Raw genomic sequence first — 55,986 nt, 5'->3', positions numbered from 1 at the left:
TCTACCGCTCGGTCAATAAGTATTACTTTGCCGAGCTGGGGGCCGGTGGCAGTGGCGGCAGGGCGCGGGACGTGCTCGTCGCCGATCCCGTCTACCTGCGCAAGCGGATAGACCCGGTGACCTCGACGGTGAAGGCTCTTCTGGACGGGCCCACGACGTGGCTCGACCCGGTGGCGGGGACGGCGTTCCCGACCGGTACGCGGCTGGAGGACCACCGGCTCTCGCTCGACGACTCCAACGCTCTGAAGGTGCGCCTCAACGACCGCGCGGCGGGCACCAATCAGGAGCAGTGCCTGCGCATGGCGGCGCAGCTGCTCTACACGGTGCAGGAGTCGGCCAAGATCACGGATGTGACGCTGCAGAGCAAGGACGGCTCCCGGCTGTGCGCGCTGGGCAGGGAGCAGGCGAAGCGGTACGCCCCCGACCAGTCGCCGGGGCGGCCGGACCGGCAGTACTTCGTCGACGGACAGCACCGGTTGGTGAGCCTGGCGGACAGTGACGACGCGCCGCGCCGGGTGCCCGGCCCGTTCGGCGCGGACGGCCCGCTGCAGCTGCGGTCGGTGGCGGTGGACCGCAGTGAGTACCGGGCGGCGGCCGTGTCCGCCAACGGTCAGTCGCTGTACGTCGCCCCGCTGCAGGGCGGTGCCCCGCTGGGCGAGGCCCGGCTGAACGTGCGCGGCGGGACGTCCGCGAAGACGGGGCTGACCGCGCCGAGCTGGGACGGTCTGGGCGACCTGTGGGTGGCCGACCAGGATCAGGAACGGCCGCGGCTGCTGCGGCTGCCGGGCGGTACGGGCATGCCGGAGGAGGTCCGGGTGCCCGGCCTGGACGGCGGGCGGATCACGGGGCTGCGCGTGTCGGCGGACGGCGTGCGCATCGCACTGCTGGTGACGAAGGGCGACCGCACGGTCCTCAAGCTCGGCCGGGTCGAGCGGCAGGGGAGCGCCGAGCGGCTGAGCCTGTCCGTGCAGGAGCTGCGGCCCGTGGCGCCCCGGCTGGAGGACGTCACGGCGGTCTCCTGGGCGGGTGCGAGCCGGCTGCTGGCGGCGGGCAGTGAGCAGGGCGGTCTGCAGCAGGTGCAGTACATCGAGACGGACGGCTCGCAGAGCAACGGTTCCGGGCTGCCGGGGATCACCGGGGTGCGGGGCGTTGCGGCTTCGGAGACCCCGGGCGGGGCGCCGGCGCTCGTCGCCGAGGGCGAGGGCGGGATCGTACGGCTCCTGCCGGACACCAACTGGAAGCTGGTGGGCAAGGAGGGCTCGGCCCCCGTCTATCCCGGCTAGCCGCAGGTCACAGGCGTAGCCGGGAGTTATCCACAGGGGTGGCGGCTCCGGGCCTACGGCGGGACAGTAGGGCTATGCGCAGGTGGTGGCAGGAGATCGCCGGCTTGGTGCTCCCGGCCGATTGTGCGGGGTGCGGTCTGCCGGGGGCCGTGCTGTGTGCCCCGTGCCGGGTGGTGCTGTGCGGGCGGTCGCCACGGCGGGTGTGGCCGGAGCCGGTGCCGGACGGCCTGCCGGCCGTGCACGCAGCGGCGCCGTACGGGGACGCGGTGCGTTCGGTGTTGCTCGCCCACAAGGAGCGGGGTGCTCTGGCGTTGGCCGAGCCGCTGGGTGCCGCGCTGGCGGGCGCGGTGCGAGTGGCCGGTGGCTTTGGTTCGGCGCGGGGCGCGAGGGTCTGGAGGGGCCCATTCCTGCTCGTGCCGGTACCCTCCGCGCGGCAGGCGGTGGCCGGGCGGGGCCATGACGCGGGGCGGCGGATCGCCCTGGCGGCGGCCCGGGTGCTGCGCGGGGCCGGGGTGCCCGTGCGGGTGGCGGCGGTGCTGCGGCTGCGGCGGGCGGTCGCCGACCAGGCGGGGCTCGACGCGCGGCGGCGCAGGGCGAATGTGTCGGGGGCGATGGGGGTAGCCGGGGGAGCGGACCGGCTGTGGAGGGAAGGAGGGCCGGTCGTGCTCGTCGACGATCTGATGACCACCGGGGCCTCGCTGACCGAGGCGGCGCGGGCGGTCTCGGCTGCGGATGGGCCGGTCATGGGCGCGGCCGTGGTCGCTGCCGTTCCGAGAGCTTTCGGATCCGGACCGGAACCGACGGGGAACGCCCGTCGTTGCTGAGGAAAACGGCAGGAGAACACCTGAATGGAGGTACGAGGCGGTAGGGGGTACCGACGGGCTTCCGGGCGAGATATGTTCGGTTGTGAGGAATGGCAGGAGCTATGCCTCATATCTCCGATTGGCGCGCTTCGTATGCCTTCGATGAAGCTTGTAACAAGCTGAAGAGCCCGGGAGCGATGGGGTGTAGATCTTGTCGACGGGGGAGGAGGAGGTGAAAACCGCCTAGTCGGTGGCTCCGGGAATCTCCGGGGCCTGATGCAAGAGGGATGCGCTCCGCAACCTTCGGCGGAGCGATCCGGGAACGGAGTTCTGCGTGGACATCGTCGTCAAGGGCCGCAAGACAGAGGTCCCCGAGCGGTTTCGCAAGCACGTGGCCGAGAAGCTGAAGCTGGACAAGATCCAGAAGCTCGACGGCAAGGTGATCAGCCTCGACGTGGAGGTGTCCAAGGAGCCCAACCCCAGGCAGTCCGACCGCTCCGACCGCGTGGAGATCACCGTGCGTTCCCGTGGACCGGTGATCCGGGCGGAGGCCGCAGCGACGGATCCCTATGCCGCGCTCGATCTGGCAACGAGCAAGCTCGAAGCGCGGATGCGCAAGCAGCACGACAAGCGTCTCGCCCGCCGGGGCAACGGACGCATCCCGGCGAGCGGCGTCGGGGCGCTGGTGAACGGCGCCGCGGAACTCAACGACAGGGGTGAACTCACCGCCGACCAGGGGCCGGGTGAGGTGCCCGTCACCCACATGGGACCGCTGGAGATCCGGGGCGAAGGCCCCCTGGTGGTCCGCGAGAAGACGCACTCCGCGGCCCCCATGGCGCTCGACCAGGCGCTGTACGAGATGGAGTTGGTGGGCCACGACTTCTATCTGTTCGTCGACTCCGAAACCAAGATGCCCAGTGTCGTCTACCGGCGGCACGCCTACGACTACGGCGTCATCCGCCTCAACAGCGACCCCTTCTACACCGGGGAGCCCGGTGGTGCGGGCGGTGAGCTCGGCGGCTGAACCACGAGGCCCCGGCCGCGGCACGCGGCCGGGGCGCGTGTGAGCCCCGCACCCGTCCCGGTGCCCCGGAGCGTCGACGACGCTCCCGGGGCACTGTCCATGCGGCCATGGAAATGCGCCCCGGCATGAAATCATGGTCGAGTCCAACCGCCGGTCCGCCGGAACCGGTTGGCGGGCGCTGACAGTGCAACCGCGAGGGGCCACGGCCTTCAGGGGGAGGAACGATGGCGGACAGGTTCGGGCCCGTGACCGGGCCCGGCGAGGACGACGACGAGGGTGCCTGCACCGACCGGGGCACCACCCGCGAGGAGCCGATCCGGGTCCTGGTCGTGGACGACCACGCCCTCTTCCGCCGGGGGCTGGAGATCGTCCTCAAGCAGGAGGAGGACATCCAGGTCGTCGGCGAGGCCGGGGACGGCGCGGAGGCGGTGGACAAGGCGGCCGACCTGCTGCCCGACATCGTGCTGATGGACGTCCGCATGCCCAAGCGCGGCGGCATCGAAGCCTGCACCTCCATCAAGGAGGTGGCCCCCAGCGCCAAGATCATCATGCTGACGATCAGCGACGAGGAGGCCGACCTCTACGACGCCATCAAGGCCGGGGCGACGGGCTACCTCCTCAAGGAGATCTCCACCGACGAGGTGGCCACCGCCATCCGGGCGGTCGCCGACGGCCAGTCCCAGATCAGCCCCTCGATGGCGTCGAAGCTGCTCACCGAGTTCAAGTCGATGATCCAGCGCACCGACGAGCGCCGCCTGGTGCCCGCGCCCCGGCTCACCGACCGCGAGCTGGAGGTCCTCAAGCTCGTCGCCACCGGCATGAACAACCGTGACATCGCCAAGGAGTTGTTCATCAGCGAGAACACGGTCAAGAACCACGTCCGCAACATCCTGGAGAAGCTGCAGCTGCACTCCAGGATGGAGGCGGTCGTCTACGCGATGCGGGAGAAGATCCTCGAAATCCGGTGAGCGGAGCGGCCCCGAGGCCCCGTCAGCCGAGGGCGGAGACCAGCGCCCGGCCCAGCTTCGCATCGTCGCAGCGCTCGATGCGCACGGCGTCGCAGCCCACCCACCCGGCCGCCTCCCACAGGGCGCGGGCCATCGGCTCCACGGCCGACGGGCCCGCCATCGACACCTGCCGGGCCACCAGCGTGCTCCCCTCGCGCGCCGGGTCCACCCGGCCCGCCAGCCGGCCGCCCGTCAGCAGCGGCATGGCGAAGTAGCCGTGCACCCGCCGAGCCTTGGGCACGTACGCCTCCAGCCGGTGCGTGAAGCCGAACAGCCGCTCGGTGCGCGGCCGGTCCCAGATCAGTGAGTCGAACGGGGAGAGCAGCGTCGTGCGGTGCCGCCCCCGCGGGGCCTCGGCCAGCGCCGCCGGGTCCGCCCACGCGGGCTTGGCCCAGCCCTCCACCTCCACCGGCACCAGGCCCGTGTCGGCTATGACCGCGTCCACCTGTGCGCCCTTGAGCCGGTGGTAGTCGGCGAGGTCGGCACGCGTCGCGACGCCCATCGCCGCCCCGGCCTGCGCGACCAGGCGCCGGGTGCACTCCGCGTCGTCGATGTCGTCGTGCAGCAGGGCGTCGGGCACCGCGCGCTCGGCCAGGTCGTACACCCGCTTCCAGCCGCGCCGCCGGGTGCAGACCACCTCGCCGGTGTCCAGCAGCCACTCCACCGCGATCTTGGTCTCGGACCAGTCGTACCACTCGCCGCCGTTCTTGGCGCCGCCCAGCTCCGTGGCCGTCAGGGGGCCCTCGGCCCGCAGCCGGTCCCGGACGGCCGCGCACGAGCGCTCGGAGTCCTGCATCACGTGCCAGCGGTGGCCGCGCGCCTTCATGGCCCGGCGCCGGAAGGCGAAGTGCGGCCACTCCTCGACCGGCAGGATGCACGCCGCGTGCGACCAGTACTCGAAGGCGTGGTCGCCGCTCCAGTACGCCGACTCGACCGCGGGGCGCCCGACGGCACCCAGGCGTGCGTACGGCACCAGCTCGTGCGAGCGGGCCAGCACCGAGATCGTGTCCAGCTGGACCGCGCCCAGCCGGCGCAGCACCCCACGGGCGCCCGCCCGCCGGTCGGGGGCGCCGAGCAGGCCCTGGGCGCGCAGCGCCAGGCGGCGGGCCTCGTCGGCGGAGAGCCGGGCCCCGGGACGGGGACCGCCGGTCGTACGGGCCTTGGTGGTGACGGCAGTTGTCATGCCGGTCACCCTAGAGGCGACCACTGACAATGGCCCCGATGCGCTCAGCCGCGCCCGGGAAACGGCAGGTAGGCGGCCTGCGTCGGCATTCCCAGGTCTGAGGGGAGCAGGGAGCCGATCCAGGCGTCGCGGCGCGTGCCGTTGTAGGGGATCTTCGAGCGCAGGGTGCCCTCCATCCGGAATCCCGCCTTCAGCGCGACGCCGCGCGAGGCTTCGTTGCCGGCCTCGGCGTACCACTCCAGCCGCTCGACGCCCAGGTCCTCGAAGGCCCAGCGGATCACCTCGCGGGCCGCCTCCACGGTGTAGCCGCGGCCGCGGGCCTCCTTGGCCGTCCAGTAGCCGAGCTCGGCCTGCCGCTCGGGGGCGGGCAGGGAGGCGAGCCGCACCAGGCACATCGAGCCGGCGAGGCGGCCGTCGTCGCGGGTGAAGACGCCCCACGTGTACGCCGAGTCCCCGGCCCAGTCGCGCGGGCACCTCTCCTCGACGAACACGCGCGCGTCCTCGGTCGTATAAGGGGACGGCACGCTGGTGTAGCGCGGGATGTCCGGATCCTGGCAGGCGGCGTGCACGGCGGGGACGTCTGCGGTGGTGAAGGGACGCAGCTCCAGGCGTTCGGTGGTCAGGTGTACGGGCTCCATGGGGGGAGTCTAGGTTTCGCCCCCGGCGGGTGCGTCCGCATTTCGTTGCCCGGCACCTTCCGGGTGTCCCGTTCGTTCTCGTTGCGGGTGACACCCGGCCTCGGTGATGACGGACCTCCCGGCGCGGTGGGGTCCTCGCTTACGATGGCCGTTGCGGCGGGGACTGTCCCGTCGTGCCCGCGCACCCGCCCGTGCCCAGGCCCGACCGGCAAGGAGCCAGCCTACGTGTCCGTCTTCGGCAAGATCATGCGTGCAGGAGAAGGCAAGATCCTGCGCAAGCTGCACCGCATCGCGGACCAGGTCAATTCCATCGAAGAGGACTTCCTTCACCTCTCCGACGCCGAGCTGCGTGCCCTGACCGACGAGTACAAGCAGCGGTACGCCGACGGCGAGAGCCTCGACGACCTGCTGCCCGAGGCGTTCGCGACCGTCCGTGAGGCGGCCAAGCGCGTGCTCGGCCAGCGCCACTACGACGTCCAGCTCATGGGTGGCGCCGCCCTGCACCTCGGGTACGTCGCGGAGATGAAGACGGGCGAGGGCAAGACCCTGGTCGGCACCCTCCCGGCGTACCTGAACGCCCTGTCCGGCGAGGGCGTGCACCTGATCACGGTCAACGACTACCTGGCCGAGCGCGACTCCGAAATGATGGGCCGGGTGCACAAGTTCCTCGGCCTGTCGGTCGGCTGCATCCTCGCCAACATGACGCCGGCACAGCGTCGCGAGCAGTACAACTGCGACATTACATACGGTACGAACAACGAGTTCGGCTTCGACTACCTGCGCGACAACATGGCGTGGTCGCAGGAGGAGCTGGTCCAGCGCGGCCACAACTTCGCCGTGGTCGACGAGGTCGACTCCATCCTCGTCGACGAGGCCCGTACGCCGCTGATCATCTCCGGCCCGGCCGACCAGGCCACCAAGTGGTACGGCGACTTCGCCAAGCTGGTCACGCGCCTGACCAAGGGCGAGCCCGCCAACCCGCAGAAGGGCGTCGAGGAGACCGGCGACTACGACGTCGACGAGAAGAAGCGCACGGTCGCCATCCACGAGGCCGGCGTCAGCAAGGTCGAGGACTGGCTGGGCATCGACAACCTCTACGAGTCGGTCAACACCCCCCTCGTCGGCTATCTGAACAACGCCATCAAGGCGAAGGAACTGTTCAAGAAGGACAAGGACTACGTCGTCATGGACGGCGAAGTCATGATCGTCGATGAGCACACCGGCCGTATCCTCGCCGGCCGCCGCTACAACGAGGGCATGCACCAGGCGATCGAGGCGAAGGAAGGGGTGGACATCAAGGACGAGAACCAGACGCTCGCCACGATCACCCTGCAGAACTTCTTCCGCCTCTACAACAAGCTCTCCGGTATGACCGGTACGGCCATGACCGAGGCCGCCGAGTTCCACCAGATCTACAAGCTCGGCGTGGTGCCGATCCCGACGAACCGGCCGATGCAGCGCCAGGACCAGTCGGACCTGATCTACCGCACCGAGGTCGCGAAGTTCGCCGCCGTGGTCGAGGACATCGCCGAGAAGCACGAGAAGGGCCAGCCGATCCTGGTCGGCACGACCTCGGTCGAGAAGTCCGAGTACCTCTCGCAGCAGCTGTCCAAGCGCGGCATCCAGCACGAGGTCCTCAACGCCAAGCACCACGAGCGCGAGGCGCAGATCGTCGCCCAGGCCGGCCGCAAGGGCGCCGTCACGGTCGCCACCAACATGGCCGGCCGCGGTACGGACATCAAGCTCGGCGGCAACCCCGACGACCTCGCCGAGGCGGAGCTGCGCCAGCGCGGCCTGGACCCGGTGGAGCACGTCGAGGAGTGGGCCGCCGCGCTGCCCTCCGCCCTGGAGAAGGCCGAGGCCGCGGTCAAGGCGGAGTTCGAGGAGGTCAAGTCGCTCGGCGGCCTGTACGTCCTGGGCACCGAGCGCCACGAGTCGCGCCGCATCGACAACCAGCTGCGCGGCCGCTCCGGCCGTCAGGGCGACCCGGGCGAGTCCCGCTTCTACCTGTCGCTGGGTGACGACCTGATGCGCCTGTTCAAGGCCCAGATGGTCGAGCGCGTGATGGCCATGGCCAACGTCCCCGACGACGTGCCGATCGAGAACAAGATGGTCACCCGTGCCATCGCCTCCGCGCAGTCGCAGGTCGAGCAGCAGAACTTCGAGACGCGCAAGAACGTCCTGAAGTACGACGAGGTGCTCAACCGCCAGCGCGAGGTCATCTACGCCGAGCGCCGCCGCGTCCTGGAGGGCGAGGACCTGCAGGAGCAGATCCAGCACTTCATGGACGACACCATCGACGACTACATCCGCCAGGAGACCGTCGAGGGCTTCGCGGAGGAGTGGGACCTGGAGCGGCTGTGGGGCGCGTTCAAGCAGCTCTACCCGGTCAAGGTCACCATCGAGGAGCTGGAGGACGCGGCCGGCGACCGGGCCGGCATCACCGCCGAGTTCATCGCCGAGTCCATCAAGGACGACATCCACGAGCAGTACGCGGCCCGCGAGGAGCAGCTGGGCTCCGACATCATGCGCGAGCTTGAGCGCCGCGTGGTGCTGTCCGTCCTGGACCGCAAGTGGCGTGAGCACCTCTACGAGATGGACTACCTCCAGGAGGGCATCGGCCTGCGCGCCATGGCCCAGAAGGACCCCCTGGTCGAGTACCAGCGCGAGGGCTTCGACATGTTCACGGCCATGATGGAGGGCATCAAGGAGGAGTCGGTCGGCTACCTCTTCAACCTTGAGGTCCAGGTCGACCAGCAGCTGGAGGAGGTGCCGGTCGAGGCCGGCGCCGAGCGCCCGTCCCTGGAGAAGGTCCACGACACCGTGCCCGCCGCGCGGCCCGAGATCCGCGCCAAGGGCCTCGACGCCCCGCAGCGGCCGGACCGGCTGCACTTCTCCGCCCCCACGGTGGACGGCGAGGGCGGCGTGGTCGAGGGTGACTTCACCAATGAGGACACGGGCGAGTTCCGCTCCGAGGCCGACGGTCTGACCCGCGCCGAGCGCCGCAAGGCCCAGAAGAGCGCGGGCGGCCGCCGCCGCAAGAAGTAGGCCCTGAAGGCCGCCGCACTCGGCGGCCAGCCCCGGAGGGGGCGGGACACAGCACGTGTCCCGCCCCCTCCGTCGTACCCGCTCACGTGCGCGCCCCGCCCAGCTCGACGGCCGAGCAGCGCCACCGCTGGTCCGGGCAGCGCTCCAGACGGAAGGCCAGCGCGTGGAGCCGGTCCCCGGCGGCGATCCGGGCGAACGCCTCGATCACCCCGGGCCGCGGCTGGAACTCGTCGCAGTCGCGTACGAACGGGACGACGCGCTGCGGCGGCAGGGGGCGCAGCGGCGCCCCGGGCGCCAGCGCCGCCAGCTGGTCGTAGGCGGGGGCGAGGGTGTGGCCGAGCATCCAGTGCACCGGGCGCTGCCCGCTGAGGGTCAGCAGCAACCGCTCGGCGAACCAGTAGCGGGGGTGCCGCCGCTCCCGCTCCCGTTCGCGGCGCCGGGCCGCGGGGTCGCCGCCGCCCGGGCGACGGCCGTCCGTACGCCGTGGTGGTGCGCCGCCCGGCCTGCCGACGGGTCCCCTGGTCCTGTACATGCGATCGCCCCCGCGATGCCGGGCCCGGTGTGCCGTACCGGGCGGTAGCTTCGGTCGGGGATCTTCTACCGGCGGCCCTCGGCGCGCGGCAAGGAGGGCCGGCCGGCCCCCGAGGGGGTGCGCGCGTTCACCTATCCGGGGGACCGGGGCCGCTGTCCTGGGGAGCAGGGCCGCGCGATGCGGGCACGGCCGGTGTCGGGCGCGTGCCGGAGGCGGGCGTTCCGGGGGCCACCGGCACCTCGAAGGGGGACTCGCGCCCGTATGCTGGCACCACAATCCGTAAGTCGTCAGGAATCAGGAAAGCGGCGGTCATGCGCGTCTACGTCCCTCTGACCCTCCACGGTCTCGCCGAGGCGCACAAGGCGGGCGAGCTGGGCCCCGCCCCGCTGGACGCCTACGCCGTCACTCCGGCCCTGCGCGAGTGGTACGTCTCCGACGACATCGAGGAGCTGGAGTACGCGGCGCTGAACCGGGCGGCCCTGGGCTCGCTGCGGCAGCTGGCCGCCGACCCGCAGGCACCGCGCCGGCGCGTGGTCGTGGCCGTCGACGTCCCGGACGCCGCGGTGAGCGCCGAGGCGGACCGCGGGCTGGACCAGTCGGCGTTCGGCGCCGTCCGTCTGGACGGGCCCGTACCGTTGAAGAAGGCGGCGGCCGTGCACGTGGACTCCGACGACGCCGAGGAGGACGTGGCCGCCGCGGCGGCCGCACTGGGCGCGGCCGACACGGGCGACGACGACGCGCAGTTCACGGTGGACGGCGCGGAGGACCACGAACTGATGTGGTTCGGCGTGCAGGAGATCCCGAACCTGCTCTGATCCCGTTGTCGTACCCGCCCGGTACCGTCGTTCGCATGGGGATGCACAGCATGGGCAAGCACACGGCGCACATCGTCTGGGACTGGAACGGCACGCTCTTCCACGACATCGACGCGGTGATGTCGGCGACCAACGCCGCCTTCGCGGAGATCGGTCTGGAGCCCATCACGCTGGCCCGCTACCGGGCGCTGTACTGCGTGCCGATCCCGCGCTTCTACGAGCGGCTGATGGGCCGCCTGCCCACGCAGGCCGAGTGGGACCACATGGACGTGGTCTTCCACCGGCACTACCGGGACCACCACATACGCTGCGGCCTCGCCGACGGCGCCGAGTCGCTGCTGGCCGGCTGGCAGGAGGCGGGCGGCACCCAGTCCCTGCTGTCCATGCACGGCCACGAGGACCTGGTGCCGCTGGTCCGGGGCTTCGGCATCGAGCGCCGGTTCATCCGGGTGGACGGGCGCACGGGCCCTTCGGGCGGCAGCAAGACCGCCCACATGGACCGTCACCTGTCCGGGCTCACGGGGGTCGTCGCCTCCCGTACGGTCGTCATCGGCGACGCCGTGGACGACGCGGTGGCCGCGGCCCACGTGGGCGCTCACGCCGTGCTGTACACCGGCGGCTCCCACAGCCGGGAGAGCCTGGTGGAGGCGGGTGTCCCGGTGGTGGACAGCCTGGCGGAGGCCGTCGCGGAGGCCGAGCGTCTCGTCGGGTGAGCCGTCGCTGTCCGAAGCGTCAAAGTTCGGCACTCGGATTTGTACAGAAGCAGCTCGTGACGATTTCGGGGTGAAGGGCGATAGCCTTACCAGGTGATCAGCGCGATATCCAGCAGGGGCGCCGATGCCTCTGTCCTGCGCCCGGGCCGCCACCACAGCGCCCGGGTCGCCGCTGGTCCCTGGAACCGGGTGCGGATGACGAATTTCGCCGCCTACGGCCCGGTCACCCCTCATCCCGGCATACCGTCGATGACGACCGGAGAACCCGCGTCGCGACGGGCAGCCATCACCACCTATGTCTCGCAACGGCGCGCGACAGGAGCCAGAGGACATGCAGACCAAGCTGGACGAAGCCAAGGCCGATTTGCTCGCGAGGGCGGCCCGCGTCGCTGAGAGCGGTCCGGTGGGGGGACCACGCCCCGGACCCAAGGGCGAGGGCGGGCTCGACCAGGAGACCCTGGCCGCCTACCTCCAGCGTTACTACCTGCACACCGCACCCGAGGACCTCGTCGGGCGCGACCCGGTCGACGTCTACGGCGCGGCGATCTCGCACTACCGGCTGGCCGAGAAGCGGCCGCAGGGCACCGCGAACGTGCGCGTCCACACCCCGACCGTGGAGGAGAACGGCTGGACGTCCAGCCACTCCGTGGTCGAGGTCGTCACCGACGACATGCCCTTCCTGGTCGACTCCGTCACCAACGAGCTCTCCCGGCAGAACCGCGGCATCCACGTCGTCATCCACCCGCAGATGGTCGTCCGCCGCGACGTGACCGGCCGCCTGCTGGAGGTCCTCGGCTCCGCCTGCGACGCCCACGGCGCCGGCAAGGACGCCGAGCGGCCGCACGACGCGGTCGTGGAGTCCTGGATCCACGTCGAGATCGACCGCGAGACCGACCGCGACGACCTCAAGCAGATCGAGACCGACCTGCTGCGCGTCCTCAACGACGTCCGCGAGACCGTCGAGGACTGGGGCAAGATGCGCGACGCCGCCCTGCGCATCGCCGACGGCCTCGCCGACGAGCCGACCGACGGCATCCCCGGCACCGAGCTCGACGAGGCCCGCGAGCTGCTGCGCTGGCTGGCCGCCGATCACTTCACGTTCCTCGGCTACCGCGAGTACGACCTGACCAAGGTCGCCGCCGACGGTGAGGAGGAGGACGTCCTCACGGCCGTTCCCGGCACCGGCCTGGGCATCCTGCGCTCCGACCCCACGCACACCGCCGACGGGCACCACGACGGCCACCACGCGCCGCTGTCGCGCCCCTCGTCGCCGTCCTTCAGCCGGCTCCCGGCGGACGCCCGCGCCAAGGCCCGCGAGCACAAGCTGCTCGTCCTGACCAAGGCCAACAGCCGCGCCACCGTGCACCGCCCCTCCTACCTCGACTACGTCGGGGTGAAGAAGTTCGACGCCGAGGGCAACGTCACCGGCGAGCGCCGCTTCCTGGGCCTGTTCTCCTCGGCCGCGTACACCGAGTCCGTCCGCCGCGTCCCGGTCATCCGCCGCAAGGTCGCCCAGGTCCTCGACGACGCCGGCTTCCGCCCCGACAGCCACGACGGCCGCGACCTGCTCCAGATCCTGGAGACCTACCCGCGCGACGAGCTGTTCCAGACCGACACCGACCAGCTGCGGTCCATCGCCACCAGCGTGCTCTACCTGCAGGAGCGCCGCCGGCTGCGGCTGTACCTGCGCCGCGACGAGTACGGCCGCTACTACTCCGCCCTGGTCTACCTGCCGCGCGACCGGTACACCACCGCCGTCCGGCTGCGGCTGATCGACATCCTCAAGGAGGAGCTCGGCGGCACCAGCGTCGACTTCACCGCCTGGAACACCGAGTCGGTCCTCTCCCGCCTGCACTTCGTCGTCCGCGTCGAGCCGGGTGCCACCCTGCCCGACCTCTCCGACGCCGACGTCGAGCGCATCGAGGCCCGTCTGGTGGAGGCCGCCCGCTCCTGGGCCGACGGCTTCGCGGAGACCCTGACCGCCGAGGTGGGCGAGGAGCGCGCCGCCGAGCTGCTGCGCCGCTACGGCCAGGCGTTCCCCGAGGGCTACAAGGCCGACCACACCCCGCGCAGCGCCGTCTCCGACCTGGGTCACCTGGAGAAGCTGACCGTCGCCGGCGGTGACCGCGACTTCGAGCTCAGCCTGTACGAGCCGGTCAACGCGGCCCCCGGCGAGCGCCGCTTCAAGATCTACCGCACGGGCGAGCCCGTCTCGCTCTCCGCCGTCCTGCCGGTGCTCCACCGCCTGGGCGTCGAGGTCGTCGACGAGCGCCCGTACGAGCTGCGCTGCTCGGACCGGACCACCGCCTGGGTCTACGACTTCGGGCTGCGCATGCCCGAGCGCATCGAGGGCGACGACGCGCGCACCCGCTTCCAGGAAGCCTTCGCGGCCGTGTGGACCGGCGCCGCGGAGAACGACAACTTCAACAACCTGGTGCTGCGGGCCGGTCTCGACTGGCGGCAGGCGATGGTGCTGCGCGCCTACGCCAAGTACTTGCGGCAGGCCGGTTCGCCGTTCAGCCAGGCGTACATGGAGGACACCCTCAGCAACAACGTCCACACCACCCGTCTCCTGGTCAACCTGTTCGAGGCCCGGATGTCGCCCGCCCTGCAGCGCGCCGGCAACGAGCTGATCGACGGGATGCTGGAGGAGCTGGACGGCGCGCTGGACCAGGTCGCGAGCCTGGACGAGGACCGCATCCTGCGGGCCTTCCTCACCGTCATCAAGGCCACGCTGCGCACGAACCACTTCCAGCGCAACGCCGACGGTGCCCCGCACTCCTACCTGTCGATCAAGCTGGACCCGCAGGCGATCCCGGACCTTCCCGCGCCGCGCCCGGCGTTCGAGATCTGGGTCTACTCCCCGCGCGTCGAGGGCGTGCACCTGCGCTTCGGCAAGGTCGCCCGCGGTGGTCTGCGCTGGTCCGACCGGCGCGAGGACTTCCGCACCGAGATCCTGGGCCTGGTCAAGGCGCAGATGGTGAAGAACACCGTCATCGTGCCGGTGGGCGCCAAGGGCGGCTTCGTCGGCAAGCGGCTGCCGGACCCGTCGGTGGACCGCGACGCATGGCTGGCCGAGGGCATCGCCTCGTACAAGACCTTCATCTCCGGTCTGCTCGACATCACCGACAACATGGTCGGCGGCGAGGTCGTGCCGCCCAAGGACGTCGTGCGCCACGACGAGGACGACACCTACCTCGTCGTCGCCGCCGACAAGGGCACCGCGACGTTCTCCGACATCGCCAACGAGGTCGCCGAGTCCTACGGCTTCTGGCTGGGCGACGCCTTCGCCTCCGGCGGCTCGGCGGGCTACGACCACAAGGGCATGGGCATCACCGCCCGCGGCGCCTGGGAGTCCGTCAAGCGTCACTTCCGGGAGCTGGGCCACAACACCCAGACCGAGGACTTCACGGTCGTCGGCGTCGGCGACATGTCCGGTGACGTCTTCGGCAACGGCATGCTGCTCTCCGAGCACATCCGCCTGGTGGCCGCCTTCGACCACCGCCACATCTTCCTCGACCCCACCCCGGACGCGGCCGTCTCCTACGCCGAGCGGCGCCGCCTGTTCGAGCTGCCGCGCTCGTCCTGGGCCGACTACGACACCTCGCTGCTCTCGGCGGGCGGTGGCATCCACCCCCGTACGGCCAAGTCGATCCCGGTCAACGCGCACGTGCGCCAGGCCCTCGGTCTCGATGCGGGCGTCACGAAGATGACCCCCGCCGAGCTGATGAAGGCCATCCTCAGCTCCCCGGTCGACCTGCTCTGGAACGGCGGCATCGGCACGTACGTCAAGGCGTCCACCGAGTCGCACGCCGACGTGGGCGACAAGGCCAACGACGCCATCCGCGTCGACGGCCAGGACCTGCGCGTCAAGGTCGTCGGCGAGGGCGGCAACCTGGGCCTGACCCAGCTCGGCCGCATCGAGTTCGCCCTGTCGGGCGGCCCGGAGTCCACCGGTGGCCGGGTGAACACCGACGCCATCGACAACAGCGCCGGTGTGGACACCTCCGACCACGAGGTGAACATCAAGATCCTGCTGAACGGTCTCGTCACCGAAGGCGACATGACCGTCAAGCAGCGCAACAAGCTCCTCGCGGAGATGACCGACGAGGTCGGCGAGCTCGTCCTGCGCAACAACTACGCGCAGAACGTCGCCCTGGCCAACGGCGTGGCCCAGGCCCCCAGCCTGCTCCACGCGCACCAGCGGATCATGCGCCGGCTCACCCGCGACGGTCACCTGGACCGCGCGCTGGAGTTCCTGCCCTCCGACCGGCAGATCCGCGAGCGGCTCTCCGCCGGACGCGGGCTGACCCAGCCCGAGCTGGCCGTCCTCCTCGCCTACATCAAGATCACCACGGCCGAGGAGCTGCTCACCACCGAGCTGCCCGACGACGCGTACCTGCAGCGACTGCTGTACGCCTACTTCCCGCAGCCGCTGCGCCAGTCGTTCGGCGAGCAGATCGACAACCACGCGCTGCGCCGCGAGATCGTCACGACCGTTCTGGTCAACGACACGGTCAACACCGGTGGCTCGACCTTCCTGCACCGTCTGCGGGAGGAGACCGGCGCGTCGCTGGAGGAGATCGTCCGGGCGCAGACCGCGGCCCGGGAGATCTTCAGCCTGAACGCCGTCTGGGACGCCGTCGAGGCGCTCGACAACGTCGTCGCCGCCGACGTCCAGACGCAGATCCGGCTGCACTCGCGCCGTCTGGTCGAGCGCGGCACACGCTGGCTGCTCAACAACCGCCCGCAGCCGCTGCAGCTGGCCGAGACCATCGCGTTCTTCCGGGACGACGTGGACACGGTCTGGGCCGAGCTGCCCAAGCTGCTGCGCGGTGCCGACATGGACTGGTGGCAGTCGATCCACGACGAGCTCACCGCCGCGGGCGTCCCCGACGAGCTGGCGACGCGGGTCGCGGGCTTCTCGTCGGTCTTCCCGGCGCTGGACATCGTGGCCACCGCCGACCGGACGGGCAAGGCGCCGCTGGACGTGGCCGAGGTCTACTACGACCTCGGGGACCGGCTGCACATCAGCCAGCTGATGGACCGGATCATCGAGCTGCCGCGCTCCGACCGCTGGCAGTCCATGGCCCGCGCCTCCATCCGTGAGGACCTCTACGCGGCCCACGCGGCGCTCACCGCAGAGGTCCTGTCCGTCGGCAACGGCGCCTCGACGCCGGAGCAGCGGTTCGAGGAGTGGGAGGAGAAGAACGCCGCGATCCTCACCCGCGCGCGCACGACGCTGGACGAGATCCGCGGTTCGGACGCGTTCGACCTCGCCAACCTGTCGGTGGCCATGAGGACGATGCGCACCCTGCTGCGTTCGCACGGCTGACGCGTCGGCTCCGCATCCGAGTAAAAGGGGCGGCTCCGGGGAAAACCCCCGGAGTCGCCCCTTTCGCGTGCTAAGAGAGACGGATGAGAGTCGTTTCGCGGCTTGTGTCCACCCCGGCGCGCCGGGAGACGGCCGGCGCGGTGGCCGTTCATCTGGCCCTTGCCGTCATCGGCTTCACCCTCCTCCTGTTGATCAACCGCCATGTCGGGCACGGCGTGCAGTGGCTGCTGTACCGCTGGGACAGCGGGAACTACCTGAAGGTCGCCGAGCGCGGCTATCCGAGCTTCATCCCCTACCGTCCCGACGGGACGCCCGACTACAGCCGGCTCGCCTTCTTCCCGCTCGTTCCCGCGCTGATCCGTGGCCTGCATCTGCTGACCGGCCTGCCCTACGCGTACGCGGGAGTGGCGATCTCCTGGTGTACGGCGGCGGTGGCCGCGGCGGGCGTCTACCGGCTCATGAGGGCGGCCGGAGCCTCTCCCGGCGCGGGGTACGCGTGCGTGGCGCTGTGGTCCTGCTCGCCGTACGCCTTCGCGCTGTGGGTGCCGTACTCGGAGGCCGTCTTCAGCGCACTGCTGGTGTGGGCCATGGTGGCCCTGCTGGCGCGGCGGTGGCTGACGGCGGGCCTGCTGTGCCTGCTGGCGGGCGCGGTGCGGCCGACGGCCGTGGTGCTGATCGCGACGGTGGTGCTGGCCGCGGGCTGGGCGCTGGTGCACCGGCGCGACGGATGGCGGCCGGGGGCGGCGCTGGTGCTGGCGCCGCTGGGGCTGCTGGCGGGCTGGCTGTTCCTCGGCAGCCGGGTGGGCCGCTGGGACGGCTGGTTCGAGGCGGAGCGGGCCTGGGGGCAGTCCTTCGACTTCGGTACGGGCACGGTGCGCTTCATCGGGGACGTGCTCACGTACCGCGAGCGGTGGAACGCGGAGGACGTGCGGCACGTGGCCGTGCTCGCCGTGGTGCTCCTGACGGCGGTCGGTGTGCTGGCCCTGGCGCTGGACCGGACGGTGCCCCGGCTGCTGGTGCTGCTGGTGGCCGGGGCGTGGCTGCTGATGATGGGGACGCCGGGCTCGCACTACTCGAAGCCGCGCTTCATGCTGCCGTTCCTGCCGGTTCTGCTGCTGTTGGTGGCCCGGCCGCTCGCGCGTGCTCCGCTAGTGGTGCGGATCTGTCTCTACGGTGGGGGTGCGGTGGTCTCGGGGTGGTACGCGGCGGGATTGCTGGCGCTGTTCGAAGGATCGCCGTGACGCGAGCCGTGCCGTCCGCCGCGGCCCGGCAAGGCCCGGAAGACCCAGGCCCGGTAGGACCAGAAGCGGAAGAGGGTGGCCGTGCCGATGCCCAGGAACTTGAAGAGGTTCCCCAGCAGCGGGCCGCGCCAGCCGAAGCCGTAGGTGGCGATGTAGAGGACACCGTTCTCGATCACCAGTCCGATGCCGCTGAAGGCCGCGAAGAGGAGGACCTCCCGGCTGCGGCGGGTCTTGTCGCGGTCCCGGTAGGTGAAGTAGCGCAGGCCCAGATAGTTGAACGTGATGGCGACCACCGTCGCGATCACGCTGCACCGCACCACCGGCAGTCCGGTGGCGCCCCGGCAGACGTTGAAGACGCCGAGGTTGACGAAGATCCCCAGGCCGCCGACCGTGCCGAACTTGGCGAACTCGTGACCGAGCGCGAGCAGGCGGTCCCTCCCGGACGGGCGCTTCCCCCTCGACTGCGTCGGTCGCACGGGCATCTCCAGATACGGTCGCCACGCGTAGCGGACATTTCACGTAGACAGCAGATTGTAGTGTAAATTGCCGCAAAAACTGACGCAGTGCGACGGGGTGACCACAGTGGGCGAGGAACTGGCATGACAGAGGCGGTACTGCTCGTCGGCGGCAAGGGCACTCGGCTCCAGCCGCTCACCATCCACACGCCGAAGCCTATGGTCCCGGCCGCGGGAGTGCCGTTCCTGGCCCACCAGCTGGCGCGTGCCAGAGCCGCCGGCGTCGACCACGTCGTCCTGGCCACCTCGTACCTCGCCGAGGTCTTCGAGCCGTACTTCGGCGACGGCTCCGCCCACGGCATCCGGCTCACGTACGTCCATGAGGAGGAACCCCTCGGCACGGGCGGCGCCATCCGGCACGCCTCCCGGGCCCTGTCCGCGAGGCCCGGGGAGCCCGTGCTCGTCTTCAACGGCGACATCCTCACCGGACTCGACATCGCGCACCTGCTCCTGCGCCACGAGCGCGCCCAGGCCGATGTCACCCTGCACCTGACGAGGGTCGCCGACCCGCGGGCGTTCGGCCTCGTCCCCACCGATGCCGACGGCCGCGTCCTGGCCTTCACCGAGAAGCCGCGCCACCCGGACGAGATCGTCACCGATCAGGTCAACGCCGGCTGCTACGTCTTCCGACGCGAGGTGATCGACTCCATCCCCGCGGGCCGCCCGGTCTCCGTCGAACGGGAGACCTTCCCCGGGCTGCTGTCCGACGGAGCCCTGCTGCACGGCGTGGTCGACGCCTCGTACTGGCTCGACCTGGGCCGCCCGGCCTCCTTCGTCCAGGCGTCGGCCGATCTCGTCCGCGGCATCGTGCGCTCCCCGGCGGTGCCCGGAGAGCCCGGGGAGTCCCTGGTGCTGCCCGGTGCCCACGTCGGCGGCGGGGCCAGGCTCTGCGGCGGCACGGTCGTCGGCGCGGGTGCGCACATCGGGGCGGGTGCCGAGGTCGAGGGCTCCGTCGTCCTGGACGGCGCGCACATCGAGGCGGGGGCGCGCGTACGGGCGTCCATGGTCGGCACCGGCGCCCGGGTGGGCCCGCGGACCGTGCTCGACGGCGCGGTGATCGGCGACCACTCCGAGATCGGTGCCGACAACGAACTGCGCGAAGGGGCCCGCATCTGGTGCGGCACCACCATCCCCGACGCCGCCATCCGCTTCTCCGCCGTGTGAGCCGCACGGGTCGTGCATCGTGCACGTCGAACGCCCTGCCCACCGTGCTGCGTCTCGTGCAGGGCCTGCACCATCCCCTGGAGACAGTTGTGAACAGCCGTTTGAACATCCGTTTGGCCGCCTGAGCCGTCCCCCCGCACGTTCCGTCGCAAGGACCAGCCCATGAGCTCTCCGCGCACTCCCGCCGGCCCGCCCCTGCCCGCCGAATGGGGCCGCACTCCGCTGACCGTCGTGATGCCCACCTACAACGAGGCGCAGAACCTGCCCACCATGACGGAGGCGCTCATGGCGCTCCCCCTGGAGGGCCTGCGGCTGCTGGTCGTCGACGACGACAGCCCCGACGGCACCGGCGCCATCGCCGAACAGCTCGCCGAGAAGTACAACGAGGCCGAACGGCGCGACGAGACCGGCCGCGTCCGCATGGGCGTGCTGCACCGCACGGCCAAGGAGGGCCTCGGCCGGGCGTACGCCGCCGGGATGGAGCGGGCGGTCGCCGAGGGCGCCGCCTACGTCCTGCAGATGGACGCCGACGGCAGCCACCCCACCGAGAAGATCGCCGACATGCTGGGCGTCGCCCTGGCCACCGGTGCGGACGTCGTGGTGGGCAGCCGGTACGTGCCCGGCGGCACCCTCTCCGACGCCTGGAAGACCCACCGCAAACTGCTCTCCCGCTGGGCCAACGCCTACGCCAGCGGCATCCTCGGCACGCGCGTCCGCGACATCACCGGAGGCTTCAACCTCTGGAGCGCCCACGCGCTGCGCACCATCGATCTCGGCAGTGTCGACAGCGCCGGCTACAGCTTCCAGGTCGAGACCAAATACCGCGCGCTGCGGGCCGGATTCACCGTGATGGAGGTGCCCATCCACTTCGAGGACCGCACGGCAGGAGAGTCGAAGATGGACCTGGCCGTGCAGCTCGAATCCGTGGCCATGCCCTGGCGGCTGCGCTCGAAGACCCTGCGCGCGGCCGCGACACGGCCGGCCGCCAAGCGCTCCCGCTGACCCGTGATGCCGGCCATGGCCTCCAGGGCCCGCCTGCCGCACCGGGCGGCCGCGGTCGCGGTCCTGCTGCTGACCGCCCTGCTGCTGCTCATGGTGGTCCGGCTGCCCTGGTCCGGTGACCTGGGGATGCACGGTGCGGTGCTGGAGCGGCTGCGTGCGGACCTCCTCCACCCGGGCAACCCCCTGGTGGACGAGGACACCGCCAGCCCGTACTACTCGCCCTGGGCGGTCGCGCTGGCCCTGGTGGCGTCGGTGAGCGGCTGGGGAACGTTCGGGGTGCTGCGGCTGGCGGCCCTGGGAGGGCTCGCCCTGCTCGGCAGTGGGATCGCCGCCTTCGTCCGTACGTTCAGCCGCCGGCGTGCGGCCGTGCCCCTCGCGCTGCTGTGCGTCCTGCTGCTGTACGGCGTGCGGCTCTTCGCCTGGAGCGGGGTGCCGGGCCTCAGCTCGCTGTGCCTGACCCTGGCCTATCCGAGCACCTTCGCCCTGGGCCTCACCTTCCACCTGTGGGCGCTGCTGCGCTGGGGGCTTGAGGAGGCATGGGGGCTCCTGGGGTTCCTGGGGCTGGGAGCGCTGCTGGCGGCGGTGCTGCTGTGCCATCAGTTCACCGGCGCCGTCGCGGTGCTGGGCGTCGGTGCCCTGCTGGTCGGGGCGCGGCCCGGGCCAGACCGGAACCTGTGGCTCCGGATGGCGGCGGGGGGTGCGCTGGCGCTGCTCGTGCTGCTGTCCTGGCCGTACTACCCCTTCCTGGCGCTGCTGGACGGAGGCGGGCTGGACGCCGTCCACCGGCCGCTGTACGACTTCCTGCCCGAGCGGTTCTGTCTGGTGGGGCTGGGCGTCGTCGCCCTGGCGATCCGCTGGCGGCGCGACCGTCGCGATCCGCTGGTGCTCCTCTTCGTGCTGGGCGCCATGATCTTCGCGGCCGGCTGGCTGAGCGGGCACTACGCGTGGGGCCGTGTCCTGCCGGCCATGCTGCTGCCCGCCCAGCTCGCGCTGGCCATCGAGGTGGCCGAGGCCGGCGGCGCAGGGCTGCGCCGGGCCCTGCCGGCGGTGACGGTGGCCGCCCTGCTGGTGGGGGCGTGGATGCAGGCGGGGGTGCTGTCGTACGTCCTGCGCAGGGACGCCATTCCGCCCGTGCTGCGCGACGTGCCCGCCTTCGGGCTGTGGCGAGGGCTGGGCTGGGCGGTGGCGCAGGTGCCCAAGGGGGCGACGGTGATGACGGACGACTTCTATGCGCTGCGCACCCTGCCCGCCTACGGGCCCTACACCGTCGCCCCCGCCTATCCGGATCTCTTCCTTCCCGACGAGAAGCGGCGCCGGGACGCGACACGGCGCTACTTCGCCCCGGCCACTTCCCGGGCCGAACGGCTCGGCATCCTCAAGGAGTACGGCGTGCGATGGGTGCTGCAGAAGAACGGCGGCGGGGGTCTCGCCCCGGACGATCCCGCGCTCAGGAGGGCGGCCCGGGGGCCGGGCGGACTCGCGCTGCTGGAGGTCGTGCGGCCGTGACCGCCACGGAGGTTCCCGTCCCCCCTGCCGCCCCCGCGGACATCGTCGGGTGGCTGCGAGGCCGCGCCTCGCGGCCGGTGCTGACCGCGGCGCTGCTGCTGTACGTCCTGAGCTCGATCCGGGCCTACGCGAAGGACCGTACGGGCCTGGACAACGCGGTCGTGGTGCGGGCGGCGCAGGCCCTGCTGGAGGGCGGCTCGCCGTACGCGGACAAGCGGTTCCTGTACCTGCCGGGGGCTGTGTTCGCGGCGGTGCCGCAGACCTTCTTCCCCGAGCGGGTCCTGTTCTACGCCGTGCCGGTGGTGACGGGTGCCTTCGTGGCGGTGGGGGCGGTGCTGGCGCTGCGGATCTTCTCGGTGCGGGCGGACAGCCGGCTGGCGGCTGCCATGGTGGTCGGCATCGCGCTCTTCCTGCCGTTCCACAGTCTGGTCTTCCTGGGCAACTGGACGGCGGCGTCGGCGCTGGCGTTCCCGGCGGCGCTGCTGCTGGCGCGGCGCGGGCGCTGGTCGGGGGCGGGGATGGTGGTCGGGGCGGCGATCGCGCTCAAGCCGATGCTGGTGCCGATGCTGCTGGTCTTCGTGCTGGCCCGGCGGTGGCGGGCGCTGGCCTGGGCGGTGGCCCTTCCCGTGCTGCTTTCTCTGGCGGCGGCGTCGGCGATGCCGCGGCCTGGGCTGTTCTTCACCCGGACGCTGCCTTTCCTGTTGCACGGCCAGGACGCGTACGCCCGTCCGTACGACGCCTCGTGGCCGGCGGTGCTGCCCCGCTTCGGGGTGCCGCACACCCTGGCCTTCGCGCTCGCGGCGGCGGCGGGGGTGGTGGTGCTGGGCTTCGCGTGGCTGCGGTGGCGGCGAGGGGGCGCGCCCGGGCTGCAGCTGGTGGAGTGCGCGTCGTTGTTGATGCTCGCGGCGTTCGTGGTCTCGCGTCCCTCGTTCCTGAACTACGCGCTGGTCGTGGCGCCTTCGCTGGCGGCGTCGGTGGTGGAACGGGGGGCGGCGGTGCGGTCGGTGTGGTTCTGGATGCCGCTGGTGCCGCAGTTGGGCGGGGTGCCGTGGCCGGGGCTCGACACCGCCCAACGGCATGCGTACCGGGACATCGTGATGTTCACGGGGCTGGCGGCGGTGCTCGCTCACGCGGCCTGGCGGGGGAGCGGCGAAGAAAAAGGGGTGGTAACTGTCAGTGATGACGGTTACTCTCTGTGTAGTGCGATCGCGTCCTCGGCCGATTCCGATGCGATCGCGTCTCCCACCGATTCCGAAGTGAGGTGACCCATGCCCGCCTCCGATGTCAGCGTCGTCGTCATCGTTCACAACGACGCCGAGCGACTGCCGCGCGCCGTGCGCTCGGTCCTCGGGCAGTCCCTGCGTCGCCTCGACGTCATCGTCGTCGACGACTGCTCCGCGGACGGCTCCTACGAGGTCGCCCGCAGCCTGGCCGCAGCCGACCCCCGCGTGCGCTGCCTGCGGCTCCCGGCCAACAGCGGCGGGTGCGGCGCGCCGCGCAACGCCGGCCTGGACGCCGCCCGGTCCCCGTACGTGATGTTCCTCGACAGTGACGACGAACTGCCGTACCACGCCTGCAAGTCACTGCTCCTGGCCGCCGAGGAGAGCGGCGCCGACTTCGTCACCGGCGAGGTCGCCCGGCTCTTCGAGGAGACCGGCACGACGGGCCTGTGGTACCCCGAACTCTTCACGGACGCCCGCCTCGTCGAGGGCATCCGCTCCGCCCCCGAATACTTCCTCGACCACCTCTCCACCAACAAGCTCTACCGCGCCGACTTCCTCGCCCGGCACGACCTGCGCTTCCCCGAACACCTGCACTACGAGGACCAGCTCTTCTCCGCCCGGGCCTTCACCCTGGCGCGGGCCTTCGCCGTCGTCCCGTGGCCCGTCTACACCTGGCACCTCGCCGGCGACCCCGCGAGAGGACCGTCCATCTCCTCCAGCAGACACAAGATCCAGAACGTCAGGGACCGCATCACCGTCGCCGGCCTGATCGACACCTTCCTGGAGGAGAGCGGCAACGCCGCGCTCAGACCGGCGAAGGACGCCAAATTCCTCCGGCACGACCTCCGCCTCTACCTCGGCGACCTGCCCTTCCGCGACCGCCGGTGGACCGAGGAGTTCGCCGCCACCGTCAGCCCCTATCTGAGCGGCATCGCCCCGGAAGCCTTCGCCACCGTGCCCCGCGAACAGCAGCTCTGCCAGTACCTGCTGCGGACGGGCCGGCTCGCCGAGGCCGCCGAGTGCGCGCGCACGCTGGACCGGCCCCTGATCGCCCCCCGCCACACCGTCCGGGACGCCGCCGGACGGACCTACTGGGGCCGCACCCTCCCCCAGGACGAACAGGCCGCCGCCGCACTGGACATCAGCGCCTGGCGGCTGGACGAGCAGCCCTTCACCACCGCCCCCCTGCGCCACGAAGTGGTGCGGCTGGAGCCGTCCGGGACACGCCTGCGGATCTCGCTGCGCACCTACGACCCGGCCCGCGTGCTCGACGGCACGGCGCCCGTCACCGCCGAACTGCGCATCGCCGCCACCGCCGAACCGCTGGTCGTGCCGTTCCGCTACGACCGGGCCCGCGGCGGGGACGGGCCGGACGCGCAGGTCCGCACCGCCGAGGCCGAGCTGGACCTCGGCCTGGTCCCGGTCGGCGCCAAGGGATTCCGCGGGCGGCGCCACCCGCTGGTCGCCCTGGACCGGCTGGGGCTGACCCGCAGCGACCCGCTGCTGGCCCCCGCCGACCTGCCACCGCTGCGGGCGCGCGTCGGCCGGCACACCGTGCGGGCCGCGTGCGAAGGACACGGCGTGGGACGCCTCGAACTCGCCTGGGAGCGCGCCGGAGCCCTCGCCCGCGCCGAGGACCTCGCGCCCGGCCTGTCGCCCGTACGCCGCCGCGTCCACCGCCTGACCCGCCGGGTGACCGGCCCCCGGGCCAAGGCCCTCACCTACCACGAGCTGCAGAAACTGCCCATCGACGACGGGCTCGTCGTCTTCGAGGCCCTGGAGGGCCGCGGCTACGCCGACAGCCCCCGCTACCTCCACGAGGAACTCCAGCGCCGCCGCCTCCCGCTGCGCGCCGTCTGGTCCTACTCCGGCAGCCGCTCCTCCTATCCCGAGGGCGTGGAGCTCATCCGCCGCGGCAGCTGGGAATACGCCCGCACGGTCGCCCGCGCACGCTACTGGATCGACTCGCACGGCTTCCCCGTGCTCTTCACCAAGCGGCCGGGCACCCGCTACCTGCAGACCTGGCACGGCCAGGCCCTCAAACACATGGGATTCGACACCCCCGAGCTACGGCTCGCCGGCCCCGAACGGCAACGCCTGCACCGCGAGATGGTGGCCCGCTGGGACGCGCTCGTCTGCCCCAGCGAGGAGTTCGAGCGGACCTTCGTCCGGGCCAACGCGTACGACGGCGAGCTGCTGCGCACCGGGCTGCCCCGCAACGACGTCCTCGTCCGGTGGAACGACCCCGCCCAACGCGACCGCGCCGCCGCCACCCGCGAGCGGCTGCAGATCCCCGACGGACGCAAGGTGCTGCTCTACGCCCCCACCTTCCGTGACGGGGTGCGCGGCAGCGGCGAATCCATCCGCGTCGACCTCGCCGAGCTGGTGCGGGAGGTGGGCGAGGAATGGACGGTCGTGATCCGGCCGCACTACTACGAGCGGTTCACCGTCCCGCGCGAGCTGGGGCACGCACTGCGCGACGGGCGCGAGTTCACCGACCTCAACGACCTGATGCTCGCCTCGGACGCCCTGCTCACCGACTACTCGTCGGTGATGTTCGACTATGCCAACCTCGGCCGGCCCATCCTGTTCTACGTCGATGACTACGAGCGCTACCGCTCCGTCTCGCGCGGCACCTACTACGAGCTGACGGACATCGCCCCCGGCCCGCTGTGCACCACCACACGCGAACTGGGCGCTGCGCTCCGCGATGCGGTGGAGCTGCAGGAGCGGTGGGCCGGGGCCTACGCACGCTTCCAGGCCCGCTTCAACCCTTATGAGACCGGGCGGTCGAGCAAGGCCGTGGTCGACCTGTTCTTCGAGGGGAGCGCCCGGTGACGACACGCCACCTCTTCCTCGTCGGCATCGACGTCGATTCCATGGGCGGTTCCCAGCGGGTCCTGCACACCCTCGCCCAAGGGTTCGCCGAACGCGGCCACCGCACCGAGCTCATCGGCATCCGTCCCAGCCCCGAACCGCACACCTACCTCGCCGATCCGGCCTACCGGCGGACCACCCTCTACGACACCCCCGCCCCGCCCTCCTGGCAGGCCGCCTCGCTCGCCGAGCGGCTGCACCCCGCCCGGCTGCGCCGGGCGCGTGGTGAACGGGCGGCACGGAACAAGGCGCGCCGGCGGCTGGCCCGGAGGTTCGCGTCGGTGCCGGCCGGCAGCGAAGGTCTGGTGATCATCGGCTCGCCCTGGGCGGCGGTGTGGCTGGACTCCCTGGAGTGGCCGCTCCACCTGAGGGCCATCGGGCAGTACCACGAGTCGTTCCTGCAGGCGTGCCACACCGTCAACCTGCAGCTGATCCTTCAGTACTACCCAGCCCTGGAGAAGGCGGTCTTCCTCAGTGAACCGGATGCGGCGGAGTTCCGCCGCCGACGGCTGCCGAACGTCGCCGTGATGCCCAACCCCCTGCCGTTCACACCGCTCGACCCCGCGCCCCTGGACACGCGGCGGATCGGCGCGGTCGGGCGGCTCGACCCGGTCAAGCGGCTGGACCGGCTGATCGACGCCTTCGCCGCCGTCTGCCCGGCGCACCCCGGCTGGGAGCTCCACTTCTTCGGCGATGGCCCGCTGGAGCCGGAGCTACGGGAGCAGGCCGCCCACCTGGGCATCGGCGAGCGGGTCCGCTTCCGGGGCAGCGTCCGCGACATGGCCGCCGTCTACCGCGAGCTGTCGGTCGTGGCCCTCACCAGCGAACGCGAAGGCCGCCCCATGGCCCTCGCCGAAGCCTCCGCGGCCGGTGTGCCCTGCGTGAGCTTCGACCTGTCGGGCGGCGTCCGCGAACTGATCACCCACGGACGGACGGGCACCCTCGTGCCGCACGGCGACGCGACGGCGTTCGCGACGGCACTGGGCGAACTGATGGAGGACGGTGCGCTGCGCGCGCGGTACGGCAGGGCGGCGCGCGAGCACGTCGCACCGCTGGCCCTGCCCTCGGTGCTGGACCGGTGGGAGGCGCTGTTCGAGGAGGTGGAGCGGTGACGCCGTCACACGCCCGTCGACGGGCGAACGCCCGGGGTCCGGAGGCCGGGCCTGTGTTTCCGGAAAGGGGCGGGCCGACGGAGGGGGAAGCGCTTGCGCAGCCTGCGTTCGGCAATGGCGGCGGCGGACCGTACGCCGGGCACGAGCCGCAGCGCGAGCGAGCCGCCCGTGGCCGCGTAGGGCTGGGCCACCAGCACCCCGCACCGCGCGCTCACGGCCACACCCGGGCGAGGGGCGGCCCCGCCGCTGAACACGCCCCGCACGGCCGTGCGCAGAGTGCCGCCGTGCTCGCACCGGATGCGCACCCGGACGTCCCATACCTGGGCCGGGCCCGGCCGGTGGCCGTGGGTGGACAGCCCGGCGAGGTCGACGTCGAGCGCCGCGGTCCAGCCCGCCTCCTCGGCCACCAGCGGGGCCGAGTGCTCCACCACCGTCCCGTCGCGGTCCTGCAGTCGGAGTTCCACGTCGACCGTGTGCGGACGGGCCGCCGCCAGCCGCCCGTACAGCTCGTGGACGCGCAGGTGCAGCCGGGCCCGGGGGCCGAGTCCCCGGGACAGCGCGGCGTCGACGGTCACCGGCAGCCGGCGGACCGGCTTCGCGCCGGGCCCGGTGAGGCCGTCGAGGAGCACCTCCGGGAGGTCCGGTGCCCAGACCGGCCGTCCGGCCGCCTCGGCATAGGGCGGGAGCAGCCGGGCGGGACGGGCGGCCAGCTGGGCCAGGCGCTCCAGGTCGCGCGGGACCGGCGAGGCCAGGACGACCCGGGCGATCCAGCGGGCCGGGGCGCGGGCGGCGCGCAGGTCAGCCTCGTCGTAGGCGGCCAGGCAGTCACGGGCCACCTGCCACCAGGTGGTGCCGTACGCGGGCCCGTGGGAGGGCAGTTCGCGGGCGTACATGCGCAGGTCGTGGTCGAGGAACTTCACCCGTGCCGCGTGGGCGAGGGGCTTGCTGCCGGCGTCGAGGAAGACGTTCACGCCGTGCTGATGGGCGAGGACGCGGGCCCGCCAGTTGGCGACGCTGCCCCGGTCGAGGGAGATCGACGGCCGCGCCGCGTTCCGGCGCACGTGCCAGATGTAGACGGGGTCGGGAACGGTCGCCACCCGGGGACCTGCCGCGAGGACACGCGCGGTGAAGACGAAGTCCTCGTAGTGGAATGCGCCCTCGGGGAAGGCGATGCCATGGCCGGTGAGGAAGGCGCGCGCGTACAGCTTGTTGACGCAGAGGGTGTCGTGCAGCAGGGCGGGGTGTTCCTCGGGAGAGCTATGGACGGCGGGCCTCCGGTAGAGGCCGCGCTGCCAGGGGGTGTCCCGCCGCCGGGGGAGCTCACGTCGCACGCACAGCCCCGCGGCGACGGGGACGTCGTGCCGCAGGGCGGCGTCCAGCAGGGCGGCCACCGCGCCCGGGGGGAGCGCGTCGTCGCTGTCCAGGAACATCACATACGGCGCGGTGGCGGCCCGGACACCGTCGTTGCGGGGGGTGCCGCAGCCTCCGCTGTTGACGGTGCGGTGGACGACCTTCAGGCGCGGTTCGCGCTCGGCCAGGCGGTCGAGGATGTCGCCGGTGCCGTCAGTGGAGGCGTCGTCCACGGCGACGACCTCGGCGACGACCGGGCCCTGGGCCAGGGCGGAACGGACGGCGTGGGCGATGTGCCCGGCGTCGTCATAGCCGATGACGATCACGCTGACCTGCGCGGTGGCAGGAGTTCCGCTCCCGTTCACTGTCACAGAAAACAGTCTTATCCGATAAGTACGACAAGTGGGCACCATGGTCACCCATGCGGGGCGGGACGGGGAGAGACGGGGGAGGGACACAGATGGGACCGATGGCGCTACCGACGGCACGGGCGACGGCACGGGCGACGGTCTTGCGGACGCTGCTGTGGACGGTACTGAGACCGGCGGCAGCACGGCTTGCCGGCCGGTCCGGGGGCAGCCGGTCCGGGGGACGGGCCGGAGCCCACGGGTCCGGCAGCCCGTCCGGTGACCGGTCCGGTGGCGGACGGCGCGTCTCTGCCGTGCTCGTACCGGCCGTGCTCGTACCAGCCGTGCCTGCCGGTGTCATGCTGCTGCTCGGCCTGTGGGGGCTGGACCGGGGCACGATGTGGCGGGACGAAGCCGCCACCTTCCAGGTGGCCCGCCGCTCGCTGCCCGAGATCTGGCACATGCTCGGCAGCATCGACGCCGTGCACGGCCTGTACTACCTGCTGATGCACCCGCTCCTCGCCCTGTGCGCCGACGAGACGGTGCTCCGCCTGCCGTCCGTGGCCGCGGCGGCCGCCACCGCGGCGCTGGTCGCCCTGATCGGCAGCCGGCTGGCCCGGCCCCGGGTGGGGCTGTGGGCGGGGCTGCTCTACGCGGTCACCCCGTTCGTCAGCCACTACGCACAGGAAGGCCGCTCGTACGCCCTGGTCGCCGCCGGCGCCGCCCTGGCCACGTGGCTGCTCATACGGGCCGTCGAGGACGACTCCCCCTACCGGCGCTGGGTGGGGTACGGGGTGGTGGTCGCGGTCACGGCGCTGCTCCACGAGTTCGCCGTGCTGGTGCTCGCCGCGCACGCCGTGACCCTGCTCGTCTCCCGGGTGCCGTGGCGCACGCTGCGGCGCTGGGGGTGCGCGGCGGCGGGGGCGTGCGGGGTGCTGGCGCCGCTGGCGGTGGTCTCCCGCCGCCAGAGTGAGCAGGTCGCGTGGATCCGCACGCCCGGCCCCGAGCAGGCGCAAGCACTCCTCCGCGCCTTCGCGGGCCCCGGCGAGGCCGTCCTGACCGTCGTCGTGCTGCTGGCCGTCGTGGCGCTGCTCCTGCCGCTGCCCCGCACCGGGCCGCTGCGGCTGAGCACGGTCGCCCTGCCGCTGGCCCTCGTTCCGCCGGCCCTGCTCTACCTCGCCTCCCAGCGCCAGCCGCTCTTCCTCGACCGCTATCTGCTGTTCAGCCTGGCGGGCGTGCCGCTGCTCGCCGCGGCCGGCGCGGAACGGCTGCTGGGGGTGGTGCCGTGGCGCCGGGCTGTGACGGTGGCCGGTGTCGCGGTGGTCGCCGCGGCCTTCGCCGTCCACCTGACCGTCCAGGAGCTGGAGCGGTTGCCGGCGAGCCGGGGCGACGAACTCGCCCGGGTGGCCTCGGCGGTGGGGCGGGTGGCGCGGCCGGGGGACGCGGTGCTGTTCCTGCCGCTCCACGAGCGCCGCACGGCCCTGGCCTACCCGCGGGACTTCGCTGGGCTGCACGACCTCACCCTCAAGCGGTCGCCCGCCGCCTCCGGCACGCTCCTGGGCGAGGAAGTGGGCACGGCGGAGCTACGGGCCCGGCTGGGCCGGCTCCCCCCGCGCGGACGGGTGTGGGTGGTGGCGGACACGACCACGGTCGGCACCCCGTGGTTCCGTGCCCAGCGCGCCGAGCGGGCCAAGGTGGGGGCGCTCGACACGCTGTACCGGGAGGAGTCCACCGTGTTCGTCCGAGGCGGTGCGATATCGCTCTACCTGCGCCGGTAGACACGCCACAGGACGCACCTGTCGGAACAGGACACACCCACAGGACACACCCATCGGACGTCACTTCACCGCTCCGGCCATCACCCCGCTCACGAACTGGCGCTGGAAGGCGAAGAAGACCGCCAGCGGAACGATCATCGAGAGGAAGGCGCCCGACGCGAGGATGTCCACGTTGTCCCCGAACTGACGGACCTGCTGCTGCAGGGCCACCGTGATCGGAGGGTTGCCGCTGTCGGCGAAGATCAGGGCGACGAGCATGTCGTTCCACACCCACAGGAACTGGAAGATGCCCAGGGAGGCGATGGCCGGTCCGCCCAGCGGCAGCACCACGCGGGTGAAGAGCCGCAGCTCGCCCGCCCCGTCCAGGCGTGCGGCCTCCAGGAGTTCGCGGGGGATCTCGGCGAAGAAGTTGCGCAGCAGGAAGACGGCGAAGGGCAGTCCGAAGGCGGTGTGGAAGAGGATGACGCCCACGGTGGATTCGAAGATGCCCAGGGCGTTGAAGAGCTTCGCCACGGGAATGAGGGCGACCTGCACGGGGACCACGAGCAGCCCGACCACGACCATGAACCACCAGTCCCGGCCGGGGAAGTCCAGCCAGGCGAAGGCGTATCCGGCGAGCGCGCCGATGAGGATGACCAGCGCCGTCGCCGGGATGGTGATCACGGCGGTGGTCAGGAGGGACTCCATGACCTTGTCGTTGCCGAAGAGCGTGCGGTAGCTCTCGGTCGTGAGCTGGGCGGGGTGGCTGAAGACCTGCCACCAGCCCGAGGAGGCGATGTCGGACTTGTCGCGCAGCGAGGACAGCAGCAGCCCCACCGTCGGCATCAGCCAGAACAGCCCGACCACGACGAGGAGCGCCTGTGTCGCACCTCCGCCGAGGCGGGCGGCGATGCGGGAGGGCAGTGACTGCTCGGCCCGTACGACCGTGTTCGCGGCTGCGGCCGTGTTCGTGGTGGTGGCCATCACCGGCCCTTCCTCTCCTGGCGGATCCGGCGGATGTTCACGATCACCACGGGTGTCACGAGCAGCAGCAGGAACACGGCGATGGCGCTGCCCACGCCCTGGTTGACGTCGGTGCCGAAGGACGACTGGTAGAGCTGGAGCGCGAGGACGTTGGCGTTGTCGAGGCTGGAGCCGGGGGCGATGATGTAGACGAGGTCGAAGATCTTCAGCACGTTGATCATGAGGGTGACGACCACGACCGCGAGGACCGGTGCCAGCAGCGGCACCGTCACCCGCCGGAAGACCTGCCATTCCGTGGCGCCGTCGACCCGTGCCGCCTCCAGCAGTTCGCGCGGCACTCCCGCCAGGCCGGCGGCGATGAGGACCATCGCGAAGCCCGCCCACATCCAGATGTAGGCGCCGATGATGGACGGGGTGACGAGGGTGGGGCCCAGCCAGTCGACGCCGTTGTAGGCGGAGGCGAAGTTGGCGGCGGGCAGGCGCAGCCGGGCGCCGTCCGCGGCCGCGGGCAGCGTGAAGGTCCCGTCGGCGTCCGTGGTGGCCGAGGCGACCGTCCGGCCGTCCTTCACCGCCTCCACCGCGATGCCCGCCAGGGCCTTCTCACCCGCGTCGATCTTGCCCGCGGTCCCGCCGCCGCCCTTGGTGAAGTCCATCCACACCGTGCCGGTGACCTTCCCGGCCACGTCGCGCGCCGGTATCGCCTCCTTCGCGCCGCCCACGTCCTCCGGTTTGACGGCCACCAGCGGCAGCGCGACCGCCGTGCCCGCCCGTACCGCCGCCTTGGTGGTGTACGCGCCGCCGCTCGCCGCCAGGTCGCCGGTCGGCCGGGGACGGGCGCCCGGGTAGGGGGCGGGGGCGGCGAAGGTGTCGTGGATGCCCACCCACACGGCGTTGGCGACGCCGCGGTCCGGGTTCTGCTCGTAGACGAGCCGGAAGATGATGCCCGCGGCGAGCATCGAGATCGCCATCGGCATGAAGACGACCAGCTTGAAGGCCGTTCCCCAGCGCACCCGCTCGGTCAGCACCGCGAAGATCAGGCCCAGGGCGGTGGCGACGGCCGGGGCGACGACCACCCAGATGACGTTGTTCTTCAGGGCCGTGCGGATGCGTTCGTCGGTGAAGACCTCCTGGTAGTTGTCGAAGCCGACGAAGCCGTCGCCCGACGCGTCGAAGAGGCTGCGGTAGACGGAGTAGCCGATGGGATAGACGACCAGGGCGCCGAGCAGGGCCAGTGCGGGCAGCAGGAAGCAGGCGGCCACCCAGGGACGGGTGCCCAGCACGCTCTTGCGCCTGCGGGCCGGCGCGGCGGACGGTGGGGGAGCGGTCGCGGTGGTCACGGTGCCGGTCCCGTCCCGTCAGCTCTTGAACGCCTTGGCCGCGTCGGACTCCAGCCGCTGCTGGGTGCCCTCCACGTCGCCCGGGTTGCGCAGGAAGTCCTGCAGCTGTTTCCACTCGCCCTGGCCGGGCTTGCCGCCGAACGAGGCGGGGGCCTGGTCGGACATGTCGAAGCGGAAGTCGTCCCCCGCCGCGACGAGCGCCTTGCCGATGGAGCGCAGGACCTCGTCCGGGTAGGCGGACGGATCGAGGTTCTTGTTGGCCGATACGAAGCCGCCCTCCGCGGCCCAGATCCGTGCCGCGTCGGAGGAGGCCAGGAACGTCAGCAGCGCCTGCGCCGCCTGCCCGTCCTTGAGTGCCACGCCCACGTCCCCGCCCGTCACCACGGGCGAGCGGCTGCCCACGGCCGGGAAGGGGAAGACCTTGGCGTCCTTGCCGATCGTCGCCTTGGCGCCGGTGATGTTGGCCGCCGCGAAGTCTCCCTCGAAGACCATGGCGGCCTTCGCCTTCTCCCCGCCGGTGAACGTCTGGGTGACGGAGGTGGGGAACTGGGTCTGCAGCGCTCCCTCGTTGCCGCCCGCCAGCAACTCCTTCTTGCCGAAGAGCTGGCCGAGCGTGATCAGCGCCTCCTTGACGGACGCGTCCGTCCACTTGATCTTGTGCTGGGCGAGCTGGTCGTACTTCTCCCGGCCCGCCTGGGAGAGGTAGACGTTCTCGAACCAGTCGGTGAGGGTCCAGCCGTCGGCGCCGCCCACCGAGACCGGTGAGACGCCGTAGTCGGCGATCGCCTGCGCCGTGTGCAGGAACTCCTGCCACGTCTTCGGCTCCTTGACGCCCGCCGCCTCGAAGACCTTGGTGTTGTACCAGACAAGGGACTTGTTGGTCGCTTTGAAGTACACACCGTACTGTTTGCCCTCGTGGGAGCCGAGATCCCGCCAGCCCTTGGCGAAATTCTTGTCAAGCTGTGCGGTGGCCTCGCGGCCGAGCGGCTTGAGCCAGCCCTTCTGGGCGAACTCGCGCAGCACGCCGGGCTGTTGCAGCATCGCCACGTCCGGCGGATCGCCGCCCGCGACCTTCGAGCCGACGAAGGCGGACATGTCGTCGCCGCTGGGCACGAAGGAGACCTCTGCGCCGGTGCGCTTGGCGAACTCGTCCAGCACCTTGGTGAAACTCTTCTGCTCGGCGCCCGTCCAGACGGCCGTCACCTTCAGCTTCTGCCCTGCCAGCTTGGGGAGTTCGACGGTGTGGGTGATGACGTCGGACTTGCCCGGGACGGGCTTCGAGGTGTTCTGTTTGCCGTCGTCGCTCTTGTCGTCGCCGTCGCCGCACCCCGCGGCGGTGAGGGCCAGTGCCCCCGCCGCGACCAGGGCAAGTGCGCTGCGTGCCGCTCGTGTTGTGCGTAGCGATGGACGTGTTGGCGTACGCATGGCCGTACCTCCTGTGCCCGGTCCCCGCAGGCGGCCCTGCCGCACGTCACCCCGGCATACCGGCCGCACTCCCGTGCGACAGTCCTACGCCCGGTCACGAGCCGCCGCAATACCGTCTCCGGTGTCAACTCGCCTATCGTGACCGGGCTGTGACGCGCTGCCTAGAGCAGAGGCGGCGCCGCCTGCGCCCCGGCGGACTGTGCTGCGCGCTGCAGCGCGCTGGCCAGGAGGGCCAGATCCGTGGGCCCGTTGCCCAGCTCGCGCAGCGGGCGGCGGGTGGGCGGATCGCCCATGCGCTGCCAGTCCAGCGGGACCACCGTCGGGCGCAGCGTCGCCGTGCGGGGGATCCGGCCGGTGACGCGGCCGGCCTGGAAGGGCGTCGCCCCCGCGTCGTCCGGGCGCTGCAGACGCCCGCGCCCGGGGACCGGCCCGTCGCTGCCGTCCGGACCAGCCCCCGCCGGGGCGTTGGGCGCCGGGGGCGCGATCTCCAGGGCCACGCGCAGCCCCGCGTGCTCGACCGCCGCCGTGTCGGCCGTGCGCTCCGGCCGCCCCGAGGCGGCGATCAGATGCACCCCGAGCCGTTCGCCGTCCCGGGCGACGGCCTCCAGTGCCCGGACGACCGAACCGGCGGCCGGGCGGCCCGTGCTGCCGAGCGCGGGCGCGACGAGCGCGTCGAAGTCGTCGACGAGGACCACGAGCCGGGGCAGGGCCGTGTCGGCCGTGCGTGTCGTGGCGTCGCTGCGCTGCGTGCGGAGCTTGAGGGTGCCGCTGGGCGCCGGTTCGAGGTCGCCGGAGAGCGGCTCGGACGGACGCCGGGGCGGGATGACGCCGGGGTTCGCCGCGGGGGCCTGGTGCCGGTCGTGCCAGGCGGTGAAGTCGAGCGTGCCCAGCAGCTCGGCGCGGCGCTTGAGCTCCGAGATGAGCGCCTGGGCGAACTCCCGCATGCGCACCGGGTCGGCGGCGGCCAGGTAGGTCGACACGTGCGGCAGGTCCGTGCAGACGCGCAGGCCCTCGCCGCGCTCGGCGGCGGCGCCGTCGACCAGGACGAGCGAGAGCCGGTCCGGCCGGTCGGCGGCCGCGAGCGACGCGGCGAGCGAGCGCAGCAGCTCCGTCTTGCCGCTGCCCGGGCTGCCCTCCACCAGCAGGTGCGGGCCGTCGGCCGCGAGGTCGACGGTGAGCGGCCCGTGCGGGCCCGCGCCCAGGACGGCGACGGCACGGCCGCCGGGCCGGGCGCCCCGGTCGGTGGCTGCCGCCCAACGGGCGGTCAGCGAGGCGGGCGTGGCGCGGGCGAGCCCCAGCTCGTCCAGCAGCCGCGAGGTGCGGGGCAGGGCGGCCGCGATGCGGGAGGCGTGCGCGGGGTCGCCGGCGTTCTCGGCCATGCGCAGCGGCGCCAGCGCCCTGGCGAACCGTTCGGCCCAGGCGCCGGACACGGCGTCCAGGGCGCCGATGACGGTGGTCCCGGCGCCGGGGCCCGCGGCGTGCGGACCGGTGCCCGGCGCCGCGACCGTGCGTGCTTCGGACCGGGCCGCCCGGTCGGCGGCGGCCGCCCAGCGCGGTACGGGCACGGAGGCGCGCTCGCGGGCCTCCGCGGCGGGCGGCGGGGCCGCGGGGGCGCGGTGGATGACCTGGACCACGGTGGCCACGTCGCCGCTCAGCAGGGCGACCGCACCGCAGTGCGGGAAGGCGGGCGAGGCCGCCTCGGCCGTCGCGAGCGTGGCGGCCACGGGCGAGGAGGGCGTCGTGGCCGGGGCCTCCGCGAGGCACAGGAGGTGGATGCCCGCGGCCGGACCGCCCACGGCCAGCCGCGCCACCGTCTCGCGCAGCGCCGCCGATCCGGGGTCCCCGTCGACGATCAGGACCGTGTACGGCCCCTGGTGGCCCGCGGCGGCCGTCGCGACGGCCTCGGGGGAGGCGCTCGCCCAGTGCGGGCCCAGCGGCCCGTCGTCCAGGCGCCGTACGAGCTCGGCCGTACGGGCCTCGGCCTGCTCCCGGTCGTGGGCGAGCAGCAGCCGGCAGTCCTGGCCGTGGGCGGGGCGCAGTTGCGGCAGCCAGCCCAGCCAGGACCACTCCGCCATCCGCTCCTCGACCGGGCGTGCGCGGTCGGCGCTGATCAGGACGTATTCGAGGATGGTGGGCGCGTGCAGCGCGGCCAGCTGGGCGAGGACGGAACGGGCCAGCCCCGACAGGCGGGCCCGGGGCCCGGCCAGGCCGAGAGCGCCCACGTCGCGCAGCCCGACCGTCACGGGGACGGACGGCAGGGGGCCGCCGCCGTCCGGGGCGTAGCGGTCGGCGGTGCCGAGGCGGACGGTCAGCAGGTCGGGGTGGCCGGGGCCGCGCTCCCACAGCCGCGGACCGGGCCCGAGCGCCGTCAGCAGCACCGCCGCCGGGTCCGGCCAGCGCTCCCGCAGGGCGCCGGCGGTGGTCAGGACGTCCCCGGCGCCGCTCACGGCGCCGGGCTGCAGCTCTTCGGCGTCGTCCGGGGTGCGCTGCGCGCCGCCGAGGCCGCCGGCCAGCCGGCGGGCCCAGGCCCCTATCCCGCGGTTGCGTCGCCGGCCCTCGGCGGCGTCCGCGGCGGGCACCTCCAGCGGAGGGCCGGCGGGGTGCTCGGCCAGGGTCGCGAAGCCGGCGCCGCGGGAGGTGACGCCCGATCCGGCACCGCCGCCGGAGGCGGCGCTGCCGGGAGCCACCGCCGTGCCGAAGCCGGCGAGGCCCGTGGCCGTCGACGTACCGGCGGACCGTGCCCCGGCCGGCGGTTCGTCCGCGGTGCCGGCCGGGCCCACCCGCAGGTGGCCCTCGCCGTCGGGGACGGCCGGCAGCACGCCCGGCCCGTCGCCGGCCGGTCCGTACAGGCTCAGCGCCGACTCGCCGACCCGCAGCAGCGCCCCCGGCGGGAGCGGGCGGGGCGTGCCGTCGACGGACTCGCCCTCCAGCGTCGTGCCGTTCGTGGAGCCCAGGTCGTGCAGGGTGACGCCGCCGTCGTCGGCGAGGGTCACCGCGCAGTGCAGGCGCGAGACGTCCGGGTCGTCCAGCGGGATGTCCGCCGAGCTGGAGCGGCCCACGCGGACCTCGCCGCCGTGCAGCAGGTGGACCCCGCCGGCGTCGGGGCCGGAGACGACGTGGAGGCGGGCGGTGGCGCCCGGGACGCCGGAGGGCAGCACGCCCGCGTGCCGCTCGGGCCCGACGGGGGCGCCCAGGGAGAGCACCGCGCCGTCGACGAGCGGCGGCTCGCCGAGGGCGCACCGCTGCGCGTCGAGCCGCTCGGTGCCGGCGTACACGACGACGGCACCGCTGCCGAGGTCGGAGCCGGCCGCGGCGACGGCGGCGGCGAGGCCGCTGGACACGGCGGCCAGGGCGGTCCCCGCAGGGGCGGTCACGAGCACATCGCAGGCGCACGTGGTGTGGCCGCTGAGCGGCCCGAGGACGGTCAGCCGGATCTGCATCGCCGTCAACGGTCCCTTCCTGCCCCGGGTGCGCGACAGGGGCCGGGCGGCCTTTCCCCCACCTCGCACGGGCGCATCGGCACGTACAGGTCACCACGTCGCGCGGGGTTTCCCGCTCCCTCCCCGGCACGTCCGTGCTGCGAGCATCCTCGCACCTGCCACCGGCGACGCGCCCGGCGAGAGCCGTTTCGTGATCTTGAACGACCATCCGAGTATGCGGAACCTTCGGCTCACCATCCGGCGATGGCGGGTTTCTTTTGAGAGTTGCCTGCTCCCGACTGATTTCTCGCGGTTTCTCGCCGTTGGTGACACACGCCGGGGAGCCCCCGGGCAACCATCCGCCCATGACCCGCGTCTTTCCCCCGAGCCCCACCGGATTCGTCCGTCCGACGGTCCGCGAGGCGGCACTACAGTGGGCAGAAGGCGAAAGCCGGATCAGCAAGGACCGGACACAGCTCGGATCACGACCAGGGAGCGCATGACGTGCGGCCGGTAGGCAGCAAGTACCTGCTAGAAGAGCCGCTCGGACGCGGAGCCACCGGCACCGTCTGGCGGGCCCGTCAGCGCGAGACGGCCGGCGCCGAGGCGGCGGTGGCCGGACAGCCGGGCGAGACGCTGGCGATCAAGGTCCTCAAAGAGGAGCTGGCCAACGACGCCGACGTCGTGATGCGCTTCCTGCGCGAGCGCTCCGTCCTGCTCCGGCTCACCCACCCCAACATCGTCCGCACCCGCGACCTCGTCGTCGAGGGCGATCTGCTCGCCCTGGTGATGGACCTGGTCGACGGCCCGGACCTGCACCGCTACCTCCGGGAGAACGGCCCCTTCACACCCGTGGCGGCCGCCCTGCTCACCGCGCAGATCGCCGATGCGCTCGCCGCCAGCCACGCCGACGGCATCGTCCACCGCGACCTGAAGCCCGCCAACGTCCTGCTGAAGAACGACGGCGGCCAGATGCACCCGATGCTGACCGACTTCGGCATCGCGCGCCTGGCCGACTCGCCCGGCCTCACCCGGACCCACGAGTTCGTCGGCACCCCGGCCTACGTCGCGCCCGAGTCCGCCGAGGGCCGCCCGCAGACCTCCGCCGTCGATGTCTACGGCGCCGGCATCCTGCTCTACGAGCTGGTCACCGGCCGCCCGCCGTTCGCCGGCGCGACCGCGCTGGAGGTGCTCCACCAGCACCTGAGCGCCGAGCCGCGCCGCCCCACCACCGTCCCCGAGCCGCTGTGGACGGTCATCGAGCGCTGCCTGAGCAAGCGGCCCGAGGAGCGCCCCAGCGCCGAGAACCTCGCCCGCGCCCTGCGCGTGGTCGCCGCCGGCGTCGGGGTGCACGCCTCCCCGGCCCAGGCCGAGGCCGCCCTGGGCGTCGCCGCACTGCTCGCGCCCGACCCCGAGCCCACGTCCGTCCCCGGCACGGGCCTGGGCACGGTCCCCGGGGCCGGCGACGCCGATGCCACCCAGATGCTGCCGCCCGCCGCCCCGGGCTCGTACGACCCGAACGCGGCGACGAGCGTGATGCGCAGCACCGGCCACGGCGCCGGTGCCTCCGCGGACCCCACCCAGGTGCTGCCCGCGGGTTCCGGCCCGCAGGGCGGCGGGGACCCCACGCGCGTCATGCCGCCGGTCCCGCCGGGCCCCCCGCAGCACCAGCAGCAGCCGCAGCAGGGCGACAGCCCGCACCCCTGGCAGACCCAGATGCGCGCGGCCCGCGACCGCAACGAGCAGACGCAGTACCTCGACCCGGGCGAGGACCCGCTGCGCCGCCGCCCCGTGCGCCGGGCCGCCCCCCAGCAGCAGCCCCCGCGGCCGCCGCAGGGCGGGGGGCAGTACCCCCAGCAGCAGTACGGGCAGCAGCAGTACGGCCAGCAGCCGTACGCGCCCCAGGCGCAGCAGCAGCCGCAGCCCCAGCAGTACGCGCCGCGCCCGCCGCAGCGGCAGCAGCCCCGCTACCAGACGCCGCAGGCACCTCAGCCGCCCCAGCGGCAGGCGCAGCCGCAGCACTACGCCCCGCCGCCCGCACCCGAGCCCCCGGCGCCGCCGCGCCGCGAGCCGCGTCCGCCGCGGCAGCGCAGCGCGAACCCCATGCGGATCCCGGGCCTGGGCTGCCTCAAGGGCTGCCTGTTCATGATCGTGGTCCTGGTCGTGGGCTCCTGGCTGATCTGGGAATTCACCCCGCTCAAGGACTGGGTCGCCGACGGCAAGAGCTTCTGGGACGCCACCTGGGACTGGGTCACCGACGCCAAGGACTGGGTCTCCGGCCTGGTCTCCTCCAAGTAGCCGGACGAGCGCCCGGACAAGCGGCCGGGCGCCGCGCGCAGAGCCCGTCGGGACCTCCGGGGTGGTCGATATGTCGACACCCGACGGGTGTTTTCTGCCTCAGAAGTAACGGTTGGCACCGAATCGGTGTCCCCAACCTTCCTCCGGCCGCGTAGCTTGGTCGCCAGCGAGCCTGTCGGATGACGGAGGAGTCGGGGAACAGTCTTGGCACGGAAGATCGGCAGCCGGTACACCGCCCACCAGGTCCTGGGCCGCGGCAGCGCCGGGACGGTGTGGCTCGGCGACGGCCCCGAGGGCCCGGTCGCCATCAAGCTCCTGCGCGAGGACCTCGCCTCCGATCAGGAGCTCGTCGGCCGCTTCGTGCAGGAGCGCGCCGCCCTCCTCGGTCTCGACCACCCCCATGTGGTCGGCGTCCGCGACCTCGTCGTCGACGGCGCCGACCTCGCCCTGGTCATGGACCTCATCCGCGGTACGGACCTGCGGACCCGCCTCGACCGCGAGCGCCGCCTCGCCCCCGAGGCGGCCGTCGCGATAGTCGCCGACGTCGCGGACGGCCTCGCCGCCGCGCACGCCGCCGGCATCATCCACCGGGACGTCAAGCCCGAGAACGTCCTCCTCGACATGCAGGGCCCCCTCGGGCCCGGCGGGGCGCACCCCGCGCTGCTCACGGACTTCGGCATCGCCCGGCTCGTCGACTTCCCGCGCCCGGCCCGCGAGCGCACCGGCGACGGCCCCGGTGGCCGCCCCGCCGGCCAGCGCAGCGTCATCGGCACCCCCGACTACCTCGCCCCCGAGATCATCGAGGGCCTCCCGCCGCGCGCCTCCGTCGACGTCTACGCCCTGGCCACCGTCCTGTACGAGCTGCTGGCCGGCTTCACGCCCTTCGGCGGCGGTCACCCGGGCGCGGTGCTGCGCCGGCACGTCACCGAGACGGTGGCCCCGCTGCCCGGCATTCCCGACGAGCTGTGGCAGCTCGTCGTCCAGTGCCTGGCGAAGGCGCCCGCCTCCCGGCTGCGCGCCTCCGAGCTCGCGGCGCGGCTGCGCGAGCTGCAGCCCGGCCTGGCCGGGATCCCGCCGCTCGACATCGACGAGCCCGAGGAGCCGGGCGACGGTGCGGAGCGCGAGAGCGCCTACGAGGGCGGGACGACCCCGCCTCCCGCTCCCGAGCCGCGCCGCCGCGGCGTGGTGCCGCTCGTCCCCGGTGCCGTGTCCGACTCCAGCCGCGACACGCACACGAGCATGCGGGTGCCGGGTCCGGAGGAGCTGGCGGGCGGTGCGCACGGCACGGCCCGCGCCCCGCGGACGGCAGGGCAGCGCCGCGCCGGTTCGGCGCGGCACCGCTCAGCGGCGGAGGTGCGCCGGCGCCGCATCCGGCTCGGCGCGGCGGCGGTGGCGCTGGCGGCGGCCGCGGGCGTGGGCGGCTGGTTCGCCGTGGGAGGCGGCACGGACACGGGCGACGCGAAGCCGGGCGGGAAGCAGCCGGGCGTCCACCGCACCGAGCCGTCCCGGACGCCCGGACACGGCCCGGCCCAGGGCTCGGTGGAGCCCCTGCGATAGGGGCGGCCGGGCGGTGCGCGGTGGCCTCGATCACATCCCTTCGGGCCGGGTTGCCCCGCGCAGCCGTTAGGCTGGGTGCGTGGCAGTCGTTGATGTATCCGAAGAGCTGAAGTCCCTCTCCTCGACCATGGGGTCGATCGAGGCCGTTCTGGACCTCGACAGGATGAGGGCCGACATCGCCGTGCTTGAGGAGCAGGCGGCCGCCCCGTCCCTGTGGGACGACCCGGACGCGGCCCAGAAGATCACCAGCCAGCTGTCGCACCTCCAGGCGGAGCTGCGCAAGGCCGAGGCGCTGCGCGGGCGCATCGACGACCTCGGGGTGCTCTTCGAGCTCGCCGAGGCCGAGGACGACGCGGACACCCAGGCCGAGGCCGAGGCCGAGCTGGCATCCGTCCGCAAGGCGCTGGACGAGATGGAGGTCCGCACCCTCCTGTCCGGCGAGTACGACGCCCGTGAGGCCCTCGTCAACATCCGCGCCGAGGCCGGCGGCGTCGACGCCTCCGACTTCGCCGAGCGCCTCCAGCGCATGTACCTGCGCTGGGCCGAGCGCCACGGCTACAAGACCGAGATCTACGAGACCTCGTACGCCGAAGAGGCCGGCATCAAGTCGACCACCTTCGTCGTCAACGCTCCGTACGCCTACGGCACGCTCTCCGTCGAGCAGGGCACGCACCGCCTGGTGCGCATCTCGCCCTTCGACAACCAGGGCCGTCGCCAGACGTCCTTCGCGGGCGTCGAGGTCCTGCCCGTCGTCGAGCAGTCCGACCACGTCGAGATCGACGAGTCCGAGCTGCGCGTCGACGTGTACCGCGCGTCCGGCCCCGGCGGCCAGGGCGTCAACACGACCGACTCCGCGGTCCGCATCACGCACATCCCCACCGGCATCGTCGTCTCCTGCCAGAACGAGCGCTCACAGATCCAGAACAAGGCGAGCGCCATGAACGTCCTCCAGGCCAAGCTCCTTGAGCGCCGCCGCCAGGAGGAGCAGGCGAAGATGGACGCGCTCAAGGGCGACGGCGGCAACTCCTGGGGCAACCAGATGCGTTCGTACGTCCTGCACCCCTACCAGATGGTCAAGGACCTCCGCACCGAGCACGAGGTGGGCAACCCGCAGTCCGTGCTCGACGGCGAGATCGACGGCTTCCTGGAGGCCGGCATCCGCTGGCGCAAGCAGCAGGAGCAGCAGGAGAAGTAGCCCTTCCTCCTCGAATCCTCGAAACAAGCCCGAACAACCCCCCGTATAGCCGGACATCACGCCCGTAACTTCCTTGACGCTGCCCGGAAAACTGGGAAGGCTGGCGTGCGGCATGCGTATCACTGGGGCACGTGTGGCGGGGGGCGAGCGTCCCGGCCTGTACGAGGTGTACGGCCGGTTCGGTCACGCCGCCCCCGAAGCGCCACCGCCCCGTGCATAGCTGCTCCATTGACGAGATCAGCTACTGGGGGTAGCAGGCATATGACGAACAAGACGCGGCTGCGCGTGGCGCGCATAGCGGCCGGCGCGATGATCGCCGCGGGTGCTTCGCTGACGGCCGCCGGCGCGGCCTCGGCCGCCGGTGTCGACGTCGGCATCGGGGACAAGGTCAGCGTGGACGTCCACACCGCGGACGGCACCGACCCCACGACCGGCCCGACCTCGATCCCGCAGCCCACGACGCCCGGTGGCACCACCGGCGGCGGCACGACGGGCGGCACCACCACGGGTGGCGGCACGACCGGTGGCGGCGCCACGGGTGGCAGCACGACCGGTGGTGAGACGACCGGCGGCGGCACCACGGGTGGCACCACCACGGGCGGTGGGACGACCGGTGGCGGCACGACCGGCGGCAGCACCACGGGCGGCGAGACGACCGGCGGCGGCACCACGGGTGGCAGCACGACCGGTGGTGGCACGACCGGCGGTGAGACCACGGGCGGTGGCGCCACGGGTGGTGGCACGACCGGCGGCGGCACCACGGGTGGTGGCACGACCGGTGGCGAGACCACCGGCGGCGGCACCACGGGCGGCAGCACGACGGGCGGCGGCTCCACCGGTGGCAGCACCACGGGTGGCGGCACGACCGGCGGTGGCACCACGGGCGGTGGCAGCACCACCGGCGGCGGCTCCACCGGCGGTGACCACGGCACCTCCGGCGGCGGTACGACCGGCGGTGGCACTCACGACGGCTCCGCCACCGGCGGCACGGGCGGCAGCGGCAGCACCGGCGACGACGCCCGCACCTGCCCGGTCGACACCGACGGCAACTGCAACACCAGCCCCGACAACGGTGGCTCGCAGCCCGTCCAGCAGGGCAAGGCCAAGGAGGAGCTGGCCCAGACCGGCGAGCTCGCGCAGACCGGCGCCGGTCAGACCGCCTTCCTCGTGGCCGGTGCCGCGACGATGATCGCCGGCGGCGTCGGCTTCCGCATGCTGCCGCGCCTGATCAACCGCAGCACCGCCGCCTGACGGCACCAGGCACAGCACGACCGAGGCCCGGGGCGCTCCTGCACCCCGGGCCTCGTCCGTCCGTACCGTCGCGTGTCCGTACCGTCACCGTCGTCTGCCCGGCCGCACGCGGTGCCGCACGCGGTCGCAGCTGCTGCCGCTATCCCGCGAAGCCGCGGACCAGCACCATCACCGCGACGAGCGCCACGAGCAGCACGATCAGCGCCGCAGGCGTCAGCCCGGCGAAGATGCCTTCCTGATGCTGCAGCCGCTCGCGGCTGGCCCGGCAGACCGGGCACCTGCCCTCGCTGACGGGGGCCGCGCAGTGGGCGCACACCAGTCGGTCGCATGTCATGCGATGTCCTCCTCCGGTACGTCCAACGCGCGGGGGCAGCATGCGGTTCCCCTTACCACTGTGCCAGCTTTCCCGCCGTTCGGCGCGCGGGGTCCCGCACACCGTGCCACAGGAGTCGATTCTCCAGGATTTGTCCCCGAACCCGGTGGTCGGGTGGGCGTCAACACGGGATGCCGACTGCGCGTACACGGACGGTTCGGTATGGTCACGCACACCGACGGGCGCTGCGAAACGCGGCGTTCCGTGCCGCTCTCCAGGCCGACACGTGGTGCACTCGTGATCCGATTCGACAACGTCTCCAAGTCCTACCCCAAGCAGAACCGTCCCGCCCTCCGGGACGTCTCGCTTGAGATCGAGAAAGGCGAGTTCGTCTTCCTCGTCGGTTCGTCGGGTTCCGGGAAGTCGACATTCCTGAGGCTGCTGCTGCGCGAGGAGCGGGCCAGTCACGGTCAGGTCCATGTGCTCGGCAAGGACCTCGCCCGGATCTCCAACTGGAAAGTGCCGCAGATGCGCCGCCAGTTGGGCACGGTCTTCCAGGACTTCCGGCTGCTGCCGAACAAGACCGTCGCCCAGAACGTGGCCTTCGCCCTGGAGGTCATCGGCAAGCCGCGCGGGGAGATCCGCAAGGCCGTCCCCCAGGTCCTGGAGCTGGTCGGTCTCGGCGGCAAGGAGGAGCGCATGCCCGGTGAGCTCTCCGGCGGTGAGCAGCAGCGCGTCGCGATCGCCCGTGCGTTCGTCAACCGTCCCCTGCTGCTGATCGCCGACGAGCCGACCGGCAACCTGGACCCGCAGACCTCGGTCGGCATCATGAAGCTGCTCGACCGGATCAACCGGACCGGCACCACGGTCATCATGGCCACCCACGACCAGCAGATCGTCGACCAGATGCGCAAGCGCGTCATCGAACTCGAACAGGGCCGTCTCGTGCGCGACCAGTCGCGCGGCGTCTACGGCTACCAGCACTGAACCGCCTGAAGGCACTGAAAGGACGCCATGCGCGCCCAGTTCGTCCTGTCGGAGATCGGCGTCGGTCTCCGCCGCAATCTCACGATGACCTTCGCGGTGATCGTCTCCGTCGCCCTGTCGCTCGCCCTCTTCGGCGGCTCCCTGCTCATGCGCGAGCAGGTCAGCACGATGAAGGGCTACTGGTACGACAAGGTCAACGTCTCCATCTTCCTCTGCAACAAGATCGACGCCGAGTCGGACCCCGCCTGCGCCAAGGGCGTGGCCACCGACGAGCAGAAGAAGCAGATCAAGGCCGACCTGCAGAAGATGCCGGTCGTCCAGAGCGTCCAGTTCGAGACGGCCGACGAGGCGTACAAGCACTACAAGGAGCAGTTCGGCAAGTCGCCGATCGCCGGTTCCCTCACCCCGGACCAGATGCAGGAGTCCTTCCGGGTCAAGCTGAAGGACCCCTCCAAGTACGCCGTCATCTCCAGCGCCTTCTCCCAGCGCCCCGGCGTGCAGGTGGTGCAGGACCAGAAGACCCTGCTGGAGAATCTCTTCAACCTCCTCAACGGGATGAACTACGCGGCGCTCGGCGTGATGGCCCTGATGCTGGTGGTGGCCCTGATGCTGATCGTCAACACGGTCCGCGTCTCCGCCTTCAGCCGCCGCCGCGAGACCGGCATCATGCGCCTGGTCGGCGCGTCCAGCTTCTACATCCAGATCCCCTTCATCATGGAGGCCGCCTTCGCCGGCCTGCTCGGCGCGGGCTTCGCCTGCGTCCTGCTCGTCGGCGGGCAGTACTTCCTGGTCAACAACTGGCTGGCCCACCACATCGACGTCATCCAGTTCATCGGCTGGGACGCGGTGCTGGCCAAGCTGCCGCTCGTGCTCGCCATCGGCCTGCTGATGCCCGCACTCGCCGCCTTCGCGGCCCTGCGGAAGTACCTCAAGGTCTGACGGACACCGGGAGAAGCGCCCAGGGCGCCGTGCGGTCAACTCACCGTGCGGCGCCCTTCGGTGTCCTAGACTCACGCGCATGCCCGGCCCGACGATGTTCGTTCCGCCGCGCCGCGCCCGCCGCGGGGCCGTTCTGACATTGGTCTTCGCGGGTGTGCTGGCGACCGGCGCCGTCACGGGCTCCTGGGGCGAGGAGGGGCAGGACGGCCGGAATCCGGCCGTGGACCGCACCCCGCCGCGCACCGCCGCCCGGGCCGTCGACCGCAACGCCCTGGAGGCCGCCGCCGCGGAGGCGGCCGAGGACGGCAAGTCCGGCTCCGAGGCGGCCGCCGAGCTCATCGACCGCAGCGGCGACGCCTGGAGCGTCGTGTACAGCCCCCGCGAGTACGAGGGCTTCGCCCTCGCCCTCGACGGCGCCTACGTGGGCGTCGGCCTGACCACCCGCCGCACCGGCGGCGGCCGCATGGAGGTCGACGCCGTGCGCCCCGGCGGCCCCGCGGAGCGGGCCGGGGTCCGGCCCGGCGACCGGATCCGCACCATCGACGCGGTCGACGTCACCGGGCGCCCGGTCACCGACGTCGTCTCCCTGCTGCGCGGCGACGGCCGCACCCTCTCCGCCTGGCCGGCCGCCGCGCCCGGCACGCCCGTACGCCTCGGCCTCCAGCGCGGCGGGCGGCGCTGGGAGCGGACGCTGCTGCGGGCGCGGCTGGCCACCGAGAACGTCGAGGCCGTCCGGCTGGCCGCAGGCGGGCCCGGCACGGCACCGGCCACCCTGATCAAGGTCGGCTCGTTCACCAAGGGCACCGGTGACCGCGTCCGGGAGGCCGTACGGGCGGCCGCGCCCGGCGAGGGCGTGCTGCTGGACCTGCGCGGCAACTCCGGCGGCCTGCTCACGGAGGCCGTCACCGCCGCCTCCGCCTTCCTCGACGGCGGCCTCGTCGCCACGTACGACGTCCACGGCCGGCCGCGCGTCCTGGAGGCCGCACGGGGCGGGGACACCCGGCGGCCGCTGGTCGTCCTCGTCGACGGTGGCACCATGAGCGCCGCGGAACTGCTGACGGGCGCCCTGCAGGACCGCGGCCGGGCGGTCGTCGTCGGCTCCCGCACCTTCGGCAAGGGGTCCGTGCAGATGCCCAGCCGGCTCGCGGAGGGCTCGGTCGCCGAGCTCACCGTCGGCCACTACCGCACCCCCTCGGGCCGCTCGGTCGACGGCGCCGGCATCATGCCCGACCTGGTGGTGCGCGACGACGCCGAGCAGCGGGCCCGCACAGTATTGGGTGGCCTCGGGGGTGGGTCCTAGTGCGAGAATGGCCGCGCTATGGCTAAGAAAGAGAAGACGGGTCGCAAACTGGTCGCGCAGAACAAGAAGGCGCGACACGATTACCACATTCTGGACACCTATGAGTGCGGCATGGTGCTGACCGGCACCGAGGTGAAGTCGCTGCGCCAGGGTCGTTCCTCGCTGGTGGACGGCTTCGTCCAGATCGACGGCGGCGAGGCATGGCTGCACAACGCCCACATCCCCGAGTACGCCCAGGGCACGTGGACGAACCACAGCGCGCGCCGCAAGCGCAAGCTGCTGATGCACCGGGCGGAGATCGACAAGCTCGACTCGAAGTCGCAGGAGACGGGGCACACCATCGTGCCGCTCGCCATCTACTTCAAGGACGGCCGGGCCAAGGTCGAGATCGCCCTGGCCAAGGGCAAGAAGGAGTACGACAAGCGGCAGACGCTGCGCGAGAAGCAGGACACGCGCGAGTCGAACCGGGCGATCGCGGCCGCCCGCAGGCGCCAGCAGGCCCAGCGCGCCCAGCGGGGCTAGTCCCCCTCACGGGAATTCGCTGGCACCGTCGTGCGTTGGTCACGTACGATGGGCGCACAGCACACCGGGTGGTGCCGCGTGTGCGTAGATTGAAAAATCAACATGGGGATGATCGGTTTCGACAGCGGATGTCGAAGCAGGGGAAGCGTGTCGAGGAAGCGGCAATGATCTCGTAAACCATATGTCGCAACCAATAATCGCCAACACCAAGCGCGATTCCTTCGCCCTCGCTGCCTAAGTAGCGACTTGCGAAGTGTCAGCCCGGGGCTGTTCCCGACCCGGATCCTGGCATCAGCTAGGGAACTAAACCACTAGACCCGGTCACGGGGTCCAGTGGGAAATCAAACAGTGGCTGAGCCCGTCGGAGACTTGTTCGCGTGATCTCCGGGGCCGAGAAAATCGCAGCGAACTGCACACGGAGAAGCCCTGGTTCTGCACCGTTGGACGCGGGTTCGATTCCCGCCATCTCCACTCATCCCATGTGAGGCGAAGGCCCCACCGCTCCCGGGCGGTGGGGCCTTAGTCGTACTCGTTCCCGTTCCTTCGGCGGGCAACCGACAGGCCGGGGGCGGCCTCTTACAGAGCGACCTAGGGGGTGGCCGGGTGCACTGGACGCGGACGGCGGTCGTCGTCGTGGCGGGGACGGGTGCGGTGTGGGCGGGCGGAGTCCCGTCCGCCGTCGCGGACGGCCCCGGCGACGGTTCCCACGAGGTGCACCTGCTGGTCAACGGGGCCTTCGGCAACCGCCCCGGCGAGCTGATCGACATCGAGGTGCAGGGCGTGCGCGACCGCGGCGCCGTCACCGTCACCTCGCCCGTCTTCCGCCACCGGGTGCGCCTCGCCCCGCACGGGCCGGACGGGCGGGCCCACCACGCGCGCCCGGCCGTCGCCATGACCGTCAAGCCCGGCACGTACCCGCTGACCGTCCACGCCGGCGGACGGGTCGTCGCCGAGGACCGGGTGGAGGTGCGGGCCCCGCGGCCAGCCGAGTTCCGGGCCGGTGCCCCCGACGACGTGCTGCGGCCGGGGGAGCGGCTCGGGCTCTCCTTCGACGACCTGCGGCCCGGGGCGACCGGTGACGTCTTCACCGCCGTCTCCCCGGCCTTCCGCTCGAAGGTCCGCCTCACCCACGACCCGGCGGGCTCGCACTGGAACAACCCCCGGATGTTCACCGCGCTCGTCGCCCTGCCGCCGGACGTCAAGGACGGCACCTACAAGGTCACCCTCACCGGCGCCGACGGCCGGCGGGTGCAGGAACTGCCGCTGGTGGTCCGCGCCGCCCGGCCCGGTGACGGCGACTACGTCGGCAGGGTGCGCGGCCCGGCCTTCTTCGCCGCGCAGGGCCGCCCCGAGGCGGCCCGCGCGCACGGCCACAAGGTCGCGGCCGGGGGGAAGGTCAACGTCCTGTGGCGGGACTCCTCGCCCGACCCGGGGGAGGAGGAGCGGCTCACCGCGACCTCCCCGGCCTTCGAGCGGCCCGTGCCGCTCCGGCGCGACGCCGGCAAGGCGGGCGACGGCGACGTCCCGCGCTACTACGGGCCCGCCCGGGTCCGGTCCGGGCTCGCGGCCGGGCGCTATCCCGTCACGGTCATCAGCCACCACGGGCGGGTGAAACGGACGGGCCACCTCGTCGTCACCGGCGCCGCCACCGCGTCCTCCGCGTCGACCTCCGCGTCGTCCAGATCCTCCCGTTCCTCTCCGGCGTCCTCGGCTTCCGGCGGTCCGGACCGCACGATGCTGATCGCGGCCGGCGGCGCGGGCCTCGCAGCGGCCACGGCCGCCGCCGTGACGACGGCGACGGTGATGCGCCGCCGGGCCCGCCGCGACGGCTGAGCAGGGGGCGGCGGGCAGCGTCACCGCGCCGCGTCGGCGGAGGCGGCCGTTCGCTTGGTGAGCCGGCCGAAGCAGCCGATGACCTCCTCGTCTTCCTGGAGGAGGAGACGGAGGGAACGCCGGGGGCCGCCGGCGCCTGAGCCGCGCCCCGGAGCGGGCTGTGGGGCGGGGTGCGTCCAGGACGGCACGTCCGCGCCCCGCCTGACCGGCCCCCGTGCTGTTGACTGCCGTCCATGCCCCACGACATGGACCCGCGCCTGCTGCGCGCCTTCGCCGCCGTCGCCGAGGAACTGCACTTCACCCGGGCGGCGACGCGGCTCTACGTCGCGCAGCAGGCCCTCAGCCGTGACATACGCCGGCTCGAACAGCACCTGGGCGCCGACCTGTTCGTCCGGACGACCCGCAAGGTGAGCCTCACGGCGGAGGGCGCCCGGCTGCTGCCGTACGTGCGGCGGGTGCTCGCCGCCCACGACGAGCTGGCGGCGGCCTGCGCGGGCGGCGACCGGCCGTTGCTCGTGGATGCCGGCGGCGGGCCCGTGACCACCGGCCGCCGCGTCCTCGCGGCGGCCCGCCGCGCGGCACCCGACGTGGAGTTCGTCTCCCGCGGCCACAGCGGCCTCACGGGGGCGGCCGCCGCACTCGCCGACGGGCGCCTCGACGTCTCCTTCGGCCGCCTCGACGGCGTGCCGGCCGGGCTGCGGGCCGGCCTGTGCCACCAGCCCGTACGGCTGGAGCGGATGGCCGTCCTCCTGCGGGAGGACCACCCGCTGGCCGCCCGCGCGGACGTGCCGCTGGCCGCGCTACGCGGCGAGACGCTGTACGCGGCCGCCGGGAACCCGGCCACCGCCGAGTGGACCGACCTGGCCGAGCGGCTCTTCGAGGGGCGGGGCATCGCCGTCGCCGAGCCGTTCCCGGAGATCGAGGGCGAGGAGGAGTTCGTCCGGGTCGTGCGCAAACGGGGCTGGTCGGTCCTGGCGAGCGAGGAGTTCGTCTCCGTGCCCGGCATGGTGCTGCGCCCGCTGACCGGCCCGGTGCCGCTGTCGCCGGTGGCGATGGTGTGGCGCCGCGGCCTGCACCACCCCGGCCTGGACGCGCTGCGGACCGCGGCGCGGTCGCTGGCGGCCGCCCACGGCTGGCTGGAGCGGCCGGCGGGGGCGTGGCTGCCGCCGGGCGACGCGGCACTGATGGGGTGCTGAAGGGCGGCCGCCCGGGGCCCGGCGCTGGTTCCTTGGGGGCACCTTGGCCGTGTGGGACTTCCGGGCTTCCGGCCGGGCGGGCACCCTGGGCCGGAGGAGCCACCGACAGGAAGGGTGAACGCCCATGGCAGCGGCCTCCCACGATCTGCGGTTCGACTCCGGGCGGCTCTGCCTCGATCTGGTCGCCACCGTCGAACCGGCCGAACGCCTCGACGGCCCCCGGCGGTTACGGGCCTGGCTGACGGGGGCCGGGCTCGTGCCCCCGGGCACGCCGCTCGACGCCGTCGACGCCGGCTGGCTCGGGCGCTTCCAGGCCGCCCGCGGCCTGCTGCACCGCGTCGTCCACGCCGAGTTCGCCGGCCGCGCCGCCGACCCCGACCTGGAGCGGCTCAACGCCCTCGCCGCCACCGCCCCGCCCGCCCCGCGGGCCGTCCGGGGCACCGACGGCCGGCTGGTGCTCGGCCTCGCCGGCCCGCCCGACTGCGGCGAGCTGCTCGGGCAGATCGCCCGCGACGCGGTGGACCTGCTCACCGACCCGGCCGCCCGTGGCCGGCTGCGCCAGTGCGAGGGCGAGAGCTGCTCGCTCGTCTACCTCGACACCTCGCGGGGCCGCCGCCGGCGTTGGTGCTCCAGCGAGGTCTGTGGCAACCGCGAGCGCGTGGCCCGCCACCGCCGGCGCGCCGTGGCCGGGCAGGCGCTCAAGAGCTGATCCGCCCGGCGGTGAACGCCGCGCCCGCCGCGTCCGTACCCCCGCCCGTAGCCCCGGAGCACCGGGACCGGATCGATCCGCGCTATCGACCCAGGGGGAAGGCGTGCGCAAGGATGCCGTCGTGGCGGACAGGACGAGCGGGGACGAGGACCTGATGCGGTCGCTCTACGCGGAGCACGCCGGTCCGCTGCTCGCCTTCGTCCTCCGCCTGGTCGCGGGCGACCGCCAGCGTGCGGAAGACGTCGTCCAGGAGACGCTGCTGCGCGCCTGGCGCAACGCCGACCGGCTGCGCGGCGCCGCCGGTTCCGTACGGCCCTGGCTGGTGACCGTCGCCCGGCGCATCGTCATCGACAACCACCGCAGCCGGCAGGCCCGGCCCCCCGAGGTCGACCCGGGGCCGCTGGAGACGCTGCCCGCCGCGGACGAGATCGACCGGGCGCTGCGCCTGATGACCATCTCCGACGCGCTGGGCGACCTCTCCGACGCCCACCGGGAGGCGCTGATCGAGACCTACTTCAAAGGACGTACGGTGAACGAGGCGGCCGCGGCGCTCGGCGTGCCGGCCGGGACCGTCCGGTCCCGCGTCTTCTACGCGCTGCGCTCCCTGAAGCTCTCGCTCGAAGAACGAGGAGTGACGGCATGAACCGGCCGGCACCGGACCAGGAGCACACCGCCGTCGGCGCGTACGCGCTCGGTGCCCTCGGCGACGCCGACGCCGCCCGCTTCGAGGAGCACCTCGCCGGCTGCGCCCGCTGCGCGGCCGAACTCGACGACCTCATGGGACTGACCCCGCTCCTCGGCGAGCTCAAGGAGTCGGCGCCGGACCCGGCCTTCCTCACGCCGCGGCCCGAGCTGCTGGACCGGCTGCTCGACGACGTCACCGTCACGCGCCGGGCCCAGCGCAGCCGCAGGCTCTGGCTGGTGGCCGCCGCCGTCGCGCTGATCGTCGCCGGGCCGCTGGCCGGCGCCGCCCTCATCGCACAGGACCCGCCCGCCCACAGCAGCGTGAGCGCCGCCAAGGAGATGTACGAGGACGGGGAGAAGAAGGGAGCGGTCGACCCGGTCACCCAGGTCGACGCGACGGTGTCCCTGCAGAGCAAGCCCTGGGGCACGCACGTCGCCCTGCGACTGGGCCACGTCAAAGGCCCGCTGACCTGCGATCTCGTCGCCGTCGGCAGGAACGGCCAGGAGCAGACGGTCACCACGTGGGCGGTCCCGCCGGCCGGCTACGGCCTGGCGGACGCCGCCACCGCCTGGGCCAGGGAGCCGCTGTACACGCACGGCGGCGCGGCCTTCGACCGGGCCGACATCGCCCGGTTCGAGGTCCGCACGCTCGACGGCAAAAGGCTCGCGACGGTCCCCCTGTGACGCCCCGCGGGTGATCCGCCGGACGCCCCGCAGGTGATCCGTCAACAGGTGACACTCGTGGCAAACCCCTCATGTCCTGACAGGTGCGCTCAGTACCCCTGTTCGCGTACGGTTGACGGCTGCCCTACGCACAGCAGAAGGGGGCCTTGGTGGCCGCGCAGAACGCCACAGACGCGCAGGTGGCGACAGGACCGGCGACGGAGTCCGACGGGGTCCGCGACCGCGAGATCGGTGCCGAACAGCACCATCTGGACCGGGTGTACCGGCGTCTTGAGGAGAAGATCCACGAGGCCGAGTTCCTCATGGACGACGCCGCCAAGCGCGGCCAGGTCGGTACGCCGGGCGCACTGGCCGAGCGGGACGCCCAGGTGTTCCGCGCCGGGGTGCACCTCAACCGGCTGAACAACGAGTTCGAGGACTTCCTCTTCGGCCGCATCGACCTGCTCCTGGGCAAGGACGGCAAGAAGGGGCCCGACGGCGCCTACACCTCCGTCGAGCCCGCCGACGACGCGGTGCGCGACGACCGCGCCGAGATCGCCGAGACGCTGCACATCGGCCGCATCGGCGTGCTCGACGCCGATTACTCCCCGCTCGTCATCGACTGGCGGGCACCGGCCGCCGCGCCGTTCTACCGCGCGACCCCGGTCGCGCCCGGCCGTGTCGTCCGCCGCCGCGTCATCCGCTCCAAGGGCCGCCGCGTCCTCGGCGTCGAGGACGACCTGCTGCGCCCGGAGCTGGTCACCACGCTGGACGGGGCCGCGCTCCCCGTCGTCGGCGACGGCGCGCTGATGGCCGCCCTCGGCCAGGCCCGCAGCCACACGATGCGCGACATCGTCTCCTCCATCCAGGCCGAGCAGGATCTGGTCATCCGGGCCCCCGCCGCCTCCGTCACCGAGGTCGAGGGCGGCCCGGGCACCGGCAAGACGGCCGTGGCCCTGCACCGGGCCGCCTACCTCCTCTACCAGGACCGCCGGCGCTACGCGGGCGGCATCCTCGTCGTCTCGCCGACGCCGCTGCTCGTCGCCTACACCGAGGGCGTGCTGCCCTCGCTCGGCGAGGAGGGCCAGGTCGCCATCCGCGCGGTCGGCAACCTCGTGGACGGCGCCGAGGCCGACACCTACGACGAGCCGGCCATCGCCCGCATCAAGGGCTCCTCCCGCATGCTCAAGGTGCTCCGCAAGGCGGTGCGCGGAGCACTGGAGGTGCCGGTGGCCGGCGTCGAGGTGCCCGAGCGGCTGCGCGTGGTCGCCTTCGGCGCCCGCGTCGAGCTGGAGACCGAGGACCTGCGCCGCATCCGCAACGCCGCCCTCGGCGGCACCGCGCCCGTCAACCTGCTCCGGCCCCGCGCCCGCCGCCTGATCCTGGACGCCCTGTGGTCCAGGGCCGGCGGCCCCAAGCGCTACACCGACCCCGAGCTCGCGGCCGAGGCCCGCTCGGCGTTCGACGAGGACATCACCACCGAGGACTCCTTCCTCTCCTTCCTCGACGCCTGGTGGCCCGAGCTCACCCCGCGCCGGGTGCTGGCCTGCCTGGCCGACGAGAAGCGGCTGGGCCGCTGGTCGCGCCGCGTCCTCAACCCCCGCGAAGTGCGCCAGCTGGCCCGCTCGCTGCGCCGCCTGGACGCCGCCGGCCGGGGCCCGCTGTCGGTGCACGACGTGGCGCTGCTGGACGAGCTGGAGACGCTGCTGGGCGTCCCGTTCAAGCCCAAGCAGCCGCGTGAGGCCGATCCCCTCGACCAGCTCACCGGGCTGGAGGAGCTCATGCCCCAGCGCTCGGAGTCGCGCCGCGAGCGCGCCGAGCGGCTGGCCCTGGAACGCCGCGACTACGCGCACGTCATCGTCGACGAGGCGCAGGACCTGACGCCCATGCAGTGGCGGATGGTCGGCCGCCGCGGCCGCCACGCCACCTGGACGATCGTCGGCGACCCGGCCCAGTCCTCCTGGTCGGACCCCGACGAGGCCGGCGCCGCCCGGGACGAGGCGCTGGGCACCCGCCCGCGCCGCCGCTTCCAGCTGACCGTGAACTACCGCAACCCCGCGGAGATCGCCGAGCTGGCGGCGAAGGTGCTGGCCCTCGCGATGCCGGGCATGGAGTCGCCGCGCGCGGTGCGCTCCACCGGCGTCGTGCCCCGCTTCACCGTGGCGGGCGACGACCTGGGCGCGGCCGTGCGGGAGGAGGCGCTGCACCTGCTGGCCGACGTGGACGGCACGGTCGGCGTGGTCGTCCCCATGGGCCGCCGCGCGGAGGCCCGCCAGTGGCTGGCGGGGCTGAGCGAGCGCGTGGTGGTGCTGGGCAGCCTGGAGGCGAAGGGGCTGGAGTACGACGCGACGGTCGTGGTCTCGCCCGCCGAGATCGCCGACGAGTCCCCGGCCGGCCTGCGCGTGCTCTACGTGGCCCTCACCCGCGCGACGCAGCGTCTGACGGTGCTCTCGGGCGGGAAGGACGACCCGGACGAGAACGGGGTGCCGGACCTGCTGCGGGACTGACGGCTGCGCCGTTCAGACGTTCCCCAAGCGGAACGCGCCCTACCGGAATGACTTCCGGGACCGGTTTGTTAGCCTGGGTACGGCACCGGCTCGATCCAAGCCCCCGGGCCCAACCTTAGTCGCTTCGAGCGACCACTTGCCGCGAGGCGAGCATGGCGGGTCGGTGCCACCTAGATGTCCTGACGGGCGTCCTTCCTGACGGAAGGGCGCCCGTCGGCATTTGGTCCTCCCGCGTTCCGGAAGATTTCTTCCGGAATGAGGGCTTGGTTACCTCCTACTCGCCGGTAGGTGGGACCATCGGATGTCTCGCGTCTCCGTGACGCGCGCCACGAGCGAAACAAGCGAAAGCAGAGGAAAGCGGCCATGGCAACGGCGCCTAGCGTCTCGTACTC

General features: G+C 72.8%; 40 protein-coding genes and 1 other RNA gene. 31 read left to right on the top strand and 10 right to left on the bottom strand.

The features are described from left to right. The 4 genes from LE181_RS20795 to LE181_RS20780 all read left to right on the top strand — a co-directional run. Window positions 1-1,283, top strand: a 1,283-nt coding sequence (locus LE181_RS20795) for an LpqB family beta-propeller domain-containing protein (RefSeq protein WP_225662825.1), incomplete at its 5' end; no start/stop codon positions are given. Window positions 1,284-1,696: 413 nt separating this feature from the next. Further along, window positions 1,697-2,107 carry a ComF family protein gene (locus LE181_RS32490; protein ID WP_308103173.1) on the top strand — a complete coding sequence of 137 codons (411 nt, stop codon included), beginning with the start codon at window positions 1,697-1,699 and terminating at the stop codon, window positions 2,105-2,107. A 313-nt stretch (window positions 2,108-2,420) separates the two neighbouring features. Further along, window positions 2,421-3,110, top strand: coding sequence for a ribosome hibernation-promoting factor, HPF/YfiA family (gene hpf, locus LE181_RS20785; RefSeq protein WP_225662823.1), 690 nt, complete (start codon window positions 2,421-2,423; stop codon window positions 3,108-3,110). A gap of 224 nt (window positions 3,111-3,334) precedes the next feature. Further along, a complete protein-coding gene (locus tag LE181_RS20780) occupies window positions 3,335-4,078 on the top strand; it encodes a response regulator (RefSeq protein WP_190112665.1) in 744 nt (247 codons plus the stop codon). 22 nt (window positions 4,079-4,100) lie between these two features. Here LE181_RS20780 and LE181_RS20775 read toward each other — a convergent pair whose 3' ends face one another. Together LE181_RS20775 and LE181_RS20770 are read right to left on the bottom strand one after the other, a co-directional pair. After that, a complete protein-coding gene (locus LE181_RS20775; protein ID WP_225662822.1) occupies window positions 4,101-5,300 on the bottom strand; it encodes a winged helix-turn-helix domain-containing protein in 1,200 nt (399 codons plus the stop codon). Between the two features lie 44 nt (window positions 5,301-5,344). Next, window positions 5,345-5,938 (bottom strand): GNAT family N-acetyltransferase, encoded by a 594-nt coding sequence (locus tag LE181_RS20770; RefSeq protein ID WP_225662821.1) that lies wholly within the window; start codon window positions 5,936-5,938, stop codon window positions 5,345-5,347. A 225-nt stretch (window positions 5,939-6,163) separates the two neighbouring features. Between LE181_RS20770 and secA the strand changes: the two genes are divergently transcribed. Continuing rightward, window positions 6,164-8,986 (top strand): preprotein translocase subunit SecA, encoded by a 2,823-nt coding sequence (gene secA / locus LE181_RS20765; protein ID WP_225662820.1) that lies wholly within the window; start codon window positions 6,164-6,166, stop codon window positions 8,984-8,986. A gap of 82 nt (window positions 8,987-9,068) precedes the next feature. Here secA and LE181_RS20760 read toward each other — a convergent pair whose 3' ends face one another. Then, window positions 9,069-9,518, bottom strand: a complete 450-nt coding sequence (locus tag LE181_RS20760; RefSeq protein WP_225662819.1) for an Rv3235 family protein — start codon at window positions 9,516-9,518, stop codon at window positions 9,069-9,071. A gap of 311 nt (window positions 9,519-9,829) precedes the next feature. Between LE181_RS20760 and LE181_RS20755 the strand changes: the two genes are divergently transcribed. The 4 genes from LE181_RS20755 (at window position 9,830) to LE181_RS20740 (ending at window position 17,622) form a co-directional block, all read left to right on the top strand. Continuing rightward, the gene (locus LE181_RS20755) at window positions 9,830-10,333 is read left to right on the top strand and encodes a DUF6912 family protein (protein WP_225662818.1); all 504 of its coding nucleotides are present in this window, start codon (window positions 9,830-9,832) and stop codon (window positions 10,331-10,333) included. 50 nt (window positions 10,334-10,383) lie between these two features. Beyond that, window positions 10,384-11,046 carry an HAD family hydrolase gene (locus tag LE181_RS20750; RefSeq protein ID WP_225662830.1) on the top strand — a complete coding sequence of 221 codons (663 nt, stop codon included), beginning with the start codon at window positions 10,384-10,386 and terminating at the stop codon, window positions 11,044-11,046. Window positions 11,047-11,377: 331 nt separating this feature from the next. After that, window positions 11,378-16,381 carry an NAD-glutamate dehydrogenase gene (locus tag LE181_RS20745; protein ID WP_225662817.1) on the top strand — a complete coding sequence of 1,668 codons (5,004 nt, stop codon included), beginning with the start codon at window positions 11,378-11,380 and terminating at the stop codon, window positions 16,379-16,381. An 83-nt stretch (window positions 16,382-16,464) separates the two neighbouring features. After that, on the top strand, window positions 16,465-17,622 hold the full coding sequence (locus LE181_RS20740; RefSeq protein WP_225662816.1) for a hypothetical protein: 1,158 nt from the start codon (window positions 16,465-16,467) through the stop codon (window positions 17,620-17,622). Here LE181_RS20740 and LE181_RS20735 read toward each other — a convergent pair. Continuing rightward, the gene (locus tag LE181_RS20735; protein ID WP_225662829.1) at window positions 17,550-18,050 is read right to left on the bottom strand and encodes a GtrA family protein; all 501 of its coding nucleotides are present in this window, start codon (window positions 18,048-18,050) and stop codon (window positions 17,550-17,552) included. The genes LE181_RS20740 and LE181_RS20735 overlap by 73 nt on opposite strands. Window positions 18,051-18,221: 171 nt before the next feature. On the opposite strand from LE181_RS20735, the gene manB reads away from it, so the two are divergent. The 6 genes from manB to LE181_RS20705 all read left to right on the top strand — a co-directional run bounded on the left by manB (window position 18,222) and on the right by LE181_RS20705 (window position 27,021). Beyond that, window positions 18,222-19,301, top strand: a complete 1,080-nt coding sequence (gene manB / locus LE181_RS20730) for a mannose-1-phosphate guanylyltransferase (RefSeq protein ID WP_225662815.1) — start codon at window positions 18,222-18,224, stop codon at window positions 19,299-19,301. 162 nt (window positions 19,302-19,463) lie between these two features. Then, window positions 19,464-20,303 (top strand): polyprenol monophosphomannose synthase, encoded by an 840-nt coding sequence (locus tag LE181_RS20725; protein ID WP_225662814.1) that lies wholly within the window; start codon window positions 19,464-19,466, stop codon window positions 20,301-20,303. Window positions 20,304-20,318: 15 nt separating this feature from the next. After that, window positions 20,319-21,809 carry a hypothetical protein gene (locus LE181_RS20720; RefSeq protein WP_225662813.1) on the top strand — a complete coding sequence of 497 codons (1,491 nt, stop codon included), beginning with the start codon at window positions 20,319-20,321 and terminating at the stop codon, window positions 21,807-21,809. After that, window positions 21,806-23,074 (top strand): glycosyltransferase family 87 protein, encoded by a 1,269-nt coding sequence (locus LE181_RS20715; protein ID WP_225662812.1) that lies wholly within the window; start codon window positions 21,806-21,808, stop codon window positions 23,072-23,074. Before LE181_RS20720 ends, LE181_RS20715 begins: the two co-directional genes overlap by 4 nt. 3 nt (window positions 23,075-23,077) lie before the next feature. Continuing rightward, window positions 23,078-25,870, top strand: a complete 2,793-nt coding sequence (locus LE181_RS20710) for a bifunctional glycosyltransferase/CDP-glycerol:glycerophosphate glycerophosphotransferase (RefSeq protein WP_225662811.1) — start codon at window positions 23,078-23,080, stop codon at window positions 25,868-25,870. Next, window positions 25,867-27,021: a glycosyltransferase gene (locus tag LE181_RS20705; RefSeq protein WP_225662810.1), complete on the top strand. Its 1,155-nt coding sequence runs from the start codon at window positions 25,867-25,869 to the stop codon at window positions 27,019-27,021. The genes LE181_RS20710 and LE181_RS20705 overlap by 4 nt, the downstream gene beginning before the upstream one ends. Window positions 27,022-27,026: 5 nt before the next feature. Here the strand turns inward: LE181_RS20705 and LE181_RS20700 are convergent, their stop codons facing one another. Then, window positions 27,027-28,736: a glycosyltransferase family 2 protein gene (locus LE181_RS20700; protein ID WP_372458437.1), complete on the bottom strand. Its 1,710-nt coding sequence runs from the start codon at window positions 28,734-28,736 to the stop codon at window positions 27,027-27,029. 326 nt (window positions 28,737-29,062) lie between these two features. On the opposite strand from LE181_RS20700, the gene LE181_RS20695 reads away from it, so the two are divergent. Continuing rightward, a complete protein-coding gene (locus tag LE181_RS20695; protein ID WP_225662808.1) occupies window positions 29,063-30,496 on the top strand; it encodes a glycosyltransferase family 39 protein in 1,434 nt (477 codons plus the stop codon). Window positions 30,497-30,556: 60 nt separating this feature from the next. Here LE181_RS20695 and LE181_RS20690 read toward each other — a convergent pair whose 3' ends face one another. The 4 genes from LE181_RS20690 to LE181_RS20675 form a co-directional block, all read right to left on the bottom strand. Beyond that, window positions 30,557-31,459 (bottom strand): carbohydrate ABC transporter permease, encoded by a 903-nt coding sequence (locus tag LE181_RS20690; RefSeq protein WP_225662807.1) that lies wholly within the window; start codon window positions 31,457-31,459, stop codon window positions 30,557-30,559. Continuing rightward, window positions 31,459-32,796, bottom strand: coding sequence for a carbohydrate ABC transporter permease (locus LE181_RS20685; protein WP_225662806.1), 1,338 nt, complete (start codon window positions 32,794-32,796; stop codon window positions 31,459-31,461). The genes LE181_RS20690 and LE181_RS20685 overlap by 1 nt, the downstream gene beginning before the upstream one ends. Window positions 32,797-32,814: 18 nt before the next feature. Continuing rightward, window positions 32,815-34,221, bottom strand: a complete 1,407-nt coding sequence (locus LE181_RS20680) for an ABC transporter substrate-binding protein (protein ID WP_225662805.1) — start codon at window positions 34,219-34,221, stop codon at window positions 32,815-32,817. A 161-nt stretch (window positions 34,222-34,382) separates the two neighbouring features. Beyond that, window positions 34,383-37,661, bottom strand: a complete 3,279-nt coding sequence (locus LE181_RS20675) for an FtsK/SpoIIIE domain-containing protein (protein ID WP_225662828.1) — start codon at window positions 37,659-37,661, stop codon at window positions 34,383-34,385. Window positions 37,662-38,144: 483 nt separating this feature from the next. On the opposite strand from LE181_RS20675, the gene LE181_RS20670 reads away from it, so the two are divergent. From LE181_RS20670 to LE181_RS20655, 4 genes are all read left to right on the top strand, one after another. Beyond that, window positions 38,145-39,938: a serine/threonine-protein kinase gene (locus LE181_RS20670; protein WP_225662804.1), complete on the top strand. Its 1,794-nt coding sequence runs from the start codon at window positions 38,145-38,147 to the stop codon at window positions 39,936-39,938. 204 nt (window positions 39,939-40,142) lie between these two features. After that, entirely contained in the window at window positions 40,143-41,495 is a 1,353-nt protein-coding gene (locus LE181_RS20665; RefSeq protein WP_225662803.1) for a serine/threonine-protein kinase, read from the top strand. Between the two features lie 79 nt (window positions 41,496-41,574). After that, a complete protein-coding gene (gene prfB / locus LE181_RS20660; protein ID WP_225662802.1) occupies window positions 41,575-42,690 on the top strand; it encodes a peptide chain release factor 2 in 1,116 nt (371 codons plus the stop codon). A gap of 261 nt (window positions 42,691-42,951) precedes the next feature. After that, entirely contained in the window at window positions 42,952-43,941 is a 990-nt protein-coding gene (locus LE181_RS20655; protein WP_225662801.1) for a hypothetical protein, read from the top strand. Window positions 43,942-44,080: 139 nt separating this feature from the next. On the opposite strand, the gene LE181_RS20650 is transcribed toward LE181_RS20655, so the two are convergent. Continuing rightward, a complete protein-coding gene (locus LE181_RS20650) occupies window positions 44,081-44,275 on the bottom strand; it encodes a hypothetical protein (protein WP_225662800.1) in 195 nt (64 codons plus the stop codon). Window positions 44,276-44,551: 276 nt separating this feature from the next. On the opposite strand from LE181_RS20650, the gene ftsE reads away from it, so the two are divergent. The 11 genes from ftsE to LE181_RS20595 all read left to right on the top strand — a co-directional run bounded on the left by ftsE (window position 44,552) and on the right by LE181_RS20595 (window position 55,594). Next, window positions 44,552-45,241 carry a cell division ATP-binding protein FtsE gene (ftsE, locus tag LE181_RS20645; protein WP_190112686.1) on the top strand — a complete coding sequence of 230 codons (690 nt, stop codon included), beginning with the start codon at window positions 44,552-44,554 and terminating at the stop codon, window positions 45,239-45,241. Between the two features lie 27 nt (window positions 45,242-45,268). Further along, window positions 45,269-46,180, top strand: a complete 912-nt coding sequence (gene ftsX, locus LE181_RS20640; RefSeq protein WP_190112687.1) for a permease-like cell division protein FtsX — start codon at window positions 45,269-45,271, stop codon at window positions 46,178-46,180. A gap of 79 nt (window positions 46,181-46,259) precedes the next feature. Beyond that, window positions 46,260-47,480: a S41 family peptidase gene (locus LE181_RS20635; RefSeq protein ID WP_225662799.1), complete on the top strand. Its 1,221-nt coding sequence runs from the start codon at window positions 46,260-46,262 to the stop codon at window positions 47,478-47,480. 18 nt (window positions 47,481-47,498) lie between these two features. Next, window positions 47,499-48,002, top strand: coding sequence for an SsrA-binding protein SmpB (smpB, locus tag LE181_RS20630; protein ID WP_225662798.1), 504 nt, complete (start codon window positions 47,499-47,501; stop codon window positions 48,000-48,002). Between the two features lie 104 nt (window positions 48,003-48,106). Further along, window positions 48,107-48,476: a transfer-messenger RNA gene (gene ssrA / locus LE181_RS20625) on the top strand. A gap of 129 nt (window positions 48,477-48,605) precedes the next feature. Continuing rightward, entirely contained in the window at window positions 48,606-49,835 is a 1,230-nt protein-coding gene (locus LE181_RS20620) for a hypothetical protein (protein WP_225662797.1), read from the top strand. A 233-nt stretch (window positions 49,836-50,068) separates the two neighbouring features. Continuing rightward, window positions 50,069-51,031 (top strand): LysR family transcriptional regulator, encoded by a 963-nt coding sequence (locus LE181_RS20615; protein WP_308103172.1) that lies wholly within the window; start codon window positions 50,069-50,071, stop codon window positions 51,029-51,031. 124 nt (window positions 51,032-51,155) lie between these two features. Further along, the gene (locus LE181_RS20610) at window positions 51,156-51,740 is read left to right on the top strand and encodes a CGNR zinc finger domain-containing protein (RefSeq protein ID WP_225662796.1); all 585 of its coding nucleotides are present in this window, start codon (window positions 51,156-51,158) and stop codon (window positions 51,738-51,740) included. Window positions 51,741-51,843: 103 nt separating this feature from the next. Further along, window positions 51,844-52,383 (top strand): sigma-70 family RNA polymerase sigma factor, encoded by a 540-nt coding sequence (locus tag LE181_RS20605; RefSeq protein ID WP_372458433.1) that lies wholly within the window; start codon window positions 51,844-51,846, stop codon window positions 52,381-52,383. Then, window positions 52,380-53,108, top strand: a complete 729-nt coding sequence (locus LE181_RS20600; RefSeq protein WP_225662794.1) for a zf-HC2 domain-containing protein — start codon at window positions 52,380-52,382, stop codon at window positions 53,106-53,108. Before LE181_RS20605 ends, LE181_RS20600 begins: the two co-directional genes overlap by 4 nt. Window positions 53,109-53,257: 149 nt before the next feature. Further along, window positions 53,258-55,594, top strand: a complete 2,337-nt coding sequence (locus tag LE181_RS20595; protein ID WP_372458432.1) for a HelD family protein — start codon at window positions 53,258-53,260, stop codon at window positions 55,592-55,594. The last annotated feature ends 392 nt before the right edge of the window (window positions 55,595-55,986 follow it).

This window comes from Streptomyces sichuanensis (assembly GCF_020328095.1).
In the GTDB taxonomy this organism is placed as follows: Bacteria; Actinomycetota; Actinomycetes; order Streptomycetales; family Streptomycetaceae; genus Streptomyces; species Streptomyces cinnamoneus.
This window is presented reverse-complemented; position numbering and strand designations above follow the sequence as displayed.

Bases quoted from the DNA above. Each gene is read 5' to 3' on its own strand.
- LE181_RS20635 (WP_225662799.1), top strand. From the start codon at position 46,260: ATGCCCGGCCCGACGATGTTCGTTCCGCCGCGCCGCGCCCGCCGCGGG.
- LE181_RS20650 (WP_225662800.1), bottom strand. From the start codon at position 44,275: ATGACATGCGACCGACTGGTGTGCGCCCACTGCGCGGCCCCCGTCAGC.
- LE181_RS20655 (WP_225662801.1), top strand. From the start codon at position 42,952: ATGACGAACAAGACGCGGCTGCGCGTGGCGCGCATAGCGGCCGGCGCG.
- LE181_RS20710 (WP_225662811.1), top strand. From the start codon at position 23,078: ATGCCCGCCTCCGATGTCAGCGTCGTCGTCATCGTTCACAACGACGCC.
- LE181_RS20740 (WP_225662816.1), top strand. From the start codon at position 16,465: ATGAGAGTCGTTTCGCGGCTTGTGTCCACCCCGGCGCGCCGGGAGACG.
- LE181_RS20675 (WP_225662828.1), bottom strand. From the start codon at position 37,661: ATGCAGATCCGGCTGACCGTCCTCGGGCCGCTCAGCGGCCACACCACG.
- ftsX (WP_190112687.1), top strand. From the start codon at position 45,269: ATGCGCGCCCAGTTCGTCCTGTCGGAGATCGGCGTCGGTCTCCGCCGC.
- LE181_RS20720 (WP_225662813.1), top strand. From the start codon at position 20,319: ATGGCCTCCAGGGCCCGCCTGCCGCACCGGGCGGCCGCGGTCGCGGTC.
- LE181_RS20745 (WP_225662817.1), top strand. From the start codon at position 11,378: ATGCAGACCAAGCTGGACGAAGCCAAGGCCGATTTGCTCGCGAGGGCG.
- manB (WP_225662815.1), top strand. From the start codon at position 18,222: ATGACAGAGGCGGTACTGCTCGTCGGCGGCAAGGGCACTCGGCTCCAG.
- LE181_RS20780 (WP_190112665.1), top strand. From the start codon at position 3,335: ATGGCGGACAGGTTCGGGCCCGTGACCGGGCCCGGCGAGGACGACGAC.
- LE181_RS20755 (WP_225662818.1), top strand. From the start codon at position 9,830: ATGCGCGTCTACGTCCCTCTGACCCTCCACGGTCTCGCCGAGGCGCAC.
- LE181_RS20615 (WP_308103172.1), top strand. From the start codon at position 50,069: ATGCCCCACGACATGGACCCGCGCCTGCTGCGCGCCTTCGCCGCCGTC.
- LE181_RS20680 (WP_225662805.1), bottom strand. From the start codon at position 34,221: ATGCGTACGCCAACACGTCCATCGCTACGCACAACACGAGCGGCACGC.
- LE181_RS20770 (WP_225662821.1), bottom strand. From the start codon at position 5,938: ATGGAGCCCGTACACCTGACCACCGAACGCCTGGAGCTGCGTCCCTTC.
- LE181_RS20760 (WP_225662819.1), bottom strand. From the start codon at position 9,518: ATGTACAGGACCAGGGGACCCGTCGGCAGGCCGGGCGGCGCACCACCA.
- LE181_RS20690 (WP_225662807.1), bottom strand. From the start codon at position 31,459: ATGGCCACCACCACGAACACGGCCGCAGCCGCGAACACGGTCGTACGG.
- LE181_RS20725 (WP_225662814.1), top strand. From the start codon at position 19,464: ATGAGCTCTCCGCGCACTCCCGCCGGCCCGCCCCTGCCCGCCGAATGG.
- LE181_RS20750 (WP_225662830.1), top strand. From the start codon at position 10,384: ATGGGCAAGCACACGGCGCACATCGTCTGGGACTGGAACGGCACGCTC.
- LE181_RS20775 (WP_225662822.1), bottom strand. From the start codon at position 5,300: ATGACAACTGCCGTCACCACCAAGGCCCGTACGACCGGCGGTCCCCGT.
- LE181_RS20610 (WP_225662796.1), top strand. From the start codon at position 51,156: ATGGCAGCGGCCTCCCACGATCTGCGGTTCGACTCCGGGCGGCTCTGC.
- smpB (WP_225662798.1), top strand. From the start codon at position 47,499: ATGGCTAAGAAAGAGAAGACGGGTCGCAAACTGGTCGCGCAGAACAAG.
- LE181_RS20600 (WP_225662794.1), top strand. From the start codon at position 52,380: ATGAACCGGCCGGCACCGGACCAGGAGCACACCGCCGTCGGCGCGTAC.